We start from the raw sequence: 57,671 nt of genomic DNA on the forward strand, positions 1-57,671 counted from the left end.
CATGAAGCTAGTTCCTCTTCAATGGATGAAATAACTTTCTTACCCTCTTTATAATTGTTTGAGACAAACTGAGGTCTATAGGCAAGATTAGATACAACGTTTCCATCTATATATGCAGTTTCAAGTCCTTGTTTTAATTCATCAATGTTTGACATTAACCATTATCTCCATCAACTTTTTATTTATAACTGGTCGTACTTATCAGCTTTTCCCTTAGCCTTCTCCACTGGATACTTAGCCTCGTTTTGATCCATCTTCTTGTTAATAATCTCATCAGGATCAACCCCAAGCTTATCTGCCAAGTTCTGGCAATATACCATTACATCTGCAAGCTCTTCTTTAACATGTTCAACGTCGTACTTATCGTTATCCCACTGAAAGCATTCCAGAAGCTCTGCTGCTTCAATTACAATGGATTTTGCAAGATGAACTGGTGCATGAAACTGGTCCCAGTCTCTATCTTCTGTAAATTTTCTTATTCGTGCGATTGTTTTATCAGTCATTGACTTTCTCCCTACTTTGATGCATTAATTAATGCCTTTTGTAACTCTGGATCACAAGCGTATATATACATTCCATTAACACCACGCGTCATAAGAACTCTGACCTCATGTTGTAATAACATCTCTCCAAATTTTCTACTTGTACCATCTGAAAGAGTTCTGTTCTGTACGGCCAGCCTATTATGGCTTGCTGAAGGATCAAAAATAATCTTTCCATCACGATACTTTACAGATGGTCCAAGTATTATTCCTGCATAATTCAAATCAAACCCCTGAATCGTAAATGTTGATCCAACCTCGTCTATTGTCTGTGGTTGTTCTGCCCAAGCCAATCCTTTAATATCCCTTTTTTCTTTTTGCGTTAATTCCAATTCAAGTTCACGGTTCCATGGCTTATGCCACTCACCAACAAGTACTTCCCAATATTTCAAAAGATGGTTAACTGGCCTTTTTTTTGCACTGTACTCCCAATCATATGTAGCTATAACTCTTGAAAGAGATGAATTCTTATCTTTTGCTTTTTTTCTAATTTCGTTATCTAGTTTTTCTGGATCCTCAAATACTTTTATGGAATAACCAGATTCAGATACTGGTATGGTTTTTATCTCACAATTTTTTGTAAAAGAATCAATCCAATCCATGGTTTTTGGATCAGCTTGCATTCGAAGCTGTTGATGCAAAACAATATGGTTATCATTTTGTTTTGCAATATTACGATACTGATCAAGTATATGTGCTTCCCAGAATTGTTCAGTAGTAAGTATCTGATTTTCATCAAACATAACTACAGTGACCCTTGCTCTTTTAATAATATCCTGTAATTGATTCTTTCCTCTGTAAGATTGTTTTCCTCGAGTAAGAAGTAGGTGCGCCTCATCCACAAAAACAACATCAACAGGCTCCTCTTCAGAATGATTATTAATAAAAGTAGTTGGCTTACTTACGACCTTACCATATTTTTCTGTCAATCCAAGCTTATCAGCAATCTGTTCATATACTGTAATTTGTTCATCATGATTAACTAAAAGATGACATTTCAAATCTGTATTATTCTCTTCAGCTCTGCAATATAATTCGTAAAAAGTACTACTGTTTAAAACTGTTTTTCCGGTACCTGCTTCGCCATCAATAAAGATTAGCTGCTCTGTGTCTCCTACCTCCAAAGCTTTTGAGACCTTAGAAATAATAAAATCACGAGCATCCTCTTGCTCTTTTGTAAGCTTGTGTAAAGGTGATGCTTTATATATTGCGGAATCTTTGATAACACTTTCACTAGGGAAAAGTACCTTGTTCTCTTTCCTTAAATCTTTCCATATCTTAGAGAAAATCTCATCTAATTCTTCCATAGGGTAATAACTTGTTTGTGGATTATCTCTAAGATTATGTACCTTTCTAACTCGCTCAATACTCATCATGTAATGCATTAAGCGGTTTTCAATGTCAAGTGTCAGCGACTTATTAAAATGTTCGTGTCCTATAATAAATAACCTGGCATTTTTCTCCAAAAGCCTACTTTGCCACCTAGATTTATCAACTGCCGCATCGTAATGCTGACGTGTACGTTTAAAGATATCATTTGATTCGCCAACATACACTTCATAATCATCGGATTCATTCCAATTATGTATATACACTGTAGGAAAATTCTTAATTATCTCCTGGGTCTTTTCATCCTCACTTGGAAGTGTAACCTGCTCAAAATAATCAAGCGCATCACGAGTATCTTTTATTTGTCTAATAATAGGTTTCGCAACACTACTTTTCATAAATCTGTTCCTTCTAATTGGATATTTCTAAATTCAACCTACGACTATAGTAATCCATAGTCTTATACTCTATTACATCCTTCATCTGTTCAGCCAGAATAGGATTATCTTTTATCTCGTAAAGCTCATTGCAAAGCCCAATGCCTTTATCTACCTCGATAAAGAATCCCTTTCCCGAATTAACCAAGAAGTGAACTGGCATTGTGAAGATTTTCTTTAAATGAGCAGAATCCGTTATCTTTAAATAATCGGCATACGTTTTCTTCGGATCTAAATCTCTCCAGTTTGAACCGGTATTAAAGAATTTCTTCCATGAAGCTAACAACTGGTCCTCATGAACTTCCATAAGCACCTTACCATCGTTGTAAAAAGCCTTTAACACAGGCATCTTATATACCTTCGTCATTTGCTCATTCTCAAGATGCTTTATGAATTCTTTACCGATTCCACCGTAAAACTTTTCTTCCTCGAGTGTTAGTTCATTATGCTTATGCAAAAACTCCAGGTAATCCTTAAAAATGTTTTCCTTAGAGCGCCCCAGTAACAACTGATATACTTCATCGCTCATATATGTAAATAGTTCCAGACGAGATGGACGGTGGTTCAAATCTTCCTTAACTCTCAAAAACTCACTATAGATGAGTTCACTGAGCTTCATCTGCTTCTTGTCCATCTCCTCAAAAAGATCTATCAATCGTAAATCAAAATCTATCTGACAATCATCTGGTAGGTCTTCCGTTCTTTGAGAAGTAATAACACTTTTACTTGAAATGCTATCCTTCAGAAAGAAACGAACTCTTCCCGATTTTTCATAATTACCAATAAAGTCCAGCACATTCAAATATCGTTTACCATTTGCTTTTCTAAGACCACGACCTAGCTGCTGTAAGAAAACAATAGGTGATTCTGTTGGACGTAAGAACATAACCATGTCCAGATCAACAATATCCACGCCTTCATTAAACATATCTACCGAAAAGATGATTTCAATCTCACCCTTCTTGAGCTTCTCAATAGCAATTTCTCTATCTTCGGAGAACTCCCCGTCAGAATTGCTATAAACAGCAACTGCTTTTACACCTCTAGCATTAAATTCTTTTGCCATCTCCTCTGCATGAGCTCTAGAACAACAAAATCCTAGTGCACGAGTTGAACCGTATTTACGATAATTTTTGTAAATCAAATCGTGACGATGAACATTTCCTATGTAAGTCTCGTTCAATTCCTTCTCATCGTACTTGCCACTAACCACATGTAACTTGCTATAATCGGTATCATCGTAAATACCATAATAATGGAACGGAACCAATATTCCCTTGTTAATAGCTTCTCTTAAAGATATTTCATAAGGAACATTGTAGTCACATATTTCATAAATACTTCTGCCATCCATACGCTCTGGTGTAGCTGTTAACCCAAGCATAAACTCCGGCTCAAAGTAATTAACTATTCTCATGTATTGATCATTTACAGCATGATGAAACTCATCGATTACTACATACTGAAAATAATCCTTTGGGAAATATTCTTCGCTTAGATATTTCTATTGGCCTAATGTTGAAACTGATGCAAAAATAACTGACTTATCATTACACTTCTCTGAGCCATTAAAGAAACCATAATCATCAGAATTTCTAACATTACCAAAAGACCTGGCAGCCTGCTTTAGGATTTCTTCTCTGTGAGCAACAAACAATACTCTCTCATAATTCTTAGAATCAAAAGCTGCCAGATATGTTTTGCCTACTCCAGTTGCAGCTTGAACCAGTGCTTTCTTTGCTCCCTCGGCTCTTGAATTCTCAAGTGCGCAAATTGCCTCAATTTGAGCACCTCTAGGCTCAAAAATACTGGTTACATTTATCTTATTTTCATCTTTGTCATATCTATCTAAGTCTTTTGTTGCTGCAGGTCTATGCCAGGATTTTGAATATCTCTTAAGCTCAGCATCATCAACAACAATAGAATGATTCTTAAATAAATCTTCAAAAGTCTGATAAAACTTTTTGTAATTAATTGGATCTCTTGTGCTTGTAAATCTGTAGTTCCATTCTATACCAGATGTCAGAGCACTTCTCGAAATATTGGATGAGCCAATATATATTTCACTGAAAGAATCGTAGTGGAATATATATGCCTTCGGATGAAATGATCTGGATGAATCATTATAGAATCGTAAATCTACCCTATCTCCCAATTCATGCTTAATCAAATATAATGCTGAAGGCTGTGTAATGCCTAAATAATTACCTGTAAGAATACGAACCTTAGCCCCTGCTTCAATGGATGCTGCAAGGTCCTTCAATATCATCTTAACACCTGACTCCATGAGGAAAGACACAACAATATCGATGCTCTTAGCTTTATTCATACTATTGATTAGCTGATAATAAAGCTGGACACATTTGTCGTAATCCCCTGTCATAACGTCAGTTTCTTCATATTCAACTGGATATCCTAATTCTTCTTGCAGTTCTTTAGAATTAAGTTCAGCCATTTTTCTTCCCCTCTACCTGGTCTAACATCACTGGTAATCCAAGTCTCTTTTATTTCTAGTTCTGTAATGTCTTTTATAAACCCAGTGAAAGATTCTTCTGTAAAATCAGTAAAGAATCTTCCATTTCTATCCCCTTCAAAAACACCATATTTAAATGATGTGTAAATAACGCCTTCTGGTTTTAAAGCCTTTATCATTTTTAGAAGCACCGGCTTAAGATGCCTCTTATCCAGATGTAATATGGATGAGCATGCCCAGATGCCATCATACTTTTCTATCTCATCTAAGTCCTCAAAGAACTTATTTTTTACATCTATCCCTGTATATGCCGATGCTTTTTCACATAATTCCTTTGATCCATCCATAGCATCTACTTTATATCCTGCATCTAAAAAAACTTTTGTATCTCTCCCTGAACCACAACCAAAATCTAAGATACATCCACTAGCCGGAATATACTCTAAGAATTTCTGTCTAAGTTCACTTACATCAGCATTTATTGTCGTATCAAAAAACGCATTTACGTTAGTGTTGTAATAATCTATTGTATGGTCTTTTGCTGCCAAATTAGTCTCCTTTGTTAAGTCCTTTTTATCTTTAACAAATCATTATTAGTATACCATATTACAATACTAGAAACACAAAAAGCACAACTACATACTGCATATCACTACCTCAACTTCCTAAAACCTTCCATCCTTCACACAATCACTGAAATAAGGACATTTCAAACAGCATTGTCCACAGCTTCTCTTCTCAATTCGATTCTTTTTCTGTAGCCAAAATATCAGTCGCTCCATAAACATCATTTACCTCCTTTGAACTGTTGGATTCTCCTTGGCTGATTCTATGCTATCAATTCCAAGTGCGGTTTATCGGACAGCAAAAACACCTAATCAAACTGATTAGGTGCTCTTCCATATAATGTAATATAAACTTATTCTGTTATTCAGTTCCGTGCTTACGTAACCATTATTTTATGATAGACATCCAATCACGTCCATCATTTAATATTCTTAAAAACTGTAATTACTGCTTTATCTTCACTTCTGCCAATTTTGCCCATGCCTCTTCTTCTGAAAAAACTCTTCCATTTTCCATATCATCAATTGCTTCATCAAGCATTGAGAAAAGGTTATCCATATTCTTTTCCATATCCTTTGTTTCAAACGAAACATCATGCTGTATCATAATAAAACCCACTTTCTATATACATGCCATTTCTGTATATAAAAATTACCACAAAATAGCAATTTTAACAACGCAGAACCCTGATAAGACTTTTGAGATTCAGATTGCTGAGAAACTGCTTACTGATGACTGAATCAGAACAATGCTTTAAAAATATGCTGCAAGCTGAGGAATGCAAGCTATGACACCACTCGCAATCAAAATAATCCCTGTGCCCATAAAAGAAATCATAAATACTCTTGAACAGAGTTTGGAATCTTTTTCACTCATCTGATCCTTGAGTCCTCTGAAAATCATCCCAAGTGCCCAGCCCAGGTAAGTGGAGAAAAGTCCCCCTGCAATCAGCGCTACACCTTCTACACTGACTTTTATAAATGGATGATATGCATTCACCAGAAAAATAACAGCTATAGCCACCACGATTACTAATACAGGTGTCATCAGTCGAATTACTCGCATGCTGCTCTCAGCTTCTTTACGCTGCTTTTCATTTGCGCTTAGGATGTCATCATCCAGAATTCTTTGGTTATTTCCTGCAAAATTCAAAAGAAAAAATCCCCAGACACCGGCAACTATCAATACCGGGACAAAAAATGTAAGTTCAAACATGTTCTTCTCCTACTCCAAATTTATTGGGTCATTTATTGGGTCATCATGACCCAATAAAAATTTTCCACTTAATAGGTTCAAACCTGGCAAATCCTATACATCTTCTTCCCAGCCTTTACAAATATCTACCCATCCTTCAGCTCCAGATGCTTTCTCAAGCTCTGCTGGAGTAATCTTTACGGATGTATATTCGTTGCCTCCTGCAGGATGAACATATTCGAATCGCTTCATAGAAACATCCAGCCAGATTGGAATATCCTCAGGCACAGCAAAAGGACAAACTCCACCAGGCTGAAAGCCTGTAATCTCCTGCACCTGATCACGTGGAATCATATGAGGCTTGGTATGAAAATACGTTTTAAACTTAGAACTGTTTACCTTCCCATCGCCAGCCATAACAACCACAACAGGCTTTTCATCCACTACAAATGACAATGTCTTCGCAATCTCTGGCTCGCTACAACCAATCTGCTGAGCAGCATGCTCCACCGTATCAATAGTCTCTGTATGCTCTGTGAGCCTGTCCCCCAGAGACTTCTCATCTAGGAATGCTTTTACCTTCTCATTAATCATCGCTATACCTCCATGTTAAATTTAATTATAGCGAAGCAATGCTATTAGCAGGAAATAAAAGATTTCTATTGCTGGTTATAAATCTCATCTATAATCTATAAGCTACCTCTAAACAATATTCTCCATACTTACCTGTGGCATGCATCCTCTTCTCAGCCTTTACATTACTAAAAACAGTGTTCCTGCTCCAATGAGAACGCACCCAACAATAGACTTAGGTGTGACCTGCTCATGAAGGAATATGAATGCCAATACAAGTGTAATCACTACACTCAGCTTATCTATTGGAACAACCTTTGAAGCTTCTCCCATCTGCAGTGCTTTATAATAACAAAGCCACGATGCGCCAGTAGCAAGCCCCGATAAAATCAAAAATATCCAGCTCTTTGTGCTTATCTCACTAAGTCCCCTTTGAGCATTCGTCAGGAAAACCATCCCCCATGCCATTATCAGAACCACCGCTGTTCGTATAGCCGTTGCAAGATTAGAATTGACACCTTCAATGCCAACCTTCGCTAAGATTGATGTCAATGCTGCAAATACTGATGACAATATCGCAAATAAAAGCCACATACCATCGCCTCCCCATAGATAAACTAATCTTCCTTAAAAATCTTATTATCCTTATCAAAGAATACCCAGTCGCCTTCGTTGATATCCTTGGCCAGCAGCTCTGCGTCTGCCACTTCCATATCAATCTCCTGTCCTGTCTCGTCACGTAATTGGAGCAACACCTGAAACTGGTATCCCTCTGGTCTCTCCTCGCAGCCATAATCTGCTTCTTGGATTCTTTTAACAATGTACTTCAAGCTAATTTCCTTCTTTCTAACTTATTTTCCCCTCTCCTATATCCTTACTTCAACCTTTACAGGCGACTTTACTAACCTAGAAAACTCTTCTCCAGCATTCTTAGCAGTTCCAGTTATCAGACCATAATGAACAGGAATAGCCACTTCTGGTGCAATTGTATTGATTAGTTCAGCTGCCTTCTTTGCATCCATAGTATAAGTTCCGCCAACTGGCACTAGGGCAATATCGCACTTTACAGCTTTAGCCTCTTTAGTAGCATCAGTATCTCCTGCTACGTAAATACGTTTTCCATCTACAGAAATGATGTAGCCAACCCAACCAGCACTCTTTGGATGAAATGGTTTTAAAATATTATACGCAGCAACAGTTTCAAACTGTAATCCTTCTACTTCATAGCTTGCACCAGGATTAACATATTCAATCTTGCCCACCACTGCTGCAACTTCCGCTGCCTTGCTTTTCATTTTTTCAGGAACAACTAACACTGTATTCTTATTAGCGACCTTTTCAATGGCTTCTGGCGAGAAGTGATCATAATGGTCATGGGTAACTAATATAAATGCAGCATCACGTGGTGTTTCATCCATCTCAAATGGATCTACATAAACCGCCCTGTCTCCAACATCAATGCAAATACTGTTGTGCTTAAATACTTTAATCTTTTCTGTCATTAGTGCCCCCTTACTTATGTTTTGTATAAGGGTATTGTACTTCTTTTCAAAAAAGAAAGCACCAACCAAAGTTGATGCTTCCGAAAATTCATATTAATGCAAATTTGCACAGAATAGATTGGTTTCTTGTCAAGTTATGTGTTTTTGGTACGGATTTGCACTACCATAAGTCATTATTATCCCTTCCTTCTCTTATAGTTAATGCATTGGTGCTACCAATTTTCCAGTGAGGCTATATCGCGCAAGGTAAAATCCAAAAATTATTCAAAAAATAAGGACCTACAGATTTTTAATCTGTAAGTCCTACTCTTTGTCATGTTATTTAATTATATCCAAAAACTCTCTTGGTGTTAGAATAAAAGGCTCTATAGGAAAATGCTTTTTATTTCCTGTAACCAAATACGAATTATCATCTCTCTTTTCCATCTCAGATATATGCTTAGTATCCATATTTTTCCAGCTCCAATGATTTCTTGTCTTATATCTTATAGAAAGATTTCGAAAAACTCCGATTGTCTATGCTCTTTAGCCTATATTCCAATAACAAACCACTAATCCCAAGCAAACAGCACATAAATTCAGTATAATTAACATCAAATTAGTTATCTTTTTCAAAATCCATTCCTCCCAAAATCATTTTTATCTACTATATCTTATTTCTGTATATAAAAATAGCCCTATAGCAGCATAATTTTTCATACTGCTATAAGGCCGATTTTTAGCTATTTTCCAAGCCCATAAGTCCCACTTATCAAACAAGTGCATCTTTCCTTACATAATAAGTGCCCCTACCACTTCCTCGACGTTCAAGTACTTCCTCATTAACAAGTGCTGTTAACGAATTTTCCACGGATGCACGTCCTAACTTTGGGCACATTTCCATTATTTCACTCTTGGTAAACTTACCTATTTTTTTATAAACGGCAGCTCTTACCTGTTCAATGGCTGGTTCCTTTATATCGATAATTTCAATTCGCTCCTCAAAATCTTTATAAGCAGCAATAATGGTCTTTAGTATATACTTTATGAATGGAGTCGGATCATCTTCTCCTTCATGCCAACCCTTCTGACTCATGTTGAGCGAGTCATAATATAAATCTTTTAATTCAGCTATCTTTTTTTCCAAAGAAACATATCTACCAACAACATAGCCAGCTCTATAAAGTAACAGTGTCGTTAACAATCTACTCATTCGACCATTGCCGTCATTAAAAGGATGCACACATAAAAAATCGTGAATAAATATAGGTATTAATAATAATGTGTCTACTTCTTCGGTAGCTGACAATCTATTAAACTCCTCACATATTCTATCAATAGCAATAGGTGTCTCTAACGAACTAAGCGGCTCAAATATTACATACTCAACACCATTTTTATCTCTAGCAACTATATGATTATCACTGTTTTTAAAATGTCCGCCTATACTTCTATTTGTAAAACGATAAAGATTCTGATGCAGCTGGAGAATATAATTTGCAGAAATTGGAATATACTCATAACTTTCATGAATCATATCCAATACATAGCGATAGCCAGCAATCTCCTCTTCATCACGATTCTTTGGAGTAGTTTTTGACTGCATCAATTGATTCAATCTTGCGTTTGAAGTAAAAATGCCCTCAATAGCATTTGAACTCTCAGTACTTTGAACTTTGGCAACTTCGACTAGCTTATCTAAAACAGCTGGTTTTTGAGTCAAATATAACTCCTGCTTTCCTCTGTATTCATGGATACCCGAGACCAGACCTAATATTTCACTATCCCATTTGTAATCTTTATACTTACTGTAATTAAATTCTCGCATAATCTTTCTCCTTATCGCCTAAATTATATCACATTTTAGGCGATAATCAATGTGTTAGGCAATTTATCACCTAATACCAACTCGATTTGCTTATACTACGCTCGCGTCAGCGAGTGGTCTGTGGAGCTCGGGCAGACCTGGGCCTGGAAGGCCCTGCTAGGGATGGTCCCCTTACTTTTGTCCTTTACTTTTTTTCTAAAGCGCTACCTCTGAATAATCCTCTCCATGTAGTCTTTATTTCGTTCCAGCATAGAGGAAATACCATCTTCTGACAATACACCTCGTTTTAAATCTTGAGGCAACAAGCCCTGTTCGTCAGCTGTGAAATCATCTATCCATTGTTTACTGGTATAGTAATTTTCAAGCTTTTGGATTTTTGCTTGAATATCATTAAGTCTATTAAGGTTTTTGTCTAATGTATCCAATATCTCATTAGCCTCATCAAGAATCGCTTCCATCTCAGATATATGCTTAGCCACATTCTCTTGATTACTAACGTATTTACGAACTATCTCCAGCCCACCCATAGGAACGCAGAACTTCTCATCCCTCGGTGGCTGACAAGCCTGATACACTTCCTCCAGGTCAAACCATTCCACGCTATCCAGTTCTTCCTTCTGGATAGTAAGTTTATCAATGTCTACATCTTCATCATACACATATACAAATGCAATCTCATTGTCCCTGAACATCTTGCCGTGAAATTCCTTCTCATACTGAATAGGAAATGTTCCTGCAAAATTCAAATCATCTGCATCAGCCTGAATACCAAGCTCTTCAGAAAGCTCCCTAATTGCAGATTCCAACGGCTCATCACCCGCCTGGATATGACCAGCTGATGAAGTATCATATCTGCCTGGAAAAGAGTCCTTGTTTAAAGCTCTCTTCTGCAAAAGTACCTCTGTTTTGTCTCCATTGTCACGAACCACCCATATATGAGCAGTTCTGTGTCTAACACCTTCAGCGTGAGCCTGCGATCTAGTCACTGTCTCTCCTGTAGGTTGTCCCTTTTCATCTACGATGTCAAAAATCTCTTCTGTCATTATGCACTTATTCCCTTTTTCAAAAAAATTCTCCCATCACTAACTAAGCTTTATCGCATTAATCACTGGCTCTTCATAAGGATGAACCTCCTATATGACCTGCATCCACTTCACGCAATGCCTGGCGTAGTTCCTGCAGTGATTCTTTTGGTATGAATGTTTCAATTTTGTACATGCTATTTTACCTCTCCTCTTAAACATCCTCCACATCCAACACCTTAATCCCATTCTTAATCAGCAGCTCTGCAAACACTCCATGGCCATCAATGAGCTTTCCGGTAAAACTTCCATCATAAATTTGCTTCACGCCGCAGGAAGGACTTCTTGATTGAAGAATCACCAAATCCACTTTCTCATCAAGTGCTTTCTTCAAACTAATCTGAGCTCCTGTTCTGAATTCCTTATCTTTGTTTTCACCATTTTTATTAGTAACAACTCCATTCACAATCTCACAAGGTATTCTGGGAGTAGGCAAGCCTCCTGCTACCTCAGGACAAACCGGAACAACCTCATGCCCTTTTATGTACTCAGCAACCTTCTCGCTGTAGTTGTTGCCACCATTGTATTTGCAATTCTGCCCTAGCAGGCAAGCACTAACCATGATTTTCATTCTGGTTGCCTCCTCTAATTGATGTCACTTCTTCATTTGCTTTCAATTATGACAGTTTTATCTTTATTTTTCTATAAATAAAAGGACCTCGATTGCTCGAAGTCCTCTTATCCATATATCTTTATACCATCCTTTAATATTTCATTTAGCAATTCAGGATTATTTACCAACTGGTCCATATCCAATAAATCCACTTTTTTATGTAATGCCGTAGAAACCTTTTCTACCAATCCATAAAACTTCAAACCCTTAACAGTAGATGAAATTAACAAATCCACATCACTATCTTCTTTGGCAATCCCTTTTGAATATGAGCCAAACAGAAAACAATATGAGATATCATAATCCTTGAAAATATCTGAGCATTTTTTCTTAATATCATCAATGCTCAAAATACCATGCGTTTCATCAATTACGTTAAGCTTCCCCAATGTATCAATCATATAAGAATACTTAATCGAATTAACTTTATCTGGATCATTCTCATAGGATTTATAAGAACGAACAGACACCTTAAGGTACTCTGCAGCCTGACTTTGCGTATATCCAATTGCTCTTCTAATATCTTTTAAAGACTCAGCCATAGTTACGCCTCCTGAAATGATTATATATATCCCATTTGCACTTTTGTAAATTACAAAGTGCAATTATTGCACCTTGTTTCAATAGTATCGTGTATATTTTGCACCTTCATTATCAATAAGTGCAACTATTGTAACTATCTAAAATTTCTTTTAAATTATGGCAAGAAAAGTAGAGAACAATCTCTACTTTTCTACTCCCACTTCTTCCACATATCTGGCTGATAACCAACTGTAGACTGCCTACCATTTCTTACCACTGGAGTCTTAATAATCTGCTGTGACTCAAGCAGCTTCTCCAGCTTATCCTCATCTGCAATGTACTGAAACAATGCTACTGCATCTTTGTCCTTCGCATCAGGATTTACAAGATTAGCAATCCCACCATTTGCTACTGCAACTGATGTGAGTTCCCCCTTGCTCATGCCCTTTTCTTTCATATCGATAAACTGATACTTAATACCACGCTCTTTAAAGAAACGCTCTGCTTTCTTAGTATTGTTGCACTTCTTAGTACCAAAAATTTGTATGTTCATAAATTCTCCTATCACTCCAAATCCAAAAACTTCATCAACTCTCTGGCTTCCTCATAATCCTGGCTGTAGAAATTCACATGATTGATATCTGTGCTTCTATTGGTAAATGCTGGATAAAGGAATCCCGCCTCAGGTGAATGTGGTACCTGCTCCTCATCCACTGGCGAAATCGCCATGATCAGATACTTATAAACCTCTTCGGATTCATCCTGATAAGACTTATCGCTGCCCTTAATTGGCACATCATAAGCCCCATAGTAAACATAAATCGCATAAGGTCTTCCCTTAGGATATTTCTCCGTTATCAGCTCATACAAATTCAGCATCAGCGCATCATTCTTCAATTCGCATTCACGAATTGCATAAATCATCTGCCAGATAGAGCCTGGCCCCAGCCCTGGAATCTTATACTGAATCAATTCCTCATTTGGCTTGGCAAACGGTATCGCCTTTGCGATATCAAGACATCTATTCTTTTCCGCTCCCTTCAGACTCAGGAAGCTTGTATTAAATGTGCCGTCTATATAGCCTTCCTCATCTATATACGCACCTGCAATTCTAACTAGGTTGCTGCGAGCTGATGTAAATCTGCGTGTGAGCTCCAGCATGTCGTCTCTGTTAATCTGTCCCATGTTTGTGTCCTTTGTGTTTTGTATAAGGGTATTGTACTTCTTTTCAAAAAAGAAAGCACCAACCAAAGTTGATGCTTTCGAAAGTTCATATTGATGCAAATTTGCACAGAATAGATTGGTTTCTTGTCAAGTTATGTGTTTTTGGTGCGGATTTGCACTACCATAGGTCAATATCTTCGTACTCGCCAGATTCATAATTAAAAGCCCACTTTGACATAATTACTCCTCCTCATAGTTATCCAAAACATACTTCAACATTTCAAAGGCAGCTTCTTTCTTAGCTGACTTTTTTGATGAGGATTCTATAGTATAGCTAACATCAAATTCTTCTATACTACATGAAACTTGCCAAACAGGATTTCCATTTTCATCATGACGTTCTTCTGCAACATACTTTGGTAACGAAAAATAATCTCTTCTCGCCAAAATTTCTAATTGATTGATTGCCATTTCTAATGTTGGCTCATCAATCTCGTCTTTTATAGTAAAGAACAAATCATTTTCTTCTAAGTACAAATAAGCAGTTTTACAAGCATACTTTCTAGCTTCGTTCTTTGATCTACCGAATCCGACAAAAGTTGGAAGATCATCTCTAATTTTGACATAACATCTCTTTGTGATTGGGCCTGAACCGTCTTTTTCTAGAGTATCTATTTCACTCCAACTTTGATACACGGTATTCTCCTCCTGCATATACCATGTATACCTATAACTTCCATCGTTATACTTAAACCAAGGAACCTCACAAAACGATTCATCCCACTGATATATCAATGTGACGTAATCAATCTCTTCTCCTGAATTAAGGATAGAATCAGGATTTAGCATGACTTCAACCGCCTCTTGAATCTTTTCAAAATCCCAATTACTATCAATCGCTATGGCACCAATTATAGCCTCAAATAAATCTTCTTTTACTGACTTTTCCTGGGAACGATTCGACAGTTCATCGCCTTTACCCATAACTAAGTAATCAGCTAACGCAAGTTCATCTATTCGACGTGCCAACGTATCTTTCTGAACTAGACGCTGCTTTAACTGTGTCAATTCACCCTCGTCTAATTCACAGGAAAACTCATCTTCATACTTCTGACCTAACCACTTCATTTGATTAAGTGATTCTTTACTTGGAGCATTACCATATTTGTTCACAAGATATCGAACAACGCCTATATCCAGCGCTTTATCCCCAATAAATTCTAGTACTTCGTTGTTTTCTCCACCATTTTCTTCAGTGTAAGAACGTCTAGTAAACGCCTGCTTTAGCAGATTCTTATTGTTAAAATCATAGTTTCCAATCTGCTGACCTACTAGTTTTTCAAATAAATCCTTCTCTTCCATAAAATAAAAAATCCTTTCTGCATAAAAGCTGAAAGGGGCATAATAATCTAACACAAAATAGACTACTCGTGAGATAGTAATCGTCTGCATCAGACATGGATTTTAAATTTTCTCTCTATTTCCTTTGATCTTACTAATACATACTTTCATATGCATTAATAAATCCCTATAAATAGAACGTATAGAACGCATTTCAAATTTAAAAAGCATCACGCCCCGATATTTAGTTACAAGCAAATTATACGTAAGAGTAACATATATTGCAACTGTCATCACTAAGTAACTAATACCTATCACATATAACTCAACAAAAAAGTGCCACCTCTTTTACAGATAGACTTATTTAATCCAAAGTCGGTCTTCTACACATAACCTGAAAATAAGGCTGCAGGCATTACCTGCAGCCACAAAATAACAATTACAGTTTATTCCTTATTAATTTACCCCACACTCCTCCAACATTATATTCAGAAGTTTGTGAAAGCCTATTACATCTTTTTGATATTTCAAAATCTTTTGTTCCTAACTTTATATTTCATTTATGACTATCTTATTTTTTATAGACCATTGATTTCTGAAATGCGTTCCTTGAAATGGATATGCTCTTTTGTTTTTCTATGATTTGGCTTAAGGTAGTTATCTAACATTTTTACTTTTTCTTCTATTTCCTCAAGACAATCTAAACAGAATTTTTCTGCCAATCCAGCATCACATCCAACTTTAATCAAATCTTCCTTAGTGATATCTTTTCCCTTACCATTTACAGATGTAGTATGCTCTCCCCAATATGTGTCACTGTATGTAATGTCATAAGCAGGAGCCAGCTTCCATCCATTTAATTCCGAATGTGTGAATGAGAAATTTTTTGTATGATCGTCTCTGTTATGAGCAGCTATATTAAAGCACATAATGCGATACAGTTGCTCCTTGTCATAAATTGCATCTTTTGTCAGCGCTTTAGTCAATTTAAAGAATGTCTCATAATCGCATGATGGTGCGCGAAAATCAGCTTCTAATAGCGCAGCAAATGTAATTGTAAATATCTTTTCACCATCTCTTCTGTCAAAACGCTCAGTTTTAAAATATCCTTCGCATACAGTTGATGGAATCAATTCGGTTTCTGTCATAGATATACCGCAACCCTTTGCACACAGTGAATAATCAAATTCTCTTTTCCCACTTATTTCTGGATCACTCTTTGATGGAAACTTTATTATCCAGTCCCTATTGTTTTCAGAAATAAGAATTTTGGGCCTGGTTCCACCGCTAGACCCGCCCATTTTAAAAAGTATATCCAGTTGATTTGATTCTTTAGATGAAAGGATATTTTCACATTCTTTAGCAATAGTATCAAAATCTAGTCCTATACCCTTGAAATCGAAATCGGATTCTTTGGACGGCAGGTATTCAAGTGCTCCCATACCATTCCTCCCTACATAAGCAAGCCTTTCTAGTGTAGATATTCCACTTCTTGTTATTCCCAGTGTTTCTAAATGTCTATCTAATAATAATTGGCCCCAGCTATCAGGCAAGCTGTCTGCAAATACCCCAAACAATCCACCAAAACGCTCTAATGAACGTTCATTAGGCACAAATACATCATTTCGCAATGGCAACGAGAACGGACTTATAGAGAATCCATTTTTCTGCCATTCTGATGAGTATTGAAATGCAATTCTTTTATCTGGAGTTTCTGCAAGTGTTCCTACTTTCATCCCATGATAGTAAACATCCAGCGTTTTATTTACTCGCATTTATAACCTCCTCAATACTGGTATACACAGGTTCTGTAAAAAGTGAATTCAACTCTTGAATGACCCCCAACTCCATTGCTAGTTTTATAAAAGATTCAAGTGAAATCTGCCCTGTTTTTTCGAACTTTCGAAGTGTAGCGTAGCTAACATTACTTCTTCCGGCCAACTCCTTTTGTGTGATTTTCTTTCTTTTACGGATACTTTTTAGCCTGCTTGCTAATCTCATAGCAACATCTGTTGGTGTATCCCATAAATAATTTATATTAACATCCATATTTTACCTCCCGTAATTGCTACTATTATATCACTTTTACTTATATTTTCCAATGTTTTGCTATTATAGTAGCATTTTTTGAGGTTTGTTTAGATTAGGATTATTTTTCATAGAGGAACTTCTCTGGAAGCTCTACTTTGAAATCATTTGCTAAGTGTCTAAACTGATCTGGTGTAATTGTCTGAAGCTTGTTAGGTGTAATAGAAAGAACCTTTACAAGAATCTCTGCAGCCTTTTCTACAGTGTGCATAAGACCAAATGTAAGATCAAAATCTTCACCTGAAGCGAACATACCATGATGAGCCCAAATAGCTACATCATATTGTTCCATAAGCTTAGAGGTTGCAACTGCAATATCCTTTCCACCTGGAACCATCCAATCAACAACGCCAATACCTGAAGGGAATACTACAGGACACTCTGTAGCCATCTCCCAAAGCTCTCTTGTAAATACTTCGTCCTTAAGAGGAAGTACAAATGTAAGAGCGATTGTATTTGTAGTGTGAGCGTGGTAAACAACTCTGTACTTACCATTTGTAACACGCTTCTTTACTTCAAGATTCATAAGGTGTGAAGGAAGCTCTGATGTTGGTCTTCCACCATTTACGAAGCCCCACTGAATCTGATACTTTGTACCAGTCTCATCTACCTTGATGATACCGATAGAATCCTCTGGATCAATGATAACGTTGCGGAAATACTTTCCACTACCTGTTACCATGAAGTACTCATTTGCAAGACCTGGAACCTCTGTGCCGATTTCCTTCCACTGGCCATCTTCTGAAAGGAATTCCTTAACAGCTGCAACATCCTCATCCTTCATTCTATATGAGAGGTTACCGCCGTTACGCTCATGCCAGCCCTGCTCCCATCCATCATTTGCCATTCTAATAAAACCTTCAACAAACTTTACTTCTGTTATCTTCATTTCTATATCTCCTTATCTTGTGATGATTTCCACTGGTACATCAAAAATCTTTGCTACCTTTTCAATTACATCGATGTGACGACCGATTGCCGCTGCAAAGTGATGCGTAGGACCTGCTTCGCTCCACTTTGTTACGAACTCAGCTGGTGAAATTGCGAATTCTGTGCGCATCATTGTGTCACCATTCTGAAGAATCTTTCCTGGTACATTTACACCCTCAGCACATACAAACTTGAAGTGGCCTTCACCATCCTGAGTAATTGCAAGATATGTAATATCTCCTTCTGGTGGATAGAACTGTGTAAGGTATCCACCACCTGTCTTGCCGTGGAATACATCTACAATCTTCATAGTAGGCTTCTTAGCCTGAGAGAAATCTGCATCACCAGAACCGCTGTGTCCTATGAGAGTTACTCCATCATTGAAATCGATTGTGTACATTTCTGAAAGCTGGCCAGAACCTGCGATTGTCTTAAGGATGCTCATTGCCATGGCAACCTTGATATCGCCTTCAACAGCACAAGCTGTACCTTGCTTTATTAACATTGAAAATGCTGGGATAAGAAGACTATCAACAACTCCAGCCTGCCCCTTTGCATAGCCATCATAGTGAGATGCTACAAAGCCAAGCTTTTCATCCTTAACCCACTGCTCGAAAGCAACAACGTACTTAGCCATCTCATGAAGCTTCTCTTCATCAACACCGCCAACGATTTCAAAAGTATCTAAGATATCCTCAGCCTTAGCCTTGATAACAGCCTCATCTGTAATATCATCTGCAATAGCCCAAATCTTTTCCCAGTCGAACTGCTTTGTATATACGTGCATTCTTCTGTAAAGATTTGATTCATCGATGTAGAGGTCCATCATACCAGGATATGGACGACCAATCTGAGCAAGATTTGTCTCTCTAAATCTTCTACGACACTGTGCTGCACGGCACCACTGATCAATTTCCTTTGCAGCAGCTGCATCGCCGCCTTCTACTACACCTGTGATAACAGCTGAGCGCTTTCCGTAACGATTTAAGTCTGCTACCATCTCACCAACAGCACCACATGCATATGCTTCACCAAGCCACTCTGCTGTGCCTGCTGTATCGTAATCAAGAGCCTTAAGCTTCTGAAGATTTACAAGTACAACTGGTACATCTAAATCCTTTACTGCTGGAAGCATGTTGTAAGATGTAGCATAGGTAAGAAGCTGCATGAATACTAAATCAACATCTGCTGCCCTGAACAAATCTCCTGCAGCCTGTGACTGCTCCTTTGTGGTAACTACACCACCATCAATGATTTCAACTGTGTCAGGGATTGACGCTTTGAAATCCTCAAACTGTTTATTAAACTCTGGAACTAAGCTTGGGAACTGTGGAAGGTATGCTCCAAGTGCAATAGAAAAAACTCCCACCTTAGCTTTTGTATTTACTAACATCTTTCTCCTCCTTTTGGATTAAAAACCTCTATATCAAATGACTTATGTACAGTCTCGCGAGCTGCCGACAAGTCTGCCAACGCACCGTCTTCTATCATCTGAACCATTGCATTTCCGATGGCTGTTGCTTCTGATGGGCCTGCAAGGACTGTAAGTCCTGTGGCATCGGCTGTAAGCTGATTTAAATATCTGTTTTTACAACCACCACCGATGATATGAAGCACCTTGTACTGTTTGCCTGTATTTGCGCTAATCTCTTTTATTGTATTTCCGTAGCAAGCAGCCAAACTCTTGTAAATAACAGCTGCCATCTCTCCTGAAGTGCTAGGAACTTGCTGTCTTGACTCAGCACAGGCTTTTTTTATCTCCTCTGTCATATTCTTAGGAGAAAGGAATCTCTCATCATTAGCATTAACCAGTGATGGGAAGCTGTTTGCTCTTGCTGCCAACTCTGCATATTCCGCAAAACTAAGAGCATCATTTGCTTCATGGCGAACCTGCTGAATCATCCAAAGACCCATGATATTTTTCAAATATCTGTATCTATAATCGTAACCACCCTCATTTGTGAAGTTACTCTTTCTGTCGCAATCGCGGGTGAGGGCTTCTGTATTTTCCACACCCATTAGTGACCAGGTGCCAGAGCTGATGTAAAGCCCCTCGTTGCCTAAATGAGGCATTGCCATTACAGCAGAAGCTGTATCATGGCTTGCACACTGAAGCACCTTTAAATCAAAGCCTACTTCCTCTTTGATTTCATCTCTTAGATTACCCACTTCATTACCAGGAAGCTTAAGCTCTAAGAAGATTTCTCTAGGAAGACCAAGCATTTCTATTAACTGATAATCCCACTGCTTGGTGTGAGGATTAACAAGACCTGTTGTTGTCGCGTTGGTATACTCTGATGCTCTAACACCTGTAAGAAGGAAATTTAGATAATCCGGAATCATAAGCAAAGTCTTTGCTTCTTTTAACACCTCTGGTCTTTGAAGCTTATCTGCTGTCAATTGATATATTGTGTTGAAAATTGCTTTTTGAATTCCAACTCGCTTATACAATTCTTCTTCAGAAATGATTTTATAAACTTCCTCATCCATTCCATCAGTTCTGTGATCACGATAACCGTATGTATCACCAAGAACCTGTCCCTCTTCATCTAGGAGCACGTAATCAACGCCCCAAGTATCAATGGACATTGAACATGGAATCTTACCAAGTCTTTTGCATTCCTTCATGCCATTTTTGATTTCGTTAAAAAGCTTTTTTGTATCCCAAAGAAGCTTTCCCCCTACATTTGTCATGGCATTTTCGAAACGGTAGATTTCTTCCATCTGAATATTACCGTCTTCAATTGTAAATAGCATATGACGGCCACTTGAGGCCCCAATGTCTACTGCCAAATAATAGTTACTCATAGTTTCACCTCGTTTATGATATGAGTATATATCCTGATAAGCTGACTTTTAAGGTCGTAAAATAATCAAAAATAGGACTTTATTTGCAGCTAAATTCATTCTATAATTTACCTATGGAAAAGAGTTTATTACAGCAGCTATCACAGCTGACAGAGGAAGAACAAGAAATTTTAAAGGGCGGTGTCATTGACAAAAATAGGTACTCCAGCGGCAACAGTTTTGTCATCGACAGCGAGAAGCTATTAAAAAAAGGACGTCTCATAGAAATACGTCCTCATACTCGTTTTGTGCACTTTCCAAAGCACACCCATAACTATGTTGAATTCGTTTATATGGTTTCAGGGGAAACTCATCATATTTTAAATGGAACTGATGAAATCACACTAAAAGCCGGTGAACTTTTATTCTTGAACCAAAATGCTACTCAGGAAATTCTTCCAGCATCAGAGGGTGATGTTGCAATTAACTTTATCCTGCTTCCTGAGTTTTTTGATGAAGCATTACAAATGATTCCAGAAGGAGACTTACTTAGAGACTTTTTGATTTCCACACTGTCTCCAGAATCATCCTTCCTTACTTATCTGCACTTTCCTACTGCAGATATTCTTCCTGTGCAAAATCTTATGGAAAATATGATTTTCACTATGCTAAAACAGGATTCAGAAACAATTATCAATAATATAAATAAGACCACAATGGGTCTACTATTACAGACCCTTTCAGTATATGTTTCTTTGGTCAACCAAGGCACACCATCTCAGTATGAACAAAACCTTTTACTTACTGTTTTGAAATATATTGATGCTCACTATAAGCATGGCACCCTTGAAGCAATTGCTGAACAAACAAAGCAGCCTACCTATTACATAAGTAGACTGCTTAAAAAGCACACTGGTAAAAATTTTAAAGAACAATTGATGACACGTCGTCTTCAACAGGCGGCCTATCTTCTCAGCCACACCACTCTTACCATTGAAGATATTTATACCTACATTGGGTACGATAACAGTAGTTACTTCTACCGCAAATTCAAGGAAGCCTATGGCATGTCTCCTAGAGATTATAGATTAGCCAACTAAGGTATCAATCATTCTAAGTACTCTAGTTGCGTTAATCTGAAGCTGCTCTCTTGAAAGTGAGCCATCCTCAAGAGCGGCCTTCATCCTATTGAAGTCTCCCTTGCAGCCTGGCATAAATGAATGCTTATGGCATAATTATTTTTCCCATAAATAGAACCCCAGCACTTGCTCAATGTCATTAAGTTAACATTGCGGTGGAGGCTATGCCAACTTTTGAAATGAGCAGTTAAAAAGGAGCCTCCAACTTGGAGACTCCTTACGTCACTATTCCCTATGAAGCTGCCTGAGCAGAATCCTCATCCTCAGCATCAGCAACCTGATTCTTTGCTGCAATAACCTCAACAACTACTTGATCAGCGTTTGTGGTTACATTAACTTTCTTATTCTTTGAAATAGCAAGATCTGCAACCGTTACAGTATCACCAAGTCTCAGTGAGCTACAGTCTATTTCAATCTTCTCAACTACATCTTCGGCCTTTGCTTTGTAAGCCACCTCTGATACTAGCTGCTCTAAAACACCTTCTGTAACAGCTTCCTTGTTTTCAAGAACAACCTCTGCTGTTGCATGGATAACCTCGCCTTTAACAAGCTCCTGGAAATCCATCTCTACAATCTGATGCTTGGCTGCATCATAATGTAGCTCCTTAAGTAACACATTGTACTTCTTTCCTTCCAAATCAAGGGTCATTTGAGTGTGTCCACTCTTTCTTAAGCTTTCAGCCTCTTTAACCTCGAACTGGAGTGGGATTGATTGTTCGATATCCTTACCGAACAGGTTACCTGTAACGTAGCCTTCTCTTCTCAACCTCTTTGCTTTCTTTTCCATGTCACGTCTTTGTACTCTGTAAGTATCCATTTGTCTCTTCCTCCTAAAATACAAATATTTGAGCAGGGAAATTTGCGGAATGTCGATATTCAATTGGCGTTTCGTATTTTCTCGTGTTCGACTATGTTATAGTCCTCTTCTTTAAAATAGTCAAGTCTAATATTCGAGTATTTACGGATGGCATCTACCACATGGATTATAGCCATAATTAATCAGTTCTTCCCTTAATCCATGGTATGACTGCTTATTTTTATCTTTGATATCAGCGACTGATTTGCAATCTACCTTAAATCTTTAGCTTACAAAAAATCATATTGGTTCTTGTATTAAGACTAATAACACGATTAGTCACTCTTTAATTGCTTCTTAAATAGCCCTTAAACAGCGAATTTACGCTATTTAAAGACTACTTAGTCAAACAGGGGACGAGAGAATCGAACTATATATCTCCATCTCCTAGATTGTGTTAATTGTTGATTTTATGGGCTTTACAAGATTTTTCTGAAAACTGTAAATCAGTGACTTCAGTGACTTTTGTAATTTAAATGCCTTTCAAAGCCGCTCGAACCTGTTCTCTCTTGTTTGCCCTGCTCTTATTTGAATAATAGTAAATCTTTCTTGTGGTAGAAATATCTTTGTGTCCCATCTGCTCTGCCACAATACTGTCATCTACATTATTATCAATAAGAGTTGTTCCATATGTTTTTCTAATTTTGTGAGTAGATCTTGGTGGAATACCTACTTTCTCACACACTCTGGTCAATCTATGATTGAATGTACCAGAACGGATTCGCTTACCTTCGTTCTCGAAAAGAAATGTTCCTTGTGGATTAAGCTCCTTTATGGCTCTTAATGTATTTTGAGCCTCTGCAGGTAAAAAAATTTCTCTGTAGCCAGCTTCAGTTTTTGGTACTTCAGCAACTTCCAACCTCCACTTGCCATCGTCATCTCTGTACTTTACCTCAGTTCGCCTTATCAGAATACTATCCTCAGTAGTATCCTCAAATCTTAAGGCTGCTATCTCACCTATTCTGGCTCCTGTTTCAAACTGTAGCTTTAATCCCAGGTTCCATATATCTTGATTGTACTTCAAATAGGTAAGAATACATTCCACTTCATCTTCATTGAAGACCTCTTTATCTCTATCTTTGTACTTTCTTTCAAATATACTGTTGGAAAGCATTAAGTCACCGAAAAAATTCGTGATACTTAAATCAGTATATCCGGCCCTTTTGCCATATCTGAAAATACCTTTTAATAGAGTAACAAGCCCTGAATATGATTTTCTTGTAAGCTTGTTATTATAGATGGTTCTTTTAATAAAGTGTTCTAAGTCTTCCTCTGTGATGTAGCAGAATTCTTTCTTGGTAATACTTAAATCCTTCGAAAAAAATCTTTTGTAATCATTTACATATCGATCATAGGATTGACGCCTTATTTCTCCATACTGGATTTTTTCATTTATCCACTGTTCAAAAACATCATTGATACGAACTATATTGACCACATGTTTATAATGCTTTGCCAGATAACTAATCAATTCTCTTTGGGTCTTGCGCCGTCGTATCTTAACATTCCCCTCCTCATCTCTTATGTGAGTACACCATAGACCTTTTTCATTTTTCCATATCGCATAGCTGTGGTATTTTTCAACAATCTCGTTGTTTTTCATTTCTTCCACAGCTAATTCAATGGCATCCATATCAATAATACCTGTGGAAGCAGCATATGACAATAATACGTCTCGCCTCATCTGCGATACCTGCCCCTATGGTTTTTATGGAAAGTAAGATCTAACTGTATCTCCAGGCAACGTCTTACTTTTGTATTCATGGTGCGATTATCAATCCTACCCATATACGTTAACAATCTATTCTTGTCTACAGTGGTAATCTGCTCACATAGTATTACAGACTTTCTTTTTATCCCCCCTATATTACATATCAATACATGTGTCGGAAGATTTTTGTGAATCTTGGTTGTTATAGGGGCAACAGTGACTGTTGGCGCATATTTATTCCCTTTATCATTTTGTAGTATCACCACTGGTCTAACACCAATTTGTTCTGAACCAAATCTATCATCTAAATCAGCTAAATAAACATCTCCTCTTTTTATCCGCATCAGTGATTATCCTCCCTTCCTTCTCTTATAGTTAATGCATTCATCAGGCGGCTGCAGCACAGCTCCATAGGCTCTACCCTCCCCGCGGTTCTCGCCAGGCCGCTCCCATTTTGATAATTGTGGCTAAGCGGAAGTATCATTATCCCTGTACCCATCATGGCCAGATTGGTGCTACCAATTTTCCAGTGAGGCTATATCGCGCAAGGCGAACCTATGAGGCTCCGGTATACAGGAACGTACCTGATGAATGCTATTAAGTTGTCAATGTGCAAATGTCCGACAAAAATGTCTTTCACTTATATGCACTGGGAAAGAGTTTTTGTTACCCCTATTTTGAAAAATTTTTTATTTTTTCTAGAGTAGACGTAACAGACTTAAATACATTCTTATAACTAACACCTTCTCTTTCAGCTATTTCTCGCAATGTAAGACCCTCAAAAAATAAAGTCTGATTCTTCTTTGTTGAACTGCTGTAAGCGAATCTATCGCTTCCTTTAATCTTCCTATCTCTTCACTATAAACTGCATCCTCTTCAGTCATTAGGCTAGAATAAAATGAAAATACACTTTCACTAATGCCTTCCTGATATCCAGTATAAATACTATTTCGAGTCACACACATATCATGCTTATGCTCATTCCTATGAAACTCCTAAATATGATTGTAAATCTGAAAGTGAGCCCTCGTAGGCTCAGTTTCAGATTAGCATTTATAGATTGGGATGTTCAAAAATTCTAAAGTCGTGGATATATCCATACATAAGTCTCCCGCCCATGCATCTCCACCCACCGAACTAGAAGAAAGAGGCACACAAAAAAGACGAAGCAAAACAGAATATCTCTTTCTAGATACTATTTTGCCCCGCCTTTCAACACTCTTTGATGTTCATAGCCGTTCCACAAACTCTTGCTAGCTGCCTGCACTCATTCTGCTATCTTAACAACTAACTCATATATTATTCCTTATGAGAAGGTAAGCAAAAATGAATCGGATTCTACAGCTGATGAAGTGCCCTTAAGATTCCTCAGAAATGAGAATTAGTTACACTCTCTTATGTAATTATAAAAAATGTAAAAAGAGGAAAGGTACCTAAGTATGCCGATAAAAGAAATATTCAGGTATTTATACAAAAATGCACTGTTAAGCTCATTTTAGAAGCACTTACCTAAGTACCTATTGAATCTTCATATTTCAATATAAACTTTTCCAACATGTCAATATTTTTTTTATATTCACTGCCATCTATCGTAATTAGGTTTAGAGAACGTATCATCATAATATCTTGATACAATTCTGCATAATCAGGGAATTCTTTTATCGTCTTTCCAATCTCATCTAATTCTAGTTTGAGCATTTTGTTTATCGAATCAATAGTTTCCGGTATGGAATACTTTGAGGTAACAAATAATGCCTCATTTATCTGAACCAATTGACTAGCTATATAGATAACACTTGCTATGGCTCCATTTTCCATATATGCAGGTGGCACAATAGTGTTTTGCCTATCTGCGCCGATTACATATTTATGTAACTGTTCAACATCTTTTGCCAACGTAAAACTATTAATTGGAATATTAATAAATAGAAAATCTTTGTATTTATCATCAGAAATAGCAAAACATATTTTTCTAATTCTATTGAATAAATATCCTCTTTCTGCAGAAATAGTACCACAATTGCCTACTAATTTTTGCACTTCATAGTATATTTTTTCTATTAATATATCGCTCTCACTCATATTAACATGAAGAACAATAGTTTCTTCTATAAACTCTATTTCTTGGACTTCTGTATAATCACCTATCTCTTTCTTCAAATAATCATCAATGGATTGCTTATTCTTCTTAAAAGATTCGTATGCGTCATATACAATATTATTTTCATGACGATAACCATTCAAGTAAATCCACTTTGTCAGAGCAACAATTTTTTCGAGGACAATTAGTTCTTTTTCCTCATTAACCTCACAATCATAAGCAGCAAAAAAGCTTTTATTTGCCTCCAAAAACTGATAGTACAATTCGTACGACGAAACTATATTAAAAAATTGAAGTCTACAATACTCTTTAGGATCCTTATTATTTGCAAGTCCCTCCATCATACTGTATAACCCATTTATATAATTATTAACACCACTGAAAAACTTATTACAAGCATCTCCAATCCACAGTCTATCGCTATCGGCTTTTCCTAGTGTTTCGCTTTGTTCATTTTCATCTGCACTCTCTTTCAGGCTACTGACTTTCAGATTATCTGCATCATTACTAATTCCAAATTTATCTCTAGCACACTTAGGAATACTAAAATCTCTACCTTTATTTAGCTCCGCTTGTATTTGGTTGATTTGCTTTGGATCAAAGGTTCCTTTTCGGTAGAATTTTCCCAATTGACGTAACAATTCTTCAAACAAATCTATAATCTTATTTCGATAGGAATTGATATTATCAAAAACATCTTTCCAATCATCGAGAGAATTCTCATACTCCTGCATTCTATGGCATATACCATTCAATTCTGTAATCCACTTATCAGGCAAATTTTCTTTAGGAATGTGTTTTTCAGTGTCTGGAATATTAATATCTAAAATTTTAGTCCCTAAAAGAGTTACATTATACCTTTCCAATTGAGGATACAAACATGAAAGCATATTAATTGCATACATACATTTTTCATTGTATCCAAAATCCTTTATAGCTCTATTTGCTTTAGATTCAGGATAATAATTTGGAACTACCTCTGCAAAGATTTCATTATCTTTTATATATAGAGAAACAATATTAGCATCACTTAATAATGTCTTTTCATATTTATTCTTTATTTCGTCGGCCTTTGAGTATAATCCTTGAGATATAAGTCCTTTTACAAGTCCTAATAATCCCATATAATCCTTTGGTTCCTTGACATCAATTTCCGAACTGATACTAATTGATACACCTAGTTTATTTGCCCAAAATAAAATGTAACCTAAGCTACGAGTATTTACGGTCTTCTTTTCTACAAATTCAATGATAGAATTTGCGATATTTTCTAAAAATCTTTTTGGATATTCATACTCTAGGAATCTCGTTGTTTGCCTATTAATCAATGAGTTAACTTCATCAATTATCCCAGGTCTTTTTTTATCATAAATTTTAAGTAAGTCGCTCGTTGTTTGCCGAGTATCGAAAAATCCAGTAATATCGCATAAGGCAATCATCACATAATTATTTGTAAAAATACGATTTCCTTCTTCAATTACCTTTTTATTTACCGACAAGTAATCTGTTATAGAAAGCCACAGCAGACCTCTAAGAATATCCTCAACAACAGATATGTCCTCAAATGATATATTAGAAAACTCGTCAACAACCTCTTCACTTACTTTATTTTTACTGAAGTATTCCAATAACAAATATATTGTACTATTATCGATAACAGACAAAGTCAAAAGCAATGCTTGCAAATAATTAAAACCAAATTTTCCCTCTAAACACTTTATTATCAAATGAGCCCTAACAGAGTGAAGACACTTTATTCTTTCTCCATTGTCTGAGATTTTTACAAAAAACTCTTTTTCAAATTGCTGAAGTAACTTGCTAGCATTTTTTAACTTAATTTTTTCAAACAGCACATCTAGTTTTATAGATAAGTCATACTGACCAGCAATTGCGATAACCGCTAATACATTAAACCACTCTCTTTCATCAATTTCACTGCCAATCCGTGTTATTTGATTATTTATTTTCGCTTCTAATGTCATTGAATGATTAATCAAATAAATAAACTCTAGCAATGGTCCTCCATTACCAAATGTTTTCCAAAGATTGTCAAATGAAATAAAAGTATTCTGTTCGTATTGAGAATAGATTTCTCTTGCCTCGTCTTCATATAGTTCCAGCGATATTTCTTCATAGCTGACACTTCCACGACTAATATTACTTGAATTATAATCATCTTCACGTATAGTAACTAATAAACGAGCATCCGGGAGATGCATGGAAATAGCATTTAAGATTATTCCCCAAAATGTATCACCAGGCTGAACATCATAATACAGTACATATTCTCTATCCTCTAATTCTCTTTTGAGGAAATTAAGTATTGCCCATATCGAATTTTCATTAGTCAGCTTCTGAATACATATAATCTGCTCCTCAGCATACCGTTCTAGCAAGTATCGATATGCTAAACTAGTTTTTCCTTGACCTGAAGCACCTCTTATTAAGACGATATTCGATTTTTCAAAGTTAATTTCAACTTGTTCTATCCACTTATTCCTTATTACATCTAGTCTTTTTCTAATATGCTCAGGTCTAGCACTAATTCCTTCTCGATATTCATTTTGAAGTTTTTCTAGCGAAACCTTCTTGGATCCCAAAACATCTATTGTTACTAAATGGCTCATGTACAAATCAGAGTTTTTAACAATATCTGATATAACATCATTCTGTACTAATACATCTTCATCTACGCCAAGTTTAACTAAAAGTGAAATAATAACATCAACCGATGCGCCACACACAGCATTGTAAGATACACTCTTATTCAAAACATTTGTTTCAATACCGCATAATTTTACATTTTTTCCATTTATCTGATAAACACCACTACCAGAATAGCCATCCACCGTTTCTTTTTCGCAGATATCAATTGAGCCGAGCTTCTCATTAAGAGTCACAAACAGTTTGCCTGGAAGAATATCATTAACTTTCCCTTCTAGCATATATGAATGAGTATCCTTGGAATCTTGCAGAACATGAGGAAATCCGTACATCTTAACCCTTTGTTCTATAAACGGATAAACCAATCTCAATTCCGAAAATATAAATTGAGATTCTATTATTAACGCTGCCAAATCATTCTCTATATCAAATGAGCTTTTTATTACTTTAAAATCAATTTTCTTCTCATGTCCTTTGTCAATTATATTTATAAATAAATCTTCGCTTGAAAAAGACTCCTCATTGATAATATGATACGCAGTTAAGACGATTATCTTATCATTAGTTCTAAACGCAACTCCAGAACCGTAATTATCACAATATGTAATTTTAACCCCATAATTCATTAAAGGATTATAATGATTCTCCACTTACATCAATCTCCATGTTTCCTATATTTTTAAACTGCATACCGTATTTTTGATATTCGTCACTAGTGAATATCTCAGTATATGGTTCATAATTACAATAAAAAGTTACCGGTTCCAATGCATTTTCTACTATACGCGCCAGGCATTCCTTCGTAGGCAATCCCTTCCAATTAGTCGAAATCAAATAATTCCTGCAATCCAAAATTCTAATCAATGAACCGCTAGTGCTATGAGAACTTCCATGATGTGAGACCTTGACAAAATCTACATGTAAGGGGGTATTCTCGCAATATCCTCTTCTTCTCAATTCGCGCTCAACTTCAGATGATTTTGCATCACCCAAACATAAAATACTATGATTATTATCTGAGACCAAAACGGCAACGCTACTCGCATTAGCCTTAGTTACTGAAGATTCATCAAAAGTTCTCTTTAATAAATCCTCTACAGAATACCCATAATCATTTTTTCTTGCAGCTGTTTTCAAGTCAGCGACTTCATCTTCTATAACTTGATACTCATCAGAAGACAAAAATTCATCCAGGCACTCTTCGCTTGGTGATATTACTTCCAAACACCATTGATCAGCCTGTTTCTTCATCCCTGAAATAATCGGTGCCACTAGTGGTATATTCTTAATCTTTAAATACTCATAAAGTTCTTTTCCTTGCTTACACGAAGTAAGGCACGAATTATCCTCGACATATAATCGCTTCTTCTCATTCGACACAGATCTTTCTATTTTCTCTCCGTAGTTAAACCACATCTCGGATAAATATTCATCATTAATTTTCTCATCCTTAATAAGTGATAAAAAGCCGCTAATATGATCATTATCCATATGCGTCAAAATAGCTAAGTCAACCGGTCCATTCTTGTCTTTCCAATCACAAACATCATTTTTCAAAATGTATCTGCATTCTTTTCCCATTCCTCCATCGATAATTACCATCCCCGGAGTACAACCATCAAATTTGATTTCAAGACAATCACCAGCTAGTGCTGGTAACATTTTTAACTTCACTTACAATATCCACCTCTTTTTATAGCCCATACTGCTTCAAAATATTAATATCTTTATTGATATCCTTAGGTTTTATTGTTGAAAGTACCTTTTTCTCAACCTCAGGAGTCCAATAAATTTTAAGTTTCTTTTGTGCCCTTGTTATAGCAGTATAAAAAATGTTGTGAGTTATTAATTCATCAACCTCATCTGTAATAACAATCTTTACTGAACTATATTCCAAGCCTTGAGCTTTATGAATTGAAACTGCATATGCAACCTGAAATGGAATAACATCACATGCTGAATTGTCATCATCCTCATCTGTACTCTTTAACTTATTAACATAGAATCTGATTACAGAGTTTTCTGCATCAGGATATTCATCATCAACAAGCATAAAATCAGCTCCGAAAGCGTCCATACCGTCGATGACTTTCTCAAGTTCTACATCAAAAACAATTCTTTCCTGCGGTTCATCTTCATCAACTATTTCAATACTTCTTATTTTCCCCTTCATATTATTGTATACTCCGGTTCCAAACCGCTCATTCTCATTAAAAAGAATAGGATCTCCAACCTTAAAACGTTGAATTCCCCATTCAATTGGCGCATTCGGATTACTCTCTTGTAAGAATCTATTGATGTTATTTATGCCATAAAGGCCATCATAGTTTAAACAAAGAATAATCTCATCATCTTCAGCAGCATCGAAAATTGACGCATCTAACGTTACGGAGTAATCTTTACGGATAATAGCCTCTAGAATCCTATCATCCATTGCTCGTACTCTTTCCCATAAAGTTAATAATCCCGTATCGTTTGTTCTATAAGGTTTGGTTAATTCAAATACTGCAGTTTCTGGTATAAACGCCTTGGCCACACTAAACCAATTGCCAAATCTTATAGAAGAAATCTGATATGTATCCCCGACCAAAATAAGTATTTTGAATTGAGTCTTTTGCAATACTTGCCACATATCTTTGTTGCTAACTGTACTGCACTCATCAATAATCAAAACATCATATTCCGTTCTTATATTTGACCTTTTAACAAATTTGGCTATTGTCATGTACTCACTATCAGCAGCTGTTACTTTTCTTTTTAGATTATCGACAGCCGGATTTGTTTGTGCCAAAAACAATTTTGAATTAGCTGCAAAATAATGAGAAAGATGGTTTATTAAAGTTGATTTTCCCGTTCCGGCAGAACCATAAATAAGTGCTACACATGATTGATCAAACATGTGTAACATAGCTTCTTTCTTCTCGTCACAATCCACTCCATTATTAGGATCTTGTAACCAGACAGCCATCTTGTTTGAATAATTCTGTATCCCTGAAATAGTAAAAGCTTTCAAATGAGAAATAATGTTTACCGTATCATTCTTGTATCCATTAATGAAAATCTGGCCTTTTTCAATAACCAACTTTCCTGATTCAAAATGACCTGGCCATAATTTGTCATTATATGTATCTACCAACTGCGGAATGTTTTCAAATCCATCCAATTCCTTCAATGAAGTAAATAATTTCCCTTCTATCTCCGTCTTGTTATGAACAAACCTAGCCAACAACTCATGCTGATGATTCTTCACCGGTATGCATTTATAAATATCCGACAAGCGAGATGTATGTCGCATCGGAAAACTGATAAAAGGCATTTTATCAAAAGGAATACATCCATTCTGCAGATACAGATTCGAAAGATAATTATTACTTGAGCCACCTCTTTGATCTTTTATAAACACATTATTCATGTGCAGCAAAATGTATCTAAGAATATTAGCACCCGGCCTATCTCTTTTGATTATTTCTCGGCTCTTATCTAACGCATCCATAAAAGGAAATGCTCTAGCTGACTCAAGAATCGTATTTTTTGCCGCTCTATACTTTTGATCTGAAAAACATACAAGCTCAACCAAATTAAACCCAGTGTATGTTAAAAAGCTTAAGAGATTTAGTTTTTCACTTTTTCCTGCATCCTTATGCTGACCAGATACAACAGAGATAAAATTCTTAAACTCACAATCACGAATAGAAACCGACCAATTTGTGACAATTAAAACCGGCATTGTCATTCCAAGTATTTCGATATTATCTTCAACACAAGTGAGTCTTACGGCATAATCATCCGAAATATCATATTCCGAAAAAGCAATAATTCTGTTTGACTTATTTACATAATCATTTGCTGGCGTAAATGTTATTTCGTAGTATATCTCTCCCTCGACAAAGAAAGGCTTCTTTTTCAACATATAGTAACGTTCCGATTTACCATATCTGACACCATTATATGTTTTTATCTTTACAGCAATCTTTTCATAATACTCTTGAAGTGTTTCATCTAAATCAATTGGAAAATCTTCGAGATTAGCAAGTATTTCCAAAGAATACTTATCATGAAGAAACTTCCTTAGTTTTAACAAATACTCATAGTATTTGAGCATTAATCGCTCTGAGTTTTCCTCATCCATAGTATAATGAGATGCAACAATCTGAAGAAAATCATGAAAGCGTCTTATATCCTTGTACTTACCCTGAGCTTCTACATATTCTATAGCCTTGCAAATGTTGTCATAATCATCAGGAATATCATTGCCTCTAGCATAGATTTTAAGCATAATATGCTCTACAAAATTCCTTAGCTGCGCTAAAATGTCTTGAGAAACCATACCTCGTGTTTCACCATTTGCTTCAGCTATATGCCTGCATATATTTCTGTTAATAACCAATATCTGCTTATCGATATTTGAAGTCCCCACTATTAATCCCCCTTAATATCCAATAACCGCTATCCGCTCTATAAGTCGACAGCCTTTATCTACTCCACTACCAAAATAAAACCTACACCAACTAACCTCCCCCTTTATCTCACGCGTTTAAATTCCCCTTTAACCTTATTTCCGTCGTAAACAAGTACAGCTTCTGATCTGCTAACTTCTGTAACTGTATAATCATTGTTAGATATTTCTTCCCCTGCATCTGTCAACCACACCAATTCTAAATTTTTCTTTGTAAGGTATTTATCAAGCAAATCCTTTCTCACTGCAATTGTATTATCACCCTGAGTAAGGCTCAAATCAATCGCTGCCACTTCACCTATATCATCACACAACAGTCCATCATACTCATACATCTTCAAATTATGAAACTTCACAAAATCACTACATGGTACTTTTACTCCAATACTCTCTTCCATACTCCCATCATACCCAACTTCCCAGAGGATTTCTGACGAGGCATGACATATCTGACCTATATCAGCAAATCCATGAATATCAGACGTATCCACATACTCAATGCCAATCACTTCGGAACTACTAGCTCCCCTCGGAAATTCTCTTATAAATACTTCATAGCAAGGAGCATGCCAGGTAATGTCAGTTCTAATTATGCTCTCGCCTTCTTGCAAACAATTCTCAAAATACTTTCTTTGCTCACAGCTCATAAAGAAGGCGTAATACCATTTCCATTGTATCAAATGATTTTCACTGCCACTATCAATTTGCGTAAATGTCTTCAAGCAAACCCATTCCTCGTTTTTGTCATCTTTCAATATCAGTATCGAAGGTAATCCATTTAATTCTGGTAATTTCATTTGCCTTAGCTTGAGCGCATTTAAAGTTGGTTCAAAATCCCTAACACCAATCTGCCACGGTCCATCGTATTCCATAGGCTCATCATCCCAATAAGTTTTCATCTGATAGTGGTCAGTCAGCCTTGCCAAGACATTATACATTGTTATCCATTGATACTTCTTGCCGATTCGTTCTGTTTTAATAGTTTCATGACGATTGTGATACTCAAGATTTCCATCAAATTCTTCAAAGAGTTCAGCAGAAAATCCTATATCATTGATGATGTAATGCATAGAATAATTAAACACCATCCTATCATCTACTCCCTTAAAGCGATGAATTGCTCTCTGATACACATATCTGCCAAAATCCCCATAAAATCCCATACCATCAAAACACATAGAATGATATAGCCTAGCGATACATTTACCTTCTGAATCTTTGCGTATCCAGTCAATCTGTTGTATAGGCATCGAATTATAAGGTGGTCTGATTTTCCTACAATCAATTCGACCAATGTAATCTTTATTCTCCTCCAAGAACAGCTCGATAATCTGACGTGCGTAATCTCTAAGCAATATATCAGGATATACCATTTCACAATTGAAAATAGTTTCATATATATACTCAGCTAATTCCTTATATCCTTCCCTGTCAGTAGCTTTATAGCAAACTCCATACACAATTCCATAAAGTCTTGAGATAACATATGGATCATCTACCGATTCAAATTTCATCAGTATCCATTGGCATAGGGAAAAATTGTCTTTTAAAATTTCAACCAACGCTTTTGAAGTGTAATCTCTAAGACGCCTATTTGAAGAAGTCAAAATCCAACCGAATAATAATAGCAACAATTTTAACTGTCTTTCATCATCTAGCGCTAAAGCTTCACCTCGGTTATACATAAGCACTAACTGGCCTAATTTGTTATTTTCCGAGATTTCCATCCCATTAATATAGATTGTCCAAATACTATCGCGCTTTGACAAATTATATCCTAACAATAGCTTGTGTAAAAACAATGCATTTAGCGGATTTCCAACCTTTATGCTATTACCGATTAACATTTCAAACAAATCACTAATGTAGCATTTATATCTCTTAAGTAGATTAACTACAGTTTTAGCATCAACAGTCTTATCCTCTCTCCATTGAAGAGATTTCACATACTTACTAAAGACTTGCACCCGCGAATTTTCATCACTAATCAAATCAATGATATCTATACATTCCTCTCCATATTTCTTTGCATATAATGCACATATATATACAAATCCATCGATATTCTGCGGGTTAGAAATTTTGCCATCCATTACCCCAAGGAAATTGTCTACTAAATATGGTTTTAATTCGTTTTTCCCTGTTTTGTTGAAAATGTATTCTGCGGGATAGTAATCATTCATTTGATCATACGAAAAGAAGTATATATCCTCCCCATGCCATGTCTGTGCACTATGCAGAAATCGCTCCCGTTGTAGGGCACTGATAAAAATCGCAGGTGTCACTCCATACGCTTTCCAATAATTAAATTCTAACAATTCACTTTTAGTTAAGCTGCGTACCCCTGTAGATACAATTTTTGAAGCGTACTCGATAACAAAAGGTGATAGCACATCATCACTTTCTCCAAAACCTTTTTCTACAAATTCCTTACAGGAACCAATGAGCTTTTGATTTGTTTGCCGAATCAATCTTTTGTACAAGACAGGTAAACTAGCATTTCCGTCTTGGTATGTTTTGCAGTACAATGTTAAAAACAACGGATTCGTCAATTCATATGAAAAATAATCTGTTGGGGAAAATGGAATATTGTAGTACTTTAAAAAATCCTGCACCGCCTCAAGACCGTTTTCAATAAAACCTCTATGATAAACTACAGGAATATCTTCTACGTCAATTCTTTTTATAATTGAAGTCGGAAGCAATTCTTTCTCGTACTCTGGCCTATAGCTGATTACTAGTTTAACCCAGTTTGTTTGTTCTATTATCTTAATAACATTTGATATCCCAGATTGCCAAAGTTTTCTATGCCATGTTTCATTAAGCGCATCAATAAAAACAGGAACAACACAACTATTCTTCTCCCCAATTACTTCCAATAAATCAATTAATTCAGAAAATGAATAGTCCAAATTCAAGTTGGCCATTATCTGACTGTTAATGGGATCATTAGTATAAAATAGCCCCGCTAGAACTAGCAAAGCCTCTCTGTTTTGTGATAATAACTCAGCTGTCTTGTTTGCCAGTAGTTGAGACTTTCCCATTCCTGCCTCACCCATCAATATCAAAATCTGTTTTTCAAATAGCTCTTTTTCTATATCATTAACGGTCAGAAAACTAGGCAACGCTATTAACGCTTGAATTTTCTGAGTATCGCGTTGTTGTTCTTCTAACAACTTTAATTCATCTTCTAGTCTTGACGTAAATTGCGATAAGTTCTCTTTAACTATCTGTTCCCAATCATAAGATTCTTCAATTGTCTCATTATCTATGTCACGAAGATTTTTCACTTCATCAATTAACGCAGATAAATATGCTTCATGACCATAGGTATTGCATTTCAAATCTTTGATGTGCTCCAATAAATCAGTTTTCTTATTATTTATACAACATATTCCTGCGCTGTCTTTAACGAAAAGAGATATATACTTCTCATACGCTGTTGCAACATTAAATTCATGATTAAACCTTTCACCAAGAATTTCATACTGTAACTCAGCTTGATTACGAAACCATTCTAAATTAAGATGATGATTTCCAAAGTAATATCTACCCAAGTCTGGATTCTTGCGAACCAAATCTAAAATAGCACTATCAGTAATGATGACCATTTCTATGTTGCCATTCGTCAAAAGTCTCTTTGTCTCTATTAATGTTTTAGCTGAATTATTTAAAGATTTATTACAGAACAGATATACACAATCAATCTTTCCCGCATAATACTTCACAATCTCTTTTGCAGACTTTAAGATTTGATCATACTTTGTGCTCCCCTCAAAATACTTAGCCTGAAATCCAACATACCTATCCGTTTTCCCGTCATAAACTGGTTCAGTTTCCAGTCCTGGATTGTTAGGATTAGAATTTAGATATGTCTTTTTTAGATTCTCTGATAGAAATTCTCTTTGAAAGAGCTGACGACATAAATCCTCAAACTTAAACTTTACTCCCCTACTGTCCTGATTATAATATTCAAAACTAACCCAGTTTATCTGATTCATTCCTTAACCCCCAAAGATAATTCGTATTTGTTTTTCATACTTAGTAAGACTATCTATGCAATTACATTTCCTTTAGTCCAAAACAAACAGTCCTGTTACCTCTAAAAGCATTTTCCTATAAAGTTCTTAACTATTTGATAATTATTCACTTCAAATACTGTTCACATATATCCACAATTATCAACAAAATCCATCGGAGTCACATACTAGAGCTTTAATCTGTCGTATCTTCTACCGTAGAATAAATACAAAACACTTCTATTAGAACCTATATGCAGTTGTTATATTTCAATTGTACAACAGTAAGAGATAGACTTTCACATATCGGTGTATCTGCATACTATATAAATATCGTTTACATCGAAAATATCATCTATCATTAGTTGCCTTTCATGACAGATATGACTTGCGATAATACAAAAGTAACAATTCCATTCGAAAATGTTAGTTTAGCTCCATGCATTTCAGGAATTACATCAAGTAAAACAAAATATTGTTTCTGTGACAGTAGTTTTCCATCATGACATAGTTGAGGCAGTTCACATCCTTGCTTACTAAGTCGAACTGTCCAATTATAAAAGATTTATGGTCAGATGCCATGTTGGCAACACCAATCATCATCGCTAAGACCACTTTTTCTTGCCTCCATGACCAAAAGAAAATGTTCACTAACAGGGTTTTTGATTTTCTCTTTGATAGGTATTTCATAATATAATTGGATTGAAATAAAATCAACTCGTTCAATCCTATTAATGATTATAAAAAATGAAAGAATACCTATTAAATCCTCCGGATTATTAGGTGCTTATGTAATAATTTTGTAATGGCGTCAGACCACAATGTTCCTTTGTTCATTTATAACAATATTGTGATAGTTTCAACACCAGTAACAAACATCGTATATTTTATTGATACATACCTCTTCCAACAATACAATCTATAATTTCATTTTTACTAGCTTCCTTTCCCATATCTTCATATTTTTTTTGTATTTCTTTTATTTTATCCATTAATTCCTTGTTCGTTTCTTGCCGGACTGTTTCTTTCCTTTCTTCTTTTTGCTTACGAAGTATTTCTTTTTGTTTTAAAAAATCATCAAATTCCTTTTGATCAAATTCAGGTTTTCTACTAAATAAACTTCCTAGATTTTTATGAAAAAATGAATAATATTGCTTATCAGTACTTGTAATTTCTTCATGCCATTCAGTATTTAAATCTGCAACATATCTTGCGTATTCTCTGAATATTTCGTCATTCTTATAGTTGCTTATCGTGAGTAAAATATAATAATAAATTTTTTCATCCCAATCTCCCTCTAACATGTCCGATATCATCGCTTTTTGTACACGATATATATATTCCTCTGCATTATCATCTAAAGCACAAGTATTTATATTATTTTCTCGTTTTTTATCACAAACAACCATCTGTAACTTTTCATGAAATTCTTGATATGATATTTCGGCCGACGCAAAAAGATTAATAAATATTTGATTGTATTCATCTTTAATAATATGGCCAGTCTTTTGAAATTGATCTATGTATGCATCTAAAGTAGGGCGCGAAACACCTATAGCATTTGCAAATTCACTCTGAGTGACATTCATTCTTTTCAACGTATTCTTAATCATTTGCATATAAAATCTCCAGTAAACAAAAAGCAGCCACACATAGTATCAATGCGTGGCTGTCAAATCGTACATAAAATCTATCTTGCTGGAACTAAATCAGCGCTGTCAACATAAAATGGCTCGTCGTTGGTATAATGGTTACAACTAGAGCAGAGCGGTGTAATGTACCATTCAGCACCACCATTAACCTTCTTAACATGACCGCCAACTTCAGCTCTAAAATTGCAATTCAAACATGCACAATTGCTAAATCTACGACCAGTTTTACGTGTCCAATACTCTTCCCATGAAGAGTATCCACTTGGTGGTAAATGGTCAGCTGTTCCTTTAAGATTTTTGACCAATACTTTCATCTTTGTTCTCCCTTCTTTATATACTCGATAAAAAGAAGGCACTTGACAAGTCTCACGAATCCACGCATAATAGCAATTGAGAGGTTACGTATTTACGTAGCTAGAGGACTGTCAAAGGTCCTCTTTTTTTATCTGTAAGAAAATCATAACACGCTGCAGTCTCTTTGTAAATTCTCAAACTTTTACATTTTTACATTTTTTACATTGTGCAATTATTATAATACCATTACACCAATTGTAATATTTTCGTAATGTGGTCAGACTAACTATTAAGAGTCAAGCAAAATAATCAATTTCAATAAACAAATTTTGCAAGACTATTTTTAAGCGTTATCTCAATAAAATTGCATCGCAATCAGAGCATCTGCTCAGATGCTCTGCCTTAATTCAAATATGTATTTTTTAGGCTGTGATGTACTGCTGACCGGATGTTTCTAATGCATAGATTAGTCTCACTAGTTTTTTGGTCGCATGCGAGATTGCAACGTTATAATGCTTACCCTCAGCCCGTTTTTTATTCAAGTATGCCCTAAATCTAGGATCATACATGCACACGAGTTTAGTTGCATTAAACAGTGCATATCGCAAATACCTTGAGCCTCTTTTCTCCATATGTGAATAGCATGAATCCAGTTTTCCAGACTGATAGGTGCTCGGAGATAAAGGAGGCGTCCATTTTGTTCTTGATTGAATTCAATACTTTGAAAAATCTCTGTAAATATGGAACTTCTATGATAATTTAGATTTATGATGGATGTAGTCAGTCCTACCACACCTTTTGTAACCCCTAAATAGGATGGAAAATAAATGTTTCAAAACCCGCCTTACTACTAAACTACTTTATCAACGTGTCCTCAATGTAAATCTTACCATTCTGATCATATATTTTTACTTTGCGAACTTTAACAATTGTCTGATTTGCAATATACATATCATTTGATCTATAAAAGAATGATTCAGGATAACAATCTGAATATACAGATGGAACAGCTGTTGCTATACATAAATGATTGTATCCTGCCCCTTTTCTTTCAAACAGAATAAAGTCCGACTTTAATGTTGATCCTATCTTTGATGGATTAAAATTAACAATTGCCTCAGTATATGACAATGATAATAAGTTATCCTTAGAGAAATTATTATAACGTTCCTCAATATCACAAAACTTTTGACTTGCTCGGACAGAGCTATCTGTCAAAATCTTTTGTTGCTTAATTTTCTGTGTTATATATTTAGCACTTACAACCTTATCATTTGGATCGTTAAAACGTCGAATAATAGGCATATCTGTCAACTTATGTAGCCCTATCAAATGAGGAAATGCTGATAATTCAAGCTTGACAGACAAATTGATGCCATTATCCAATTCATACTCAACCCTATAATTTGCTATTTGCTTATAATCAAGCAATTTATCATAAAGCAGATTCATTGTTTCTCCCATAAAAAATGCTCCTGACAAACGTCAGAAGCATTTCAAATTCAAGTATGGTTCTTTGTTTTTCGGAATCCACCTATTCGGAGTAAGTGAACCAAACTCACATTAGAACCTCAGTACACGAATCCGACACATCGCATACCTCTCTGGTTACTATTATAATACATCTATTTTCAAAGAAAATCAACCCTATTAGTACGGTGTACAATGTACAATATATTAGTCCAACAACTGTATATTATTGTATCACATATTTTATAAAATCTATATATAAATAATCATATTTATAGCATTAGAATGTTAGAAAATACTATATAGTCAAATACAACAATCATTTTCGTATCTCTATCCTAAAATATCAAGTGTTTGAATTTTCCTTGTGTAATAGAATTATGATTAATAATTTCAACTCTCGTCACTTTGCTGTACTAAAAATAGGCACAAACAAAAATTAAACAAGTGCACCCATTCCACAATAAGATGCTATATCATGTAGTACACATCTTTGAAGCTTTAAGAGCTATAAACCCTTATGATGAATACTATTAAAATGTATACATGCAAACGTTCGATAAAAATTTCTACCACTTATATACCCTAGACAAAAGTTTTTTACCCCTCATGAGAAAAATTTTTAATTTTTTCTAAAGCAGCCTTAACAGACTTAAAAACATTTTTTTGACTAACGCCTTCTATTTCAGCTATTTCTCGAAATGTAAGCCCCTCAAAAAAATATAGTCTAATCCTTCTTCGCTGGACTGCCGTAAGTGAATCTAACTTTTCTATCATCCTGCCTATCTCTTCACTATAAATAGCCTCCTCTTCCGTCATCAGACAAGAAAAAAATGAAAATAAGCTTTCGCTAACACCTTCCTCGTAGCTCGAAGGAATAGTATTACGTTTCTCTCGCATATCATGCTTATGCTCATTCCTATGAAACTCCTTAATTACATTACCCTGTTCAACTGGTAACACAATATATGGCCAGTACTTCTTCAATTCTTCCTCAAATCGTTCCTTTATCACTTCCTCCGATAAATCTGAAATCACAGCCCACTTAACTCCTCCTTGTATTCCTGGATATTCAATCTCCAAATTTATAAGTTCATATTCCTTATTCTCATTTTTTGTATTCATTTTTAACCTCCGAATTTTGAAAAATTAATAAGTTCCAAAATCCAAAGGTCACGGGTATCGTCCTACATAGGTCTCCCACTCATACATCCTTCAGTACTCTCAGAGCCACAGAAGGGAGCTGCGAAAGAACAACTAAAAAAGACGAAGCAAAACAGAATATCTACCTCTAGATACTTCCTTCTGTTTTGCCCCGCCTTTCAACACTCTTTGATGTTCATAGCCGTGCCACAAACTCTTGCTACTCATGTGCAAACCTTGCAGCTCTTACGACCACTTCGTTGCTATCAAAAATAACTCATTCTATTCGATTAATTTGGCCCCAATTATTTTCTTACCTTACTAATAACACTCAAAATGGTGTATTCCTCCACAGTAACTATAATTTTATATAACGACTTACATTTGGAACATTCCAACTCCGCAACACCATTGAACATCCGCAATAAAGTCTTTCCACAATATGGACAATACACTTTATTTTCTACCATCTGATTCATATCATAAACATTTTTCCTTCTACAGATGTTATCCATACCATCTTCCGTTCTTGTGGTTTTTCCCATTACTCATTTCCTCCGATTTTCATAACAATATTATCGTTCTCCCCTATATTATAAAAAAATCAAGGTAGCCGTAACCACCTTGATTTTCGTATTACCTCCAATATTAAGTTTATATAAAACCTATATATTAAATCTAATACCTTTAGTTGTTGTCATATCATTCCAGCCAACCTTTTTAGCAGTTAACATTTTTTCATAATTCTTCTATATCATTATATAATGGGTATTCTTATATAATATTATTCTTATTTTTTATAAAAGAATGGTTCCATCTGCTGAAGCCTCTACATCTCCCCAATGCTTTTTAAAATGATTCTCTTCTCCATTTCTTTCAAAACAATCAAAAAGCATTTGTATAATTTCTTTCTTATTTTTTCCATTTAATTCAGCTTCAACATCATCTATTGAATGAGAATTAACATTAAATAACTTATAAGCTCCATCAACTTTTTTGCAAAAAGCAATCTTTGATATACCATTAAATTTAGTATATGTTTCGATGATTCTTCTTATCGGATTCAATAATAAATCTGGTGAAACCTCATCTAACATAAACAATTGTTTTAAATCGCACCACAAAGACTCATAGCTAGTTTTAAAATCATCATTTACGTTTTCTATTCTTGTAAAAATAGTCTTTGAGCCATTAAAAACAAATCTATAATATCTATCTTTATCATATTTGTGATTATATGTTACATTCAAGTAAAAATGCTTATTATGAGTAAGTAGGACAAAACTATCGGTTTTCCTAAGGTTGTTCATTAAGTTTTGTAGTTCTTCAATAATAACATATTGCATTCCATCGTCATTTGAATTCATTGGATCATCAAATACTATTACACGAGGCTTATCTAAATTAGTTTCTTTTATTTCATCTAATTTTCCAATAAAATAAAGAAAGGCTATGATATTTTTTTCTCCAGTAGATAACTCTGTTATTTCTCGCTCTCTACCAGTACTAGTGTCTTTCACCCTGTAAAATCCCTTTGACTCTTCATCATCAACATGAACTAACTCAAATGAAATCATATGGCTTAATTTTTTATTAATTGTTTCTGCCAACAATGTCTCATTCTTTGTTTGACTATATAATTCAAGTAAATCATTCTGAATACGATTTATCTGCTCTTTCAAGCCACCATATCCCTCTATTTTCTGTTCCTCATCGAAAAATTCCCTTTCATATTTTTCTTTATCAGCTTTAGCAATATTTAGCTCTGCATAAGCGACATCATATTCAAAATTATCAAGAGCCATCTTTACATAATGCTTCCGCAACTTTTCACTTGCTTCTTTCTTTTTCTCTAGCAAATCATTTTCATTATTATTTTTCAATACATCATCATAATTAAATTTAACATTTTCAAGTCCAATTGGAATACTAAGACTTTTTAGTTCTATTGACTCAAACAAATACTTTTGTTTCTCTGTTAAGTGATTATATAAAGCTGTCAAAAATGGAATAATTTCTTTTTTCCTATCTTCCAATTCTTGCTTAATATCTTTTAACCTATTATGAAAAGATGGATAAAATCTAGTAATATCAATTTGCAAGCCAGCTACACTACGGCTTAGCGTTTCTATCTCCTTGAGCTTATCAGCTATTTCATTTTGAAAACTTTTAACTTCACTTACTGAAAAATACCTTTCCAATTCATCGAATGTATCATTCTTAATTGGATTTCCACAAAAAGCACAGACATCATCATGAGAATGTATCTTCAAACCTAGTTTTGCAAACTCTCTTTTATCTGGATTATTTTCTAAGCGTTCTATCTTAATCTTTTCCGTAACTCTTTTAGAAAGTATTTTTTCAACTTCTTGATACAATTTTGTGCAATCAACATCTGGAAACTCTATAATGGGTGCTACCTTATCTTCAGATTTTATAGTAGCAACTAATTCATCAATCTGTTCTCTATCCAGCATCTTTGCTTCAGGTATATCTCTTTGAAATAGTTTCTTATTATATGAACCATCCACAATTTGAGGATTTCTCATTTTCTTTATTTCAGAGGCCGCTCTCGTATAAAAATCTTCGATTTGTTTTTCTTTTTTTGCATATGTATCTTGAGCATCTTTTCTTCTAGACCAATAATTTGTATTTTCGTCATCTGGCTGTTGCAAGGTGCTCCAGATACTATCTATTTTTCCATTCAATGCATCTATTTCTATCTTTTTGGCAGCTATTTCTTTATTAATTGATGCATTCTCCGTTCCTAATACCACGGCATTAAGGCGTCTATTTTCATCTATAATATTGGTAAATCCCTGAAATATAGAGACCTCATATTCTGATGACAATTTCTTTTTTATTTCATTTGTTAGCGTAGATTTCCCTGTTCCATTTTTTCCATATATAAATGTTATTTTCTTATCTAGTTCCAATTTATCAGCATCAAATATTTCTACATTGCTCAAGTCTATATTCATTTTTTTACCCCCGAATAATACTTTTCAGTTCATTTAAATTATTCCAATTACTTAAAATATATTATAATGAACTCCTAAAATCGATATATAATGCATAAAAAACGCTTATTAACATATAATTGGTGTTTTTTATTGCTTTTTTACTAGAAATTCACACATCATAGAACTTTTCTGCCATATAAAGTAAAACAATTCTATTTAATGATAACTACCTCCCAATACATCCAAAATTTCTACCTTTCCAAAAACATCTATTCATCATCCATGTTACTTTTCAAGTCAACTAGAATATTCCTTATTTTTTTTGGTAATGTAACTCCCATTCTCCCCATATTTTCGAAGATAGATATTATTTCATTTATATCAAACCAAAGCGTCACCATAAGCCCTAAAACGGAATCATCATTATAATTAACTCCAAGATTTCTTATATATTTACCTATTAGATAATCTAAACATATTGAAACAAAAATTGTAATTACATACCCTATTTTTTTATATATACCAATAACTCCTTTGCGACTATTGAGCCCACTTTTTTTATCATTTGGTCGCTTTATTGCTTCTGTTCGTGCGGCTAATATTCCAGAGATATAATCCGTAAACATTAGAACTAGCAACATTGAAAACGCTGGTCCAATTAACCCTGATATAATTCCTGCTTCTAACTGTATTTCTTCAATAATTTTGTCAAACATCATATTTACCATTTTCCTCCAGATATTTATTCCCCAATTCCATACGTAGTCTGTGTACATACTGTCTTGAAACTTCTATTTCCTTTGATATTTCCACATCGCTCTTACCTTCAAGTAGTATTTGCCTATAAATTTTATTCTTCTTTCCAGAACTATTGCATAATATATCTTTTATCCAAACATTTATAATAGCCTCTCTCTCAGGGGTATCTACAGATTCCTGTAGTAAAAAAATATTGTCAGTATAATCTGCACTTACTTCATTATCATGCAGGCTAACACTTTTTCTATATAATTCTAAATATTTTCTCTTAACTGCAGTTGAAAGATAATTCACAACTTGTCCTTCTGCCCCTAGGTAATTCATTGTATTTGCAGATTGCCATAATGCAAAAGCTAATTCGTTATAAGCATCCTCAAATTCCTCCTTATATAAAAGATTTGCATATTTAACAATTAATCCTTCCATTCTATTAAGCAATATCTCAAATTTCGTCTTATCACCATCTTGAATATTGGCAACGATGTCTCTAATTTTTTCCATTTCTTTTTCTCCTTTATGGAGAAAAAAGAAATATTAATGTGATTTGTAAACTAAATCCGTCAAAAAAATAAGGATATTGCGCAAGCGCAATACCCTTTAATCTGACTTATTTACAATTTTATGTTCTTATTCCAGCCAATGTAAATCTTTATATTTTTCCATTAATCATCTAATATTTCACCCTACGGAAATAAATACTTCTACTGATTAATAATTGTAACTCCACCGTCATTCATTTTTATTAAAGCACAAGCATCAAATACTGCTATCTTCTTAATGTTATCTCCAAGCAGACATACATTACCAGAACCTATTTCGATACTATAAAAGTCTTCCACACCATTTTCGTCTATGCCAGATATATAAATGAAGGCCTTATTATAACCCCAAATATCTATCTGGTCATATCCATATTTGGAATTATCAAATATTTTCATATCTCTGAAAAATATATTGCCATTATCCTCTACAATAACGCTTCTATTTTCCTTTACAATATCTATTTTTTTTTGACTTATTTCTTTAGGACTGTCAGGATTAGTAATATCGTAAACACGATATTCCTCTCCAACTCCTGAAGACATATCACAAGCTACCAAATAATGATTAGACGATATTAGCTGTATCGTCTTATATGGTAAATCAATAAGTTCTATGAACTGATCTGCATAACTATCATATTTATATATCTTAGCATTATTACTTCCATCCTTATATTCCACAGAGAAAATAGTACCATTACATATTTCCAAATCATATGGATTTAGTATTGCATCAGTTACTAATTGGGTGGTTCCAGTGTCTATTTCATATTTAAATAATTTACCATTCTGTATGTAAATAATATTATTTCCATCTGATGCAGCCCAAAAGCATCCAAATTCTTCTGCAATAATTTTCTCTGTATTCATCTCGTACACTATATGATCTGCTTCATCTATTTTATCTATAATAGTATTATTACTACAACAACCACTACAACATATCAAAATATATGCAATTAGTAATACTGTTCTTATATCTTTCAATTATAAATACTCCTTGATTTAGTTTTTTTATTTCACAAACACTTCTTAATTCTCCATATAAAATTTTATGTGATGTGAAACTAATAACTCGATTAATCTATATGAACAGTCTGCTTTTTTCAATTACTTACGAATGAAACGACAGAAATGATATCTTTTTGGTATTTTCGTACATCGTTCATATTTTTGTTTATTAATTAGAAAAAAGGCGCAACGCTAAGTTTATTTAGCGTCACGCCTTTTGTCTAATTAAAAACCATTTATTTATGCTTTTTCACATTGCCCTTAATTATTTCAACAATCTGTAGCAAAAATACAAGAATAATCACCACTGACATATGAGCATATAGAGCTACATTTCCTATTACATAAAAAAAATATCCTAAGCATACATTTATTAATAATAAAATACCAATAACCCGTCTATAAAAATGTCTATCAGTTATACTTAACGGCTTATTTTCATTTTCTAGTGGGCTTAAGATAAATACCATAATAGCTGCACCAATAGTGAATATCTTAAAAATATTATTTATATTAATATTACTAACGAGTAATAAAGTCGTAATAATAACAACACTAGACTGTACAATACAATGACTTAAAGAATCAGCATGATATCCACCAGAATATTTTCTAATTATCAGAAACGATATTATAAATAATAGGTACTCAAAAGTTTTTCCAAGTAAAATACCAATAATCCAAATAATTATTACTGGAATTATATGTAGTAGTATTGAAAAAATAGCATACTCATATAGTTCTCTATCTTGTTCTTCTATATAAGCTCTTACAATTAAATTATTTGTTAGTCGCTGTATTACTCTCTTCATTATTTACTTTTAAATCTTTGAATTTCTTTAGGTTCTTTGGGCTGATACAATACCGCACAAGAGGAAGAATTCGCCTCTATTCTTAGAGCGGTATCCATAATTCCCTTAATTAATTTATGAGTGTTTTTTTTACTTTTCTTTTCCAAAATATACCTTCTTTCTATAAAAATTAAATTTCACATCTGTTTCATATATACAAAATTTTATATAAAAAATCGATACCATTTACATCAATCAGCATCAATCAATAGCTAATGGTCTAAGTCCCCCCAATTTACTACTTTTTTTCAAATATCACCGAACTCTACTGCTATTATCCGTTCCACTTTACATGTCCTACAGAATATTTCTGTATACCATTGTTCTAAATAAACTTTTGAATTGCTATTATTAGCCATGTAGGAGGGCGCATGTTTTGAATTTTGATTACAAATTAATGGGGCGTAGAATTAAACAAAGACGCAAAGAACTTAAGATTTCTCAATCAGAGTTCGCTGAAAAACTAGGAATATCTAATAATCACTTGTCCGCTATAGAAAATGGTCACGAAAAACCTAGTTTTGATTTATTTATACGTATTTGCGAAGAATTAAAAGTGACCTCTGACGCATTGACTTTAGGTGCCATGAACACTAATAATCCACCACAACAAATAATAGATAATTTAAAGCTTTGCTCCAAAAGAGATATGGATATCGTACATAGAATAATTGAAATACTAATTCAAAACCCTGAAGAATAAAATCAATTTTGATAACAATCAAAATTGATTTTTTTATTGTACAATATAACAATCTATCGTATGATTTTAATATATTCTTTTTGAGGTGGAGCATATGAGAATTATTCTTTGTGACGACGATGAATATTTCATTACAGAATTATCAAAATTGCTCGTCCAATATTTTAAAAGCAATAAGTTACAAACTCCAGAAATTGTATCTTACTACCGTGGCGATGATTTGTTAAAGGATTCAGGAAAAAAGGATATTGTATTTCTTGATATAGAAATGCCTGGTTTAAATGGCATTTCTGTTGGAAATGAATTGATGAAACATAACAAATCTACAATAATTTTCATCACCACTTCTTTTATAGAATATCTAGATGATGCAATGCGTTTTCATGTTTTTAGGTATTTAACAAAACCCATTGATAAACATCGACTTTTTAGGAATCTAAAAGATGCCATGTCACTATACTCCTCCATTTCTAAAACAATTGTTATAGAATCAAAAACAGGAGTACATACTGTAAATGCGATGGATATCATCTATGTAGAAGCCATAGGTAGAAAAGTCACTATCCATACTCTTACAAATGATTTAGTATCCATACATCCTATGAAATATTGGAGGGATACACTTCCTAAGCCCTCTTTTTACCAAACACACAGAAGCTTTATTGTGAACTTGCACCATATAAATTCATTTGATCATCAATTAGTCTATATGTGCAACAATCAACACACTGCTTACCTTACTCGGCGAAAATACACCGAGTTTAAAACAGCTTATTTGATGTACATAGAAAGCACGAGGTAATTTTGAATGAAGGAATTATGCTTTTTCTTTATATACTTTTCAGAAGCAATTATTCTTGCACTATACTGCAATTCTCTATTTGAAAAAAGATACTCCAAAGTAATGGTAACTGGTATGATTGCAGTTACCTATATCGTACTTTATTCCATTTCATTTTTTAATAATCCTTATTTAAATTTATCTGCATTTATAATAACTAATTATATATGTATGCTGCTATTATACAAAAGTACGCCAACCAATACATTATTTCATCTTCTTATTATTACAGTAACAATGTTAGTCAGTGAAGTACTATCGTTGGCAATATTCACTAATATTGCCAACAATCTGTTTTATGAAAAAGACACCAATAACACCTCTCTTCTATTAGCTTCACTCCTTAGTAAATTGTTGTACTTCCTTATAACTAATACCATCGCAAAATCATTAAAAACCAAGAAACTGAAGAATATCCCAAAATCAACTGAAAATATATTTTTATCACTAGTTCCAATATTATCTATTGGAATTCTTATTACATTTTTTTCTATATCAATATTCTATCCCAACCTTCCACATATGCTCACAATAATGTTATTTATTAGCGCTTTTTTTATACTATTAATCAATCTAATTATATATGGAGTGTATGAATATATCGGAAAAAATAATGAAGCTATTATAGATTTACAATTACAAATATTAAGAGAACAGGATAAAGCAGAATATTACAAAAAACTAGTAGAACAAGATGAAAACCAAAAAATAATTATTCATGATATCAAAAAGCACCTACAAGCAATTGCTATTCTAAATGAATCTAGTGATAGTGCTAAAATATCCAATTACCTAGAACATATTATAAACTCGTCAGCTATGAAAACACCAGTTAAAATATGTAACCACGCCTTTTTAAATTCAATACTATCTCACTATAAACGAGAAGCAGAGTCTTATAACATTTCAATAAATTTTGATATTAGAAACCATTGTATCGATTTTTTGCCCGAAGACAGCATCACAACACTTTTCTGCAACTTGCTCGAAAATGCCATAGAAGCATCCAGAAATACAGTGGATGCCTTTATCGATTTATCAGCATCAATTAAAGAAAACACCTGCTTTACAACAATTACTCTTCAGAATTCATGCGCTAATAATCCTTTTTCCCCTGAAGGCTTGATGTTAAAAAGCCCGAAAAATGATTCTAAACTACATGGATTTGGTTTGAAAAGTATTAATAAGCTTGTAACCAACTATGATGGGAGTATGAAATGCTTTTATGATGATAGTACTCATACTTTTCATACAATTATTTTTTTATCGAATAAGTGTAACATATAGAACTGTTTTATTATCTGACAATACACATTAAAAAAATAAGCATCTACAATCGTAAATGCTTATCCTTTATTACATATTTGATGATATATTACCAAGCGCCATAGAATGGAATATTGTTGTATGAAGACCCTACACTTAAACCTGTGTCAACAAATCCATAGTCATCTCCATCTCCAGCCACACGTACCCAATTTCCCTTGGAGCTTTGAACATAGTTGATTCCTTTTAGAGAAACATCACTATCACCAGCTAAACCAGTAAGGCATGCTACTTTACAATTTGCTGCTACTGCCCCCCATTTTCTACCAGATGCTGTATATACTGTACGTGATTTCCTCATAAGAAATGTCTTATATTTTATACCGCCAATGCTTACACTCCCATATGGATAATCCGCACAGTCTCTTATACTATTGTTAGGTGGATCATTTATAAAGCCTCCTGATAATTTCCCAGAAGAATTTCTAAAAACTATGTTGCAAAAATAATCATCTCCTCCCCAATTACGATTATAACCAAATGCTTCTCTTGGATAAATTATACCTATCTGCTTTTTCTTTTCTGTATCAGCATATACAGGAACTTTTTTGCCGCTCATATTTACGCAAAACATATTTGACATTTTACTGTCCTCCTTTTCTTTACTTTTGATAATCTATTATCTAATATAAAGAAAGACATGAGTGTCTATAATGTAAACTTCAATCAGGAGATTCAAATATAATGAAAAAAATTGTAATTCTTTTACTATCTTTTTCAATCATCCTCTGCGGATGTAGTACATTAACACTGCCCCACTATTCACCAAATCAGCAAACACACTCAGCGCCAAATACTAATCCTGACACTCTAACTAATGAAACTGATTACTATCCAAGTCTAGATGAAGTAGAGGCTGCTAGAGACAAATACCTTAAAGACTTGTCGCCTGAAACAATCAATGTGCTTGGTACATGGATTGCTGCACAAAATCTTTCTATGGAAGTCACTTTTATTAATGATAAATTTGCTCAATTTAATGATCCCGATTCTTTGATGTGGAATATATATGAAGATACTGGAGATAAAGTACTAATCGGATATGCCTATGATGAATCCGAAAAAGAAAAAAATCACCCAGAGATGGATGGTAGTGAATATGCAAAACTGTACGGGGAACCCGTTGTAACCCAAAATCATTTAGATGCTGATTCCTATATTAAAATACTGAAAGATTATCAATCAATAATATATGATGATGATTTTTCTAAAATATTTAGTCAACTAATACATTATTACTCTCTATTAAAAGAAACGCACGACGTAGAATACCTATTAAAGATTTACTATACATACCATGATATGGATTATTATTTATTTAGATATGCCCCCGATACTTTTAAAGATGAAAATATCATAGATAAAAGTACCATCTATAAATATTATGGCACGCTAGGTAAATAACCCAGCGTGCCTGCAAGTCTTATTCGATATTCGAGTCAATATAACTTTATTCATATTTTTCTACATAGCATTTTCCAAAGATATTTTTTAAATTAGTTTGAATATCTTTGATTTCGTCCCCTGATACTTGTACCTTATCGATATAAATAAAATAGCATGCGTTTATCATTGTGAAAAATATATATTGGGGAGTGTCATAAACAAATACACGAAAATGCTTGTGCTTTTTTTTTACCCCTAAAAATATGGGATACTTTGGTAACAACAATATTTTTTCTGAGTGATATGTAATGTAAATCTCATCTTCTAAAATCTTTAAATCTATTAAACTATTATCCTTAAATCTATCTAAATATAGTTTTTTATTAAGGAAGAAATAGAATCTATGCCAATCCCCCAAAAGAATATATATTGCAATAACTATAAGTAATATGCACAGAATATTGAGTACAAGCGTTAATGTACGGCTGTCCCTATTTATAAAATCGCGTCTTAAGCTATCGGCAAAAATAACAAAACCTAGTGGAATACCTATTATTTGTCTTCTTCTTAACTTATACCCAATCGTTTTATAATAAATAATATGTATATTCTCTTCAAACATATTTTTATAGCAAAAAGTTGTTTTAAACATATCTGGTCTTCCCTATTTTTTATCGAAATAATAAACCAAGACTTTCAAATCGCTTATCTTGGTCTATTTATTTAAAGCATTATATTAAGCAGCACATAAAAGGATGAAAAAAAATACAACTACAACATAAATCAAACATACTATTTTTTCATTATATGAGAGCTGTGGTTCCCTTACTTTTTTTAGATTTTCAAAAACCCCATCCCACACTTCTTGCATAACGCTTACTGGTCTTGGTGAATCGTTTTTAAAGACAATCTTCACTATTACTGCAAAATCTTTCTTTAGTATATCATTTTCTGTTGATAATACAACAGACTTGATTTCTAATATGGTATTAGTTCCTTCCGCCGAAATAGATATTTCCACTCTTCCATTTCCTATTTCTGATGCCAAACCATCTAAATCTGGGATCAAACTTTTGTCAACATTTTTTAGTGTAGCTTTTACATTTGCAATCTCAACGGAAAAATCTGGATTTGTAAATTTACGATTAGTTACTCCTACAGAATATACTGCACTTTTATTGGATGCAACACTATTGGTAATTTTGATATATACATCTGCATTTATGGTAGAAGCTAATAATATTTCTTTTTCAAACGTATACTCAGCATTAGTTAGTTCTCTTAACTTAAATTTTCTTATAATTGTATTTGCTGTACTCTTAATGCATTCTTCCTTCTCACTTTCAGTGAGTTCAAAATGTGCATCCGGATTTACAACAGCACCACTATTTTTTCCAGACATAATGTTATTATCAATTTCAATTAAGCCTGCTCCACTACCAATCTTAACAGTTGAAATCTGATCATATGCCCAGTTTGCTGGAAGTGGCTTTCCTATATTACCTGCGAAACCAGATGACATATCACAAACAAAACTACTTGTGACAAGATTTGCTCTTGTTAGTTCTGTACAAACATATCTTGGTCCATATACTCCAATTTTATAATCTCTATTATTGAGGGATTTAAACTGCTCCCAAAAAGTCCTAAAATATGGAATAATTACATTTGCTACATCCTTCTCATTTACATCATAATCTACAGCCACATAGAAAGTTGTTCCATTAGGAAATTTCAATTTACATAGATTAATGTATGCTTTTGACGCATCCTTTAATGCCTGTTCTTTTGTAAAATAACTTGACGTATTATTAGTATTCTGGAAAATAGGCATAATCTTTAAACCGGCTTTATAAATAATTCGCTCCTCATCTAAAGTCAATATCTTATTGGAACCACCTACAATGTATCGACCTACAACCTCTCTTCCATCATTTACAAGCGAAATCGCTGTTGCTTTGCTAATTGGAGTCATACAATCACAAGCCTTTCCTTTTCTGGACTTATCGCCATAACTTACCATCAGAGAAGCCCATGTCTGTCTATTGGCAATACCTGTTGTTATAATATTTGAAAACTTTTGAAAATTCTTAACTGCAGTTTCTACTTTATCGCTGTAAATGCCATTAAAGTTACCTGTTGTAAAACCATTAATATATAATGCGTACTGAAGAAAAAATACGTATTTAGCATTATGAACAACTCCACCCTTTCTCATAATCGGACAATGTTCTGCTGTATTTGTCCCCCAAATACCATCAACAACAATCTCAGGCCATTCCTTCTTAATTTCGTACTGCAATCCCTTAATTAAAGCTCTAAGAGTCTGCTTTACAAATATTCCATCACATGGGATAAGACCAATCAATGAAGAGTAATCTCTATTTAAAGACTGTTGAATTGTTCTCACCTGCGCATCACCATTTTTTGCTAAAACATATCCATCAGTTGTCAACAATGCTTTCATAAATGCCGCATCAGCATTACCATTAGGGTTTGAAAGGCCAGCATCAGCTTTTAGCTTTTTAACTGCTGCTTCAACTCCTGCACCATATCCACCATCTAGACCATTTGGATTATATCCCTTACAATAAAGTCCACCTTGTAAAATATATACCTGTCTCTTTTTAGATGCACTTGTCTTATTGCATCCACGTGTCAATGTACCGAACTTTTCAAGTGTCTTTGTACCTAAAGAGCCATCAACCGTTGCTCCTAATTCAATCTGCAGAGCTCTAATTAAGCCTTTTACTGTACCGTTTCCAGTTTTACCATCTTCTGTTACCTTTACAAAATCAGGATTATTTCCATATGTTGTGTTTAACCATTCCTGTGTTTTCTTTACCATTAAATCCATTTTTATACTCTCTTTCTTTTTATTTACTAAAAATCTTTCCTGCATAAAAAATATATAATTAGAGCCTGATAATCAGCACTATTTATAATTATGAATGCATTATCAGGCCCTGAGACATTACACTAATAAAGTGCTCTATTACTTGGGGTAGAACCGACCGAAAATCCTAAGCTTACCCATCCATTTGTAAGCTTAGACCAATTCCCCTTTCCTTTTGTATCAACATAATCAATGCTTAGTCTACTTGGATGCTTTTTCCCAACAGTAGAACCATCTGTAGCAACCCTAGCACCGGCCTTTAATGTTCCTTTTAATGTCTCATTCACATAATAAGTTACATCCTTTTTCACGGTAAAAATCATATACTTTGATTTATCAGATTTACTAATAGTTACCGCTGTAGCTGGAACCAAGGTCTTTCCATTTGAATTTCTACGATGGAAAAGAACCTGCTGCGGTGCATAGGCGGGATCTGTACTTGCCTCAAGTGCTGCTGCCCAAATGAAACCCTTTTGAGCCTTTCCTGCACTGTTTCTAAACATTACACCAACATACCAAATATCTGGGTTTGATGTATCAATTGGAATTACCGAATACATTTCATTTGGATAAATATGTCCAATAATCTGACTAGTGTTTAGTGTAGCATCCTTGTACACTGGAATCTTTGTACTAGAGCAATTAACATATGCTCTAGAAGAGTTTGGAATTCTTGCCATAAAAAATACCTCTTTTCATATTTTATTTCTGATTGATCAATCAAATAATATAAAGAGGCATATATCCTATTTGTAAACAAAAAAAAATTTTTTTGTATAAATTCTAGAGTATGATCGTCAATCTGAAAGTGAGCTGCGGGTCAAAACTACTTGACAATCAACAAAAGTAAAACTGGATGCGATGGGTTCTACCCCTCAGGGAACACCGGGGGGGACAACCAAAAATCGTTCCTTTCGAAAAAAAGAAAGCCCAGAAAGCTTGAATTATCAAGCATTCTAGACTCTCTAACAGTCGAGCGCGAGACGGGACTCGAATCGCATTCCTTATCTTAAAATACTGATAGAAAGGAGATTCTAGCACCGCTATTTGCTTAGGGAACACCTAAGAAAACAATTATCTAATAAGTAACTATTGCATTTCAAACATTTTTGTAATAAAAAAATCGTATTTACAGAGAGTCTGTCGATATTTCACAGACTCTCTTATCATATTATCTTCCCATCATTCATACCATCCCTAAGCGCTGCCAAAGCCTTAGCTTCAATTTCTTTTAGGTAATTCTCAGTAAGATGGAAATAAGCTGCTGTTTCACTAATTGAATTACACTGGAGTGTTCCTCACGATTCACTCCATAGTTTATCTTAATTACGAATGACGTTTTTTCAGTGTTTCTTTTGATGTAATTATCCATATTCGCATCATTATTTGCTGTTTTTAAAGTTTTTGGTACCAGAATGGTACCAGACCGTCTCTCATGTTTTGTGCTTATATATTATCCTCGGCAAACAAACACACTCTTCTATAATACTTCTCGGTGTTACCATTTTCGGTAGGCGTTTAGTCCTTCGATCGGAGGAATGTGACCTCCGTTGACATAAAGATTTCAATCCCTACCTTCGGGAAATTTTATTTGGAGGACTTGCTTATGCTTACAACCACTGCACTTATCGCAGTCTTAGGACTTTGCGCGACTTTCTATAGTTTACATCTTTTATAATTGACAATAAAACACTCTATTTTCTATAATTATTTTAGATTAATTCAAGTTCCTTAATTACTCAATTTACATGTATTGTCACATTTATCATTTGCATTATGAAAAAATTATATAAGTTTTTTTTACCTATCGTAATACTTGCACTATTTTTTGCACCATTTATATATCGCATTGTTAATGGTGACATTTATTATTTAGAACCATCCTCTCCTGAAGGAATACAATTGTACACTAGAACAAACGGATTTGGTTTTGTATC

51 protein-coding genes and 2 pseudogenes (1 of these 53 cut by a window edge) are annotated in these 57,671 nt (G+C 34.6%); 5 read left to right on the forward strand and 48 right to left on the reverse strand.

Annotated elements, in window-relative coordinates; translation table 11 throughout:
* From BMZ41_RS09465 to rhaB, 24 genes and pseudogenes are all read right to left on the reverse strand, one after another.
* Positions 1–155, reverse strand: partial view of a DEAD/DEAH box helicase gene (locus BMZ41_RS09465; RefSeq protein WP_090528979.1) — the beginning only. It extends 2,818 nt beyond the left edge of the window; the window shows 155 of its 2,973 coding nt (coding positions 1–155); it begins with the start codon at positions 153–155; its stop codon lies off the left edge, out of view.
* A 27-nt stretch (positions 156–182) separates the two neighbouring features.
* The gene (locus BMZ41_RS09470; RefSeq protein WP_090528982.1) at positions 183–503 is read right to left on the reverse strand and encodes a nucleotide pyrophosphohydrolase; all 321 of its coding nucleotides are present in this window, start codon (positions 501–503) and stop codon (positions 183–185) included.
* An 11-nt stretch (positions 504–514) separates the two neighbouring features.
* Entirely contained in the window at positions 515–2,269 is a 1,755-nt protein-coding gene (locus tag BMZ41_RS09475) for a DUF2075 domain-containing protein (protein WP_090528985.1), read from the reverse strand.
* A 13-nt stretch (positions 2,270–2,282) separates the two neighbouring features.
* Positions 2,283–4,763: pseudogene (locus BMZ41_RS16100) on the reverse strand (DEAD/DEAH box helicase family protein).
* Positions 4,724–5,329, reverse strand: coding sequence for a class I SAM-dependent methyltransferase (locus BMZ41_RS09485; RefSeq protein ID WP_090528987.1), 606 nt, complete (start codon positions 5,327–5,329; stop codon positions 4,724–4,726). The pseudogene BMZ41_RS16100 and the gene BMZ41_RS09485 overlap by 40 nt, the downstream one beginning before the upstream one ends.
* Positions 5,330–5,792: 463 nt before the next feature.
* Positions 5,793–5,954: a hypothetical protein gene (locus BMZ41_RS15640; RefSeq protein WP_177184199.1), complete on the reverse strand. Its 162-nt coding sequence runs from the start codon at positions 5,952–5,954 to the stop codon at positions 5,793–5,795.
* Positions 5,955–6,101: 147 nt separating this feature from the next.
* The gene (locus BMZ41_RS09490; RefSeq protein WP_090528990.1) at positions 6,102–6,563 is read right to left on the reverse strand and encodes a hypothetical protein; all 462 of its coding nucleotides are present in this window, start codon (positions 6,561–6,563) and stop codon (positions 6,102–6,104) included.
* Positions 6,564–6,656: 93 nt separating this feature from the next.
* Entirely contained in the window at positions 6,657–7,136 is a 480-nt protein-coding gene (locus BMZ41_RS09495) for a YbaK/EbsC family protein (protein WP_090528993.1), read from the reverse strand.
* Positions 7,137–7,295: 159 nt separating this feature from the next.
* Positions 7,296–7,709 (reverse strand): EamA family transporter, encoded by a 414-nt coding sequence (locus tag BMZ41_RS09500; protein WP_090528996.1) that lies wholly within the window; start codon positions 7,707–7,709, stop codon positions 7,296–7,298.
* A gap of 23 nt (positions 7,710–7,732) precedes the next feature.
* Positions 7,733–7,945, reverse strand: coding sequence for a hypothetical protein (locus tag BMZ41_RS09505; protein ID WP_090528999.1), 213 nt, complete (start codon positions 7,943–7,945; stop codon positions 7,733–7,735).
* A gap of 36 nt (positions 7,946–7,981) precedes the next feature.
* Entirely contained in the window at positions 7,982–8,617 is a 636-nt protein-coding gene (locus BMZ41_RS09510) for an MBL fold metallo-hydrolase (protein WP_090529002.1), read from the reverse strand.
* Between the two features lie 318 nt (positions 8,618–8,935).
* Complete coding sequence (locus BMZ41_RS15925; protein WP_255405326.1) at positions 8,936–9,067, reverse strand: hypothetical protein; 132 nt, start codon at positions 9,065–9,067, stop codon at positions 8,936–8,938.
* 301 nt (positions 9,068–9,368) lie between these two features.
* A complete protein-coding gene (locus tag BMZ41_RS09520) occupies positions 9,369–10,424 on the reverse strand; it encodes a Fic family protein (RefSeq protein WP_090529004.1) in 1,056 nt (351 codons plus the stop codon).
* Positions 10,425–10,627: 203 nt separating this feature from the next.
* On the reverse strand, positions 10,628–11,467 hold the full coding sequence (locus BMZ41_RS09525) for a DUF4298 domain-containing protein (RefSeq protein ID WP_090529007.1): 840 nt from the start codon (positions 11,465–11,467) through the stop codon (positions 10,628–10,630).
* Positions 11,468–11,660: 193 nt separating this feature from the next.
* Positions 11,661–12,077, reverse strand: coding sequence for a 2-thiouracil desulfurase family protein (locus tag BMZ41_RS09535; protein ID WP_090167718.1), 417 nt, complete (start codon positions 12,075–12,077; stop codon positions 11,661–11,663).
* A gap of 107 nt (positions 12,078–12,184) precedes the next feature.
* A complete protein-coding gene (locus tag BMZ41_RS09540; RefSeq protein WP_090529010.1) occupies positions 12,185–12,661 on the reverse strand; it encodes a nucleotidyltransferase domain-containing protein in 477 nt (158 codons plus the stop codon).
* A 191-nt stretch (positions 12,662–12,852) separates the two neighbouring features.
* Positions 12,853–13,194: an arsenate reductase family protein gene (locus tag BMZ41_RS09545; protein WP_090529013.1), complete on the reverse strand. Its 342-nt coding sequence runs from the start codon at positions 13,192–13,194 to the stop codon at positions 12,853–12,855.
* Between the two features lie 11 nt (positions 13,195–13,205).
* Entirely contained in the window at positions 13,206–13,826 is a 621-nt protein-coding gene (locus tag BMZ41_RS09550; protein ID WP_090529183.1) for a DUF4317 family protein, read from the reverse strand.
* A gap of 219 nt (positions 13,827–14,045) precedes the next feature.
* Entirely contained in the window at positions 14,046–15,167 is a 1,122-nt protein-coding gene (locus tag BMZ41_RS09555) for a ribonuclease III domain-containing protein (protein WP_177184200.1), read from the reverse strand.
* 557 nt (positions 15,168–15,724) lie between these two features.
* Positions 15,725–16,921 (reverse strand): type II toxin-antitoxin system HipA family toxin, encoded by a 1,197-nt coding sequence (locus BMZ41_RS09560; protein ID WP_090529019.1) that lies wholly within the window; start codon positions 16,919–16,921, stop codon positions 15,725–15,727.
* A complete protein-coding gene (locus tag BMZ41_RS09565) occupies positions 16,908–17,195 on the reverse strand; it encodes a helix-turn-helix domain-containing protein (protein WP_090299949.1) in 288 nt (95 codons plus the stop codon). Before BMZ41_RS09565 ends, BMZ41_RS09560 begins: the two co-directional genes overlap by 14 nt.
* 100 nt (positions 17,196–17,295) lie before the next feature.
* A complete protein-coding gene (gene rhaD / locus BMZ41_RS09570; RefSeq protein WP_090162847.1) occupies positions 17,296–18,123 on the reverse strand; it encodes a rhamnulose-1-phosphate aldolase in 828 nt (275 codons plus the stop codon).
* A 12-nt stretch (positions 18,124–18,135) separates the two neighbouring features.
* Positions 18,136–19,557 carry an arabinose isomerase gene (locus BMZ41_RS09575; RefSeq protein WP_090529022.1) on the reverse strand — a complete coding sequence of 474 codons (1,422 nt, stop codon included), beginning with the start codon at positions 19,555–19,557 and terminating at the stop codon, positions 18,136–18,138.
* Positions 19,551–20,972, reverse strand: a complete 1,422-nt coding sequence (gene rhaB, locus BMZ41_RS09580; RefSeq protein ID WP_090529025.1) for a rhamnulokinase — start codon at positions 20,970–20,972, stop codon at positions 19,551–19,553. Before rhaB ends, BMZ41_RS09575 begins: the two co-directional genes overlap by 7 nt.
* Before the next feature lie 83 nt (positions 20,973–21,055).
* Here rhaB and BMZ41_RS09585 point away from each other — a divergent pair, with 83 nt between their 5' ends.
* Positions 21,056–22,051: an AraC family transcriptional regulator gene (locus BMZ41_RS09585; RefSeq protein ID WP_330388855.1), complete on the forward strand. Its 996-nt coding sequence runs from the start codon at positions 21,056–21,058 to the stop codon at positions 22,049–22,051.
* A gap of 271 nt (positions 22,052–22,322) precedes the next feature.
* Here the strand turns inward: BMZ41_RS09585 and BMZ41_RS09590 are convergent, their stop codons facing one another.
* The 20 genes and pseudogenes from BMZ41_RS09590 to BMZ41_RS09685 all read right to left on the reverse strand — a co-directional run bounded on the left by BMZ41_RS09590 (position 22,323) and on the right by BMZ41_RS09685 (position 48,689).
* Positions 22,323–22,907 (reverse strand): 50S ribosomal protein L25, encoded by a 585-nt coding sequence (locus BMZ41_RS09590; protein ID WP_090167745.1) that lies wholly within the window; start codon positions 22,905–22,907, stop codon positions 22,323–22,325.
* 511 nt (positions 22,908–23,418) lie between these two features.
* Entirely contained in the window at positions 23,419–24,630 is a 1,212-nt protein-coding gene (locus tag BMZ41_RS09595) for a tyrosine-type recombinase/integrase (protein ID WP_090529028.1), read from the reverse strand.
* Entirely contained in the window at positions 24,627–25,001 is a 375-nt protein-coding gene (locus BMZ41_RS09600; RefSeq protein WP_090529031.1) for a type II toxin-antitoxin system PemK/MazF family toxin, read from the reverse strand. Before BMZ41_RS09600 ends, BMZ41_RS09595 begins: the two co-directional genes overlap by 4 nt.
* Before the next feature lie 1,165 nt (positions 25,002–26,166).
* Positions 26,167–30,072 (reverse strand): serine protease, encoded by a 3,906-nt coding sequence (locus BMZ41_RS09610; RefSeq protein ID WP_090529038.1) that lies wholly within the window; start codon positions 30,070–30,072, stop codon positions 26,167–26,169.
* Positions 30,056–31,096 (reverse strand): MBL fold metallo-hydrolase, encoded by a 1,041-nt coding sequence (locus BMZ41_RS09615; RefSeq protein WP_090529040.1) that lies wholly within the window; start codon positions 31,094–31,096, stop codon positions 30,056–30,058. The genes BMZ41_RS09610 and BMZ41_RS09615 overlap by 17 nt, the downstream gene beginning before the upstream one ends.
* 19 nt (positions 31,097–31,115) lie before the next feature.
* Positions 31,116–33,839 carry an ATP-dependent DNA helicase gene (locus BMZ41_RS09620; protein WP_242942043.1) on the reverse strand — a complete coding sequence of 908 codons (2,724 nt, stop codon included), beginning with the start codon at positions 33,837–33,839 and terminating at the stop codon, positions 31,116–31,118.
* A gap of 104 nt (positions 33,840–33,943) precedes the next feature.
* Positions 33,944–37,879, reverse strand: a complete 3,936-nt coding sequence (locus BMZ41_RS09625) for an NACHT domain-containing protein (protein ID WP_090529044.1) — start codon at positions 37,877–37,879, stop codon at positions 33,944–33,946.
* Positions 37,880–38,350: 471 nt separating this feature from the next.
* Positions 38,351–38,512 (reverse strand): hypothetical protein, encoded by a 162-nt coding sequence (locus tag BMZ41_RS15645; RefSeq protein ID WP_177184201.1) that lies wholly within the window; start codon positions 38,510–38,512, stop codon positions 38,351–38,353.
* Between the two features lie 272 nt (positions 38,513–38,784).
* Positions 38,785–39,516: a hypothetical protein gene (locus BMZ41_RS09630; protein ID WP_090529047.1), complete on the reverse strand. Its 732-nt coding sequence runs from the start codon at positions 39,514–39,516 to the stop codon at positions 38,785–38,787.
* Positions 39,517–39,587: 71 nt separating this feature from the next.
* A complete protein-coding gene (locus tag BMZ41_RS09635) occupies positions 39,588–39,863 on the reverse strand; it encodes a hypothetical protein (protein ID WP_090529050.1) in 276 nt (91 codons plus the stop codon).
* Between the two features lie 402 nt (positions 39,864–40,265).
* Positions 40,266–40,526: pseudogene (locus BMZ41_RS09640) on the reverse strand (transposase); the annotation flags it as partial.
* 172 nt (positions 40,527–40,698) lie between these two features.
* Positions 40,699–41,307 carry a PBECR4 domain-containing protein gene (locus BMZ41_RS09645; RefSeq protein ID WP_090529053.1) on the reverse strand — a complete coding sequence of 203 codons (609 nt, stop codon included), beginning with the start codon at positions 41,305–41,307 and terminating at the stop codon, positions 40,699–40,701.
* Between the two features lie 606 nt (positions 41,308–41,913).
* The gene (locus BMZ41_RS09650) at positions 41,914–42,438 is read right to left on the reverse strand and encodes an RNA polymerase sigma factor (RefSeq protein WP_090529056.1); all 525 of its coding nucleotides are present in this window, start codon (positions 42,436–42,438) and stop codon (positions 41,914–41,916) included.
* A 323-nt stretch (positions 42,439–42,761) separates the two neighbouring features.
* On the reverse strand, positions 42,762–43,001 hold the full coding sequence (locus BMZ41_RS09655; protein ID WP_090529059.1) for a hypothetical protein: 240 nt from the start codon (positions 42,999–43,001) through the stop codon (positions 42,762–42,764).
* Between the two features lie 252 nt (positions 43,002–43,253).
* Entirely contained in the window at positions 43,254–45,437 is a 2,184-nt protein-coding gene (locus BMZ41_RS09660) for an AAA family ATPase (RefSeq protein ID WP_090529062.1), read from the reverse strand.
* Between the two features lie 251 nt (positions 45,438–45,688).
* Positions 45,689–46,138: a phage holin family protein gene (locus BMZ41_RS09665; RefSeq protein WP_177184202.1), complete on the reverse strand. Its 450-nt coding sequence runs from the start codon at positions 46,136–46,138 to the stop codon at positions 45,689–45,691.
* Positions 46,128–46,679, reverse strand: a complete 552-nt coding sequence (locus BMZ41_RS09670; protein WP_090529067.1) for a sigma-70 RNA polymerase sigma factor region 4 domain-containing protein — start codon at positions 46,677–46,679, stop codon at positions 46,128–46,130. The genes BMZ41_RS09665 and BMZ41_RS09670 overlap by 11 nt, the downstream gene beginning before the upstream one ends.
* Positions 46,680–46,879: 200 nt before the next feature.
* Positions 46,880–47,707, reverse strand: coding sequence for a hypothetical protein (locus tag BMZ41_RS09675; RefSeq protein WP_090529069.1), 828 nt, complete (start codon positions 47,705–47,707; stop codon positions 46,880–46,882).
* Between the two features lie 260 nt (positions 47,708–47,967).
* Entirely contained in the window at positions 47,968–48,543 is a 576-nt protein-coding gene (locus BMZ41_RS09680; RefSeq protein WP_090529072.1) for an accessory gene regulator B family protein, read from the reverse strand.
* Positions 48,543–48,689: a cyclic lactone autoinducer peptide gene (locus BMZ41_RS09685; RefSeq protein WP_242942044.1), complete on the reverse strand. Its 147-nt coding sequence runs from the start codon at positions 48,687–48,689 to the stop codon at positions 48,543–48,545. Before BMZ41_RS09685 ends, BMZ41_RS09680 begins: the two co-directional genes overlap by 1 nt.
* Before the next feature lie 269 nt (positions 48,690–48,958).
* Here BMZ41_RS09685 and BMZ41_RS09690 point away from each other — a divergent pair, with 269 nt between their 5' ends.
* The 3 genes from BMZ41_RS09690 to BMZ41_RS09700 all read left to right on the forward strand — a co-directional run bounded on the left by BMZ41_RS09690 (position 48,959) and on the right by BMZ41_RS09700 (position 51,413).
* Positions 48,959–49,285, forward strand: coding sequence for a helix-turn-helix domain-containing protein (locus BMZ41_RS09690; RefSeq protein WP_242942045.1), 327 nt, complete (start codon positions 48,959–48,961; stop codon positions 49,283–49,285).
* A 94-nt stretch (positions 49,286–49,379) separates the two neighbouring features.
* On the forward strand, positions 49,380–50,087 hold the full coding sequence (locus tag BMZ41_RS09695; protein ID WP_090529075.1) for a LytR/AlgR family response regulator transcription factor: 708 nt from the start codon (positions 49,380–49,382) through the stop codon (positions 50,085–50,087).
* 6 nt (positions 50,088–50,093) lie between these two features.
* Complete coding sequence (locus tag BMZ41_RS09700; protein ID WP_090529077.1) at positions 50,094–51,413, forward strand: GHKL domain-containing protein; 1,320 nt, start codon at positions 50,094–50,096, stop codon at positions 51,411–51,413.
* Positions 51,414–51,501: 88 nt separating this feature from the next.
* On the opposite strand, the gene BMZ41_RS09705 is transcribed toward BMZ41_RS09700, so the two are convergent.
* Entirely contained in the window at positions 51,502–52,035 is a 534-nt protein-coding gene (locus BMZ41_RS09705) for a hypothetical protein (protein ID WP_090529080.1), read from the reverse strand.
* A 101-nt stretch (positions 52,036–52,136) separates the two neighbouring features.
* On the opposite strand from BMZ41_RS09705, the gene BMZ41_RS09710 reads away from it, so the two are divergent.
* Positions 52,137–52,856, forward strand: a complete 720-nt coding sequence (locus tag BMZ41_RS09710; protein WP_090529085.1) for a hypothetical protein — start codon at positions 52,137–52,139, stop codon at positions 52,854–52,856.
* Between the two features lie 46 nt (positions 52,857–52,902).
* Here the strand turns inward: BMZ41_RS09710 and BMZ41_RS09715 are convergent, their stop codons facing one another.
* The 3 genes from BMZ41_RS09715 to BMZ41_RS09725 form a co-directional block, all read right to left on the reverse strand.
* On the reverse strand, positions 52,903–53,490 hold the full coding sequence (locus BMZ41_RS09715) for a hypothetical protein (protein WP_090529088.1): 588 nt from the start codon (positions 53,488–53,490) through the stop codon (positions 52,903–52,905).
* Positions 53,491–53,574: 84 nt separating this feature from the next.
* Positions 53,575–55,695 carry a glycoside hydrolase domain-containing protein gene (locus BMZ41_RS09720; RefSeq protein WP_177184203.1) on the reverse strand — a complete coding sequence of 707 codons (2,121 nt, stop codon included), beginning with the start codon at positions 55,693–55,695 and terminating at the stop codon, positions 53,575–53,577.
* 122 nt (positions 55,696–55,817) lie between these two features.
* Positions 55,818–56,414 (reverse strand): hypothetical protein, encoded by a 597-nt coding sequence (locus tag BMZ41_RS09725; RefSeq protein WP_090529093.1) that lies wholly within the window; start codon positions 56,412–56,414, stop codon positions 55,818–55,820.
* Between the last annotated feature and the right edge of the window lie 1,257 nt (positions 56,415–57,671).

The organism is Pseudobutyrivibrio sp. UC1225 (genome assembly GCF_900115215.1).
Lineage (GTDB): Bacteria > Bacillota > Clostridia > Lachnospirales > Lachnospiraceae > Pseudobutyrivibrio.

Bases quoted from the DNA above. Each gene is read 5' to 3' on its own strand.
- BMZ41_RS09720 (WP_177184203.1), bottom strand. From the start codon at position 55,695: ATGGATTTAATGGTAAAGAAAACACAGGAATGGTTAAACACAACATAT.
- BMZ41_RS09565 (WP_090299949.1), bottom strand. From the start codon at position 17,195: ATGGATGTTAATATAAATTATTTATGGGATACACCAACAGATGTTGCT.
- BMZ41_RS09525 (WP_090529007.1), bottom strand. From the start codon at position 11,467: ATGACAGAAGAGATTTTTGACATCGTAGATGAAAAGGGACAACCTACA.
- BMZ41_RS09555 (WP_177184200.1), bottom strand. From the start codon at position 15,167: ATGGAAGAGAAGGATTTATTTGAAAAACTAGTAGGTCAGCAGATTGGA.
- BMZ41_RS09700 (WP_090529077.1), top strand. From the start codon at position 50,094: ATGAAGGAATTATGCTTTTTCTTTATATACTTTTCAGAAGCAATTATT.
- rhaB (WP_090529025.1), bottom strand. From the start codon at position 20,972: ATGAGTAACTATTATTTGGCAGTAGACATTGGGGCCTCAAGTGGCCGT.
- BMZ41_RS09520 (WP_090529004.1), bottom strand. From the start codon at position 10,424: ATGCGAGAATTTAATTACAGTAAGTATAAAGATTACAAATGGGATAGT.
- BMZ41_RS09715 (WP_090529088.1), bottom strand. From the start codon at position 53,490: ATGTTTAAAACAACTTTTTGCTATAAAAATATGTTTGAAGAGAATATA.
- BMZ41_RS09560 (WP_090529019.1), bottom strand. From the start codon at position 16,921: ATGCGAGTAAATAAAACGCTGGATGTTTACTATCATGGGATGAAAGTA.
- BMZ41_RS09490 (WP_090528990.1), bottom strand. From the start codon at position 6,563: ATGTTTGAACTTACATTTTTTGTCCCGGTATTGATAGTTGCCGGTGTC.
- BMZ41_RS09540 (WP_090529010.1), bottom strand. From the start codon at position 12,661: ATGGCTGAGTCTTTAAAAGATATTAGAAGAGCAATTGGATATACGCAA.
- BMZ41_RS09660 (WP_090529062.1), bottom strand. From the start codon at position 45,437: ATGAATATAGACTTGAGCAATGTAGAAATATTTGATGCTGATAAATTG.
- BMZ41_RS09645 (WP_090529053.1), bottom strand. From the start codon at position 41,307: ATGGGAGAAACAATGAATCTGCTTTATGATAAATTGCTTGATTATAAG.
- BMZ41_RS09500 (WP_090528996.1), bottom strand. From the start codon at position 7,709: ATGTGGCTTTTATTTGCGATATTGTCATCAGTATTTGCAGCATTGACA.
- BMZ41_RS09495 (WP_090528993.1), bottom strand. From the start codon at position 7,136: ATGATTAATGAGAAGGTAAAAGCATTCCTAGATGAGAAGTCTCTGGGG.
- BMZ41_RS09665 (WP_177184202.1), bottom strand. From the start codon at position 46,138: ATGATGTTTGACAAAATTATTGAAGAAATACAGTTAGAAGCAGGAATT.
- BMZ41_RS09650 (WP_090529056.1), bottom strand. From the start codon at position 42,438: ATGAATACAAAAAATGAGAATAAGGAATATGAACTTATAAATTTGGAG.
- BMZ41_RS09595 (WP_090529028.1), bottom strand. From the start codon at position 24,630: ATGAGGCGAGACGTATTATTGTCATATGCTGCTTCCACAGGTATTATT.
- BMZ41_RS09725 (WP_090529093.1), bottom strand. From the start codon at position 56,414: ATGGCAAGAATTCCAAACTCTTCTAGAGCATATGTTAATTGCTCTAGT.
- BMZ41_RS09630 (WP_090529047.1), bottom strand. From the start codon at position 39,516: ATGCAAATGATTAAGAATACGTTGAAAAGAATGAATGTCACTCAGAGT.
- BMZ41_RS09670 (WP_090529067.1), bottom strand. From the start codon at position 46,679: ATGGAAAAAATTAGAGACATCGTTGCCAATATTCAAGATGGTGATAAG.
- BMZ41_RS09600 (WP_090529031.1), bottom strand. From the start codon at position 25,001: ATGCGGATAAAAAGAGGAGATGTTTATTTAGCTGATTTAGATGATAGA.
- BMZ41_RS09575 (WP_090529022.1), bottom strand. From the start codon at position 19,557: ATGTTAGTAAATACAAAAGCTAAGGTGGGAGTTTTTTCTATTGCACTT.
- BMZ41_RS09475 (WP_090528985.1), bottom strand. From the start codon at position 2,269: ATGAAAAGTAGTGTTGCGAAACCTATTATTAGACAAATAAAAGATACT.
- BMZ41_RS09535 (WP_090167718.1), bottom strand. From the start codon at position 12,077: ATGAAAATCATGGTTAGTGCTTGCCTGCTAGGGCAGAATTGCAAATAC.
- BMZ41_RS15640 (WP_177184199.1), bottom strand. From the start codon at position 5,954: ATGATACAGCATGATGTTTCGTTTGAAACAAAGGATATGGAAAAGAAT.
- BMZ41_RS09550 (WP_090529183.1), bottom strand. From the start codon at position 13,826: ATGGGACAGATTAACAGAGACGACATGCTGGAGCTCACACGCAGATTT.
- BMZ41_RS09680 (WP_090529072.1), bottom strand. From the start codon at position 48,543: ATGAAGAGAGTAATACAGCGACTAACAAATAATTTAATTGTAAGAGCT.
- BMZ41_RS09710 (WP_090529085.1), top strand. From the start codon at position 52,137: ATGAAAAAAATTGTAATTCTTTTACTATCTTTTTCAATCATCCTCTGC.
- BMZ41_RS09625 (WP_090529044.1), bottom strand. From the start codon at position 37,879: ATGAATCAGATAAACTGGGTTAGTTTTGAATATTATAATCAGGACAGT.
- BMZ41_RS09545 (WP_090529013.1), bottom strand. From the start codon at position 13,194: ATGAACATACAAATTTTTGGTACTAAGAAGTGCAACAATACTAAGAAA.
- BMZ41_RS15925 (WP_255405326.1), bottom strand. From the start codon at position 9,067: ATGGATACTAAGCATATATCTGAGATGGAAAAGAGAGATGATAATTCG.
- BMZ41_RS09590 (WP_090167745.1), bottom strand. From the start codon at position 22,907: ATGGATACTTACAGAGTACAAAGACGTGACATGGAAAAGAAAGCAAAG.
- BMZ41_RS09510 (WP_090529002.1), bottom strand. From the start codon at position 8,617: ATGACAGAAAAGATTAAAGTATTTAAGCACAACAGTATTTGCATTGAT.
- rhaD (WP_090162847.1), bottom strand. From the start codon at position 18,123: ATGAAGATAACAGAAGTAAAGTTTGTTGAAGGTTTTATTAGAATGGCA.
- BMZ41_RS09705 (WP_090529080.1), bottom strand. From the start codon at position 52,035: ATGTCAAATATGTTTTGCGTAAATATGAGCGGCAAAAAAGTTCCTGTA.
- BMZ41_RS09635 (WP_090529050.1), bottom strand. From the start codon at position 39,863: ATGAAAGTATTGGTCAAAAATCTTAAAGGAACAGCTGACCATTTACCA.
- BMZ41_RS09695 (WP_090529075.1), top strand. From the start codon at position 49,380: ATGAGAATTATTCTTTGTGACGACGATGAATATTTCATTACAGAATTA.
- BMZ41_RS09655 (WP_090529059.1), bottom strand. From the start codon at position 43,001: ATGGGAAAAACCACAAGAACGGAAGATGGTATGGATAACATCTGTAGA.
- BMZ41_RS09470 (WP_090528982.1), bottom strand. From the start codon at position 503: ATGACTGATAAAACAATCGCACGAATAAGAAAATTTACAGAAGATAGA.